Annotated in this window: 44 protein-coding genes (1 of these 44 running past the window's edge); 26 read left to right on the plus strand and 18 right to left on the minus strand. The window is 64.9% G+C overall.

Annotated elements, in window-relative coordinates:
• Positions 1–109 precede the first annotated feature (109 nt).
• The 7 genes from mhpT (at position 110) to NP534_RS03175 (ending at position 9,232) form a co-directional block, all read left to right on the plus strand.
• Positions 110–1,342 (plus strand): 3-(3-hydroxy-phenyl)propionate transporter MhpT, encoded by a 1,233-nt coding sequence (gene mhpT, locus NP534_RS03145; RefSeq protein WP_274097744.1) that lies wholly within the window; start codon positions 110–112, stop codon positions 1,340–1,342.
• Positions 1,339–1,878 carry a DUF3237 domain-containing protein gene (locus NP534_RS03150; RefSeq protein ID WP_033698580.1) on the plus strand — a complete coding sequence of 180 codons (540 nt, stop codon included), beginning with the start codon at positions 1,339–1,341 and terminating at the stop codon, positions 1,876–1,878. The genes mhpT and NP534_RS03150 overlap by 4 nt, the downstream gene beginning before the upstream one ends.
• Positions 1,879–1,966: 88 nt before the next feature.
• The gene (locus NP534_RS03155) at positions 1,967–2,797 is read left to right on the plus strand and encodes a p-hydroxycinnamoyl CoA hydratase/lyase (protein WP_033698578.1); all 831 of its coding nucleotides are present in this window, start codon (positions 1,967–1,969) and stop codon (positions 2,795–2,797) included.
• A gap of 47 nt (positions 2,798–2,844) precedes the next feature.
• On the plus strand, positions 2,845–4,293 hold the full coding sequence (locus NP534_RS03160; protein ID WP_033698576.1) for an aldehyde dehydrogenase: 1,449 nt from the start codon (positions 2,845–2,847) through the stop codon (positions 4,291–4,293).
• A 79-nt stretch (positions 4,294–4,372) separates the two neighbouring features.
• Positions 4,373–6,232: a feruloyl-CoA synthase gene (locus NP534_RS03165; RefSeq protein ID WP_274097745.1), complete on the plus strand. Its 1,860-nt coding sequence runs from the start codon at positions 4,373–4,375 to the stop codon at positions 6,230–6,232.
• Positions 6,229–7,476 (plus strand): thiolase family protein, encoded by a 1,248-nt coding sequence (locus tag NP534_RS03170; protein WP_274097746.1) that lies wholly within the window; start codon positions 6,229–6,231, stop codon positions 7,474–7,476. Before NP534_RS03165 ends, NP534_RS03170 begins: the two co-directional genes overlap by 4 nt.
• A gap of 13 nt (positions 7,477–7,489) precedes the next feature.
• Positions 7,490–9,232, plus strand: coding sequence for an acyl-CoA dehydrogenase (locus tag NP534_RS03175; protein ID WP_274097747.1), 1,743 nt, complete (start codon positions 7,490–7,492; stop codon positions 9,230–9,232).
• 78 nt (positions 9,233–9,310) lie between these two features.
• On the opposite strand, the gene NP534_RS03180 is transcribed toward NP534_RS03175, so the two are convergent.
• The 11 genes from NP534_RS03180 to NP534_RS03230 form a co-directional block, all read right to left on the minus strand.
• A complete protein-coding gene (locus NP534_RS03180) occupies positions 9,311–9,775 on the minus strand; it encodes a MarR family winged helix-turn-helix transcriptional regulator (protein ID WP_274097748.1) in 465 nt (154 codons plus the stop codon).
• Between the two features lie 128 nt (positions 9,776–9,903).
• A complete protein-coding gene (locus NP534_RS03185) occupies positions 9,904–11,757 on the minus strand; it encodes an ABC transporter ATP-binding protein (protein WP_186660926.1) in 1,854 nt (617 codons plus the stop codon).
• A gap of 105 nt (positions 11,758–11,862) precedes the next feature.
• The gene (locus NP534_RS03190; RefSeq protein WP_274097749.1) at positions 11,863–13,128 is read right to left on the minus strand and encodes an MFS transporter; all 1,266 of its coding nucleotides are present in this window, start codon (positions 13,126–13,128) and stop codon (positions 11,863–11,865) included.
• 33 nt (positions 13,129–13,161) lie between these two features.
• Positions 13,162–14,223, minus strand: a complete 1,062-nt coding sequence (locus tag NP534_RS03195) for a sugar phosphate isomerase/epimerase family protein (protein WP_258713779.1) — start codon at positions 14,221–14,223, stop codon at positions 13,162–13,164.
• 113 nt (positions 14,224–14,336) lie between these two features.
• Positions 14,337–15,842: a MocR-like pyridoxine biosynthesis transcription factor PdxR gene (gene pdxR, locus NP534_RS03200; protein WP_274097750.1), complete on the minus strand. Its 1,506-nt coding sequence runs from the start codon at positions 15,840–15,842 to the stop codon at positions 14,337–14,339.
• A 118-nt stretch (positions 15,843–15,960) separates the two neighbouring features.
• On the minus strand, positions 15,961–17,544 hold the full coding sequence (locus tag NP534_RS03205; RefSeq protein WP_274097751.1) for a sigma 54-interacting transcriptional regulator: 1,584 nt from the start codon (positions 17,542–17,544) through the stop codon (positions 15,961–15,963).
• A gap of 12 nt (positions 17,545–17,556) precedes the next feature.
• Positions 17,557–18,330, minus strand: a complete 774-nt coding sequence (locus tag NP534_RS03210) for an SDR family NAD(P)-dependent oxidoreductase (RefSeq protein ID WP_274097752.1) — start codon at positions 18,328–18,330, stop codon at positions 17,557–17,559.
• A 53-nt stretch (positions 18,331–18,383) separates the two neighbouring features.
• A complete protein-coding gene (locus NP534_RS03215; RefSeq protein WP_274097753.1) occupies positions 18,384–19,568 on the minus strand; it encodes an acetyl-CoA C-acyltransferase in 1,185 nt (394 codons plus the stop codon).
• Positions 19,569–19,601: 33 nt separating this feature from the next.
• Positions 19,602–21,701: a 3-hydroxyacyl-CoA dehydrogenase NAD-binding domain-containing protein gene (locus NP534_RS03220; RefSeq protein ID WP_274097754.1), complete on the minus strand. Its 2,100-nt coding sequence runs from the start codon at positions 21,699–21,701 to the stop codon at positions 19,602–19,604.
• Positions 21,702–21,785: 84 nt separating this feature from the next.
• The gene (locus tag NP534_RS03225) at positions 21,786–23,573 is read right to left on the minus strand and encodes an acyl-CoA dehydrogenase C-terminal domain-containing protein (protein WP_274097755.1); all 1,788 of its coding nucleotides are present in this window, start codon (positions 23,571–23,573) and stop codon (positions 21,786–21,788) included.
• Positions 23,574–23,682: 109 nt separating this feature from the next.
• A complete protein-coding gene (locus NP534_RS03230; RefSeq protein ID WP_274097756.1) occupies positions 23,683–26,340 on the minus strand; it encodes a LuxR C-terminal-related transcriptional regulator in 2,658 nt (885 codons plus the stop codon).
• Between the two features lie 573 nt (positions 26,341–26,913).
• Here NP534_RS03230 and NP534_RS03235 point away from each other — a divergent pair.
• From NP534_RS03235 to NP534_RS03280, 10 genes are all read left to right on the plus strand, one after another.
• Positions 26,914–27,963: a phosphotransferase family protein gene (locus NP534_RS03235; RefSeq protein ID WP_274097757.1), complete on the plus strand. Its 1,050-nt coding sequence runs from the start codon at positions 26,914–26,916 to the stop codon at positions 27,961–27,963.
• Positions 27,960–28,325, plus strand: coding sequence for a DUF6285 domain-containing protein (locus tag NP534_RS03240; RefSeq protein WP_274097758.1), 366 nt, complete (start codon positions 27,960–27,962; stop codon positions 28,323–28,325). The genes NP534_RS03235 and NP534_RS03240 overlap by 4 nt, the downstream gene beginning before the upstream one ends.
• Complete coding sequence (locus tag NP534_RS03245; RefSeq protein ID WP_274097759.1) at positions 28,318–29,028, plus strand: histidine phosphatase family protein; 711 nt, start codon at positions 28,318–28,320, stop codon at positions 29,026–29,028. The genes NP534_RS03240 and NP534_RS03245 overlap by 8 nt, the downstream gene beginning before the upstream one ends.
• 21 nt (positions 29,029–29,049) lie before the next feature.
• The gene (locus NP534_RS03250) at positions 29,050–30,252 is read left to right on the plus strand and encodes an acyl-CoA dehydrogenase family protein (protein ID WP_274097760.1); all 1,203 of its coding nucleotides are present in this window, start codon (positions 29,050–29,052) and stop codon (positions 30,250–30,252) included.
• 181 nt (positions 30,253–30,433) lie between these two features.
• Positions 30,434–31,414 carry a quinone oxidoreductase family protein gene (locus NP534_RS03255; RefSeq protein ID WP_274097761.1) on the plus strand — a complete coding sequence of 327 codons (981 nt, stop codon included), beginning with the start codon at positions 30,434–30,436 and terminating at the stop codon, positions 31,412–31,414.
• Positions 31,415–31,426: 12 nt separating this feature from the next.
• On the plus strand, positions 31,427–32,275 hold the full coding sequence (locus tag NP534_RS03260; RefSeq protein WP_033698551.1) for a TauD/TfdA dioxygenase family protein: 849 nt from the start codon (positions 31,427–31,429) through the stop codon (positions 32,273–32,275).
• Positions 32,276–32,304: 29 nt separating this feature from the next.
• Complete coding sequence (locus tag NP534_RS03265; protein WP_258713766.1) at positions 32,305–33,357, plus strand: 3-keto-5-aminohexanoate cleavage protein; 1,053 nt, start codon at positions 32,305–32,307, stop codon at positions 33,355–33,357.
• A gap of 157 nt (positions 33,358–33,514) precedes the next feature.
• Positions 33,515–34,849, plus strand: coding sequence for an MFS transporter (locus NP534_RS03270; protein ID WP_258713765.1), 1,335 nt, complete (start codon positions 33,515–33,517; stop codon positions 34,847–34,849).
• Complete coding sequence (locus NP534_RS03275) at positions 34,846–35,514, plus strand: DsbA family oxidoreductase (RefSeq protein WP_274097762.1); 669 nt, start codon at positions 34,846–34,848, stop codon at positions 35,512–35,514. Before NP534_RS03270 ends, NP534_RS03275 begins: the two co-directional genes overlap by 4 nt.
• Positions 35,511–35,837 (plus strand): Rieske (2Fe-2S) protein, encoded by a 327-nt coding sequence (locus NP534_RS03280; protein WP_033698544.1) that lies wholly within the window; start codon positions 35,511–35,513, stop codon positions 35,835–35,837. The genes NP534_RS03275 and NP534_RS03280 overlap by 4 nt, the downstream gene beginning before the upstream one ends.
• A 435-nt stretch (positions 35,838–36,272) precedes the next feature.
• Here the strand turns inward: NP534_RS03280 and NP534_RS03285 are convergent, their stop codons facing one another.
• Positions 36,273–37,328 carry an AraC family transcriptional regulator gene (locus NP534_RS03285; protein WP_033698543.1) on the minus strand — a complete coding sequence of 352 codons (1,056 nt, stop codon included), beginning with the start codon at positions 37,326–37,328 and terminating at the stop codon, positions 36,273–36,275.
• A 260-nt stretch (positions 37,329–37,588) separates the two neighbouring features.
• On the opposite strand from NP534_RS03285, the gene NP534_RS03290 reads away from it, so the two are divergent.
• From NP534_RS03290 to NP534_RS03320, 7 genes are all read left to right on the plus strand, one after another.
• Entirely contained in the window at positions 37,589–38,155 is a 567-nt protein-coding gene (locus NP534_RS03290; RefSeq protein ID WP_258713763.1) for an RBBP9/YdeN family alpha/beta hydrolase, read from the plus strand.
• A gap of 47 nt (positions 38,156–38,202) precedes the next feature.
• Entirely contained in the window at positions 38,203–40,068 is a 1,866-nt protein-coding gene (locus NP534_RS03295) for a DUF1302 domain-containing protein (RefSeq protein ID WP_274097763.1), read from the plus strand.
• Between the two features lie 32 nt (positions 40,069–40,100).
• The gene (locus NP534_RS03300; RefSeq protein WP_274097764.1) at positions 40,101–41,459 is read left to right on the plus strand and encodes a DUF1329 domain-containing protein; all 1,359 of its coding nucleotides are present in this window, start codon (positions 40,101–40,103) and stop codon (positions 41,457–41,459) included.
• Between the two features lie 65 nt (positions 41,460–41,524).
• Entirely contained in the window at positions 41,525–42,604 is a 1,080-nt protein-coding gene (locus tag NP534_RS03305; protein ID WP_274097765.1) for a WD40/YVTN/BNR-like repeat-containing protein, read from the plus strand.
• Between the two features lie 29 nt (positions 42,605–42,633).
• Positions 42,634–45,159: an efflux RND transporter permease subunit gene (locus NP534_RS03310; protein WP_274097766.1), complete on the plus strand. Its 2,526-nt coding sequence runs from the start codon at positions 42,634–42,636 to the stop codon at positions 45,157–45,159.
• A gap of 45 nt (positions 45,160–45,204) precedes the next feature.
• Positions 45,205–46,851, plus strand: a complete 1,647-nt coding sequence (locus NP534_RS03315) for a fatty acid--CoA ligase (protein ID WP_047583375.1) — start codon at positions 45,205–45,207, stop codon at positions 46,849–46,851.
• 139 nt (positions 46,852–46,990) lie between these two features.
• Positions 46,991–47,950 carry a LysR family transcriptional regulator gene (locus NP534_RS03320; RefSeq protein WP_274097767.1) on the plus strand — a complete coding sequence of 320 codons (960 nt, stop codon included), beginning with the start codon at positions 46,991–46,993 and terminating at the stop codon, positions 47,948–47,950.
• Here NP534_RS03320 and NP534_RS03325 read toward each other — a convergent pair.
• From NP534_RS03325 to NP534_RS03350, 6 genes are all read right to left on the minus strand, one after another.
• Positions 47,878–49,440 (minus strand): APC family permease, encoded by a 1,563-nt coding sequence (locus tag NP534_RS03325; RefSeq protein WP_274097768.1) that lies wholly within the window; start codon positions 49,438–49,440, stop codon positions 47,878–47,880. The two genes, NP534_RS03320 and NP534_RS03325, sit on opposite strands and share 73 nt — an antisense overlap.
• 104 nt (positions 49,441–49,544) lie before the next feature.
• Entirely contained in the window at positions 49,545–50,594 is a 1,050-nt protein-coding gene (locus NP534_RS03330; RefSeq protein WP_274097769.1) for an ornithine cyclodeaminase, read from the minus strand.
• Between the two features lie 4 nt (positions 50,595–50,598).
• On the minus strand, positions 50,599–52,026 hold the full coding sequence (locus tag NP534_RS03335; RefSeq protein WP_274097770.1) for an amidase: 1,428 nt from the start codon (positions 52,024–52,026) through the stop codon (positions 50,599–50,601).
• A gap of 80 nt (positions 52,027–52,106) precedes the next feature.
• Complete coding sequence (locus NP534_RS03340; RefSeq protein WP_274097771.1) at positions 52,107–53,450, minus strand: amidohydrolase; 1,344 nt, start codon at positions 53,448–53,450, stop codon at positions 52,107–52,109.
• A gap of 36 nt (positions 53,451–53,486) precedes the next feature.
• Positions 53,487–54,833: an OprD family outer membrane porin gene (locus NP534_RS03345; RefSeq protein ID WP_274097778.1), complete on the minus strand. Its 1,347-nt coding sequence runs from the start codon at positions 54,831–54,833 to the stop codon at positions 53,487–53,489.
• A 207-nt stretch (positions 54,834–55,040) separates the two neighbouring features.
• Positions 55,041–55,505, minus strand: coding sequence for an Lrp/AsnC family transcriptional regulator (locus tag NP534_RS03350; protein ID WP_274097772.1), 465 nt, complete (start codon positions 55,503–55,505; stop codon positions 55,041–55,043).
• 248 nt (positions 55,506–55,753) lie between these two features.
• Between NP534_RS03350 and NP534_RS03355 the strand changes: the two genes are divergently transcribed.
• Together NP534_RS03355 and NP534_RS03360 are read left to right on the plus strand one after the other, a co-directional pair.
• On the plus strand, positions 55,754–56,977 hold the full coding sequence (locus tag NP534_RS03355; RefSeq protein ID WP_274097773.1) for a diaminopropionate ammonia-lyase: 1,224 nt from the start codon (positions 55,754–55,756) through the stop codon (positions 56,975–56,977).
• Between the two features lie 75 nt (positions 56,978–57,052).
• A protein-coding gene (locus tag NP534_RS03360) for an APC family permease (protein WP_274097774.1) crosses the window boundary here: on the plus strand, positions 57,053–57,671 show its 5' end (the start). The gene runs 1,013 nt beyond the window's last position; the window shows 619 of its 1,632 coding nt (coding positions 1–619); its start codon is at positions 57,053–57,055; the stop codon falls past the right edge of the window.

Here is a 57,671-nt window from a genome sequence, read left to right on the forward strand (position 1 = left end):
ACATAGGCGCTGCCATTCGCGATGCCGGGGGCGACGACGCCTCGTTCGTGTCCATGCGCGCCACCTTCAGGCTCTGATTACCTTACGCATAACAACAAGAGGGCTGCACATGAGTGGTTCAATCGCACATTCGCACCGACCGGTACTGACTATCGGTTTGTGCTTTCTCGTCGCCCTGCTCGAAGGGCTCGATCTGCAAGCCACCGGTATTGCGGCGCCGCACATGGCCAAGGAGTTCGCCTTGACCCCGGCGATGCTGGGGTGGGTGTTCAGTGCCGGCTTGCTCGGCCTGTTGCCTGGCGCCTTCGTTGGCGGCTGGCTGGCCGACCGCCTGGGCCGCAAACGCATCCTGATCATGGCCGTGTTGCTGTTCGGGCTGTTCTCCCTGGGCACCGCACATGCCTGGGACTATGCCTCGCTGCTGGTTGCCCGGCTGATGACCGGGCTGGGGCTGGGGGCGGCATTGCCGATCCTCATCGCCATGGCCAGTGAAGCGGCCCACGAACGCTTGCGCAGCACGGCCGTCAGCCTGACTTACTGCGGCGTCCCCCTGGGCGGCGCCATCGCGTCGGTGATTGGCATGGCAGGCTTGGGTGAGGGCTGGCGCCTGGTGTTCTATGTCGGCGGTTTCGCACCGATCGCGATTGCCTTCGTGCTGATGGCCTGGCTGCCTGAATCCCAGGCGTTTCGTGCCCAGGCCGCGACCACGGGCACGCAGAACGGGCTGGCAGCGCAACTGTTCGGCCCAGGCCGGGCGAGCCGCACGCTGCTGCTGTGGCTGGCGTGCTTCTTTACCTTGACCGTGCTGTACATGCTGCTCAACTGGCTGCCTTCGCTGTTGATTGGCCAGGGCTATACGCGGCCGCAGGCCGGCGCGGTGCAGATCCTGTTCAACCTGGGCGGCGCGGCGGGGTCATTCCTCACCGGGCGCATGATGGACCGTGGCCACGCAGGGCGTGCGGTGTGCATCGCCTATGCCGGCATGCTCGCCTCGTTGGCGGGCCTGGGCCTCTCCGCCAGCTTCGGCTTGCTCTTGCTGGCGGGCTTTACCGCAGGTTATTGCGCCATCGGCGGCCAGTTGGTGCTGTATGCGCTGGCCCCCACGCTGTACCCGACACACGTGCGCGCCACGGGGGTGGGCGCGTCGGTGGCCGTGGGCCGGTTGGGGTCGATGGCCGGGCCGTTGGCGGCCGGGCAGATCCTCGCTGCCGGCGCAGGCGTAGGCGGTTTGTTGCTGGCGGCCTCACCGGGGCTGGTGGTGGCTGCCGTGGCGGCGATGGCACTGCTGGGGCGCGGTGCAGTGCAGGCCGAAGCTGCAGCCTCGGGAGGTGTTGCGCCATGAGCCTGGGTAAAGCACTTGCCGTCATGCTGTTGAGCGGTTGCGCCGCACTGGCCCAGGCGGCCAGCTATGAACCGCCGCCGCTCAAGCTTGAGCCACTGGCGCGCTTCAGTGTCGACCTGGTGGCACCCATCTGGGAGCTGGGCAGCACCAGCGGGCAGGGCAAACGGCGCATCATCCCCATCACGGGTGGGCATTTCGAGGGCGCTCGGCTCAAGGGCACCATCCTCAACAACGGCGCGGACTGGCAAGTGGTCACCCCTGAGGGGGTGGCCATCATCGACACCCGTTACCTGCTGCAGACCGATGACGGTGCGTTGATCTACCTGCGCACCGAGGGCTACCGCTTCGGCCCGCCCGAGGTGATGAAGAAAGTCGCCGCCGGCGAGGACGTCGACCCCAGCCTGTACCAGTTCCGCATCACGCTGCGCTTTGAAACCTCGGCCCCGCAATACGCCTGGCTGAACCGCACGGTGGGCGTGGGCAGCGCCATGCGCCTGGGCAATGCCGTGGTCTACGACGCATTCGAAGTTAAATAGATAATTTTATTAATGGTAATTGACTTAACTATTTGGCCGGGCTAATGTTCGGCCAACCACAACGAACAATCAGTACAAGAGGTGTGTGATGGGCCAATACGACAACCGCTGGCAGACCGTGAAAGTCACCGTCGAGCAAGGCATCGCCTGGGTCAGCTTCAACCGTCCTGAAAAGCGCAACGCCATGAGCCCAACGCTCAACCGTGAAATGCGCGATGTACTGGAAACCGTCGAACAGGATGCCGACGCACGCGTGCTGGTGTTGACCGGTGAGGGCAGCGCCTGGACTGCCGGCATGGACCTCAAGGAGTACTTCCGCGAGGTGGACGCAGGCCCCGAGATCCTTCAGGAGCGCATCCGCCGCGATGCCTCGGAATGGCAGTGGAAGCTGCTGCGCTTCTACAGCAAACCCACCATCGCCATGGTCAACGGCTGGTGCTTCGGCGGTGGCTTCAGCCCGCTGGTCGCTTGCGACCTGGCCATCTGCGCCGACGAGGCCACCTTCGGCCTGTCTGAAATCAACTGGGGTATTCCACCGGGCAACCTGGTCAGCAAGGCCATGGCCGACACCGTGGGCCACCGTGAATCGCTGTACTACATCATGACCGGCAAGACCTTCGACGGGCAGAAAGCCGCGCAGATGGGGCTGGTGAACAAGAGCGTGCCGTTGGCGCAGTTGCGCGATGAAGTGGTGCTGCTCGCCCAGGACCTTCTCGACAAGAACCCGGTTGTGCTGCGTGCTGCCAAAAACGGCTTCAAGCGCTGCCGCGAGTTGACCTGGGAGCAGAACGAGGACTACCTGTACGCCAAGCTGGACCAGGCCCAGTTGCGTGACCCGGAGCACGGCCGCGCGCAAGGCCTGAAGCAGTTCCTCGACGACAAAAGCATCAAGCCAGGCCTGCAAGCCTACAAGCGCTGAGCGGCCGCGGTTTTCATTCCCGAACAACCAGAAAAGAGGAATGCCCGATGTTCGAGGTGCCCTTGTTAATTGGCGGTAAGGCCCGTGCGGCCAGCGACGGCGGCACGTTCGAACGTCGCCATCCGGTCAGCGGCGAGGTGGTGTCGGTGGTGGCCGCCGCCACCCTGGCCGACGCCGACGCGGCGGTCGAAGCGGCGCAGGCGGCGTTCCCCGCCTGGGCCGCGCTGGGGCCGGGCGAGCGCCGTGCGCGCTTGCTCAAGGCAGCCGATGCGCTGGATGCCCGGCGCGACGAGTTCCTGGCCATGGCCGGGGAAACCGGGGCCAAGGCCAACTGGTACGGTTTCAATGTGATGCTGGCGGCCAATATTCTGCGTGAAGCGGCGTCGATGACCACGCAGATCCAGGGCAGTGTCATCCCCTCCGACGTGCCCGGCAGCTTTGCCATGGCCCTGCGCCAACCCTGTGGGGTGGTGCTGGGCATCGCACCCTGGAATGCCCCGGTGATTCTGGCCACACGCGCCATTGCCATGCCCTTGGCGTGCGGTAATACCGTGGTGCTCAAGGCCTCCGAAGCCAGCCCGGCGGTGCATGGCCTGATCGGTCAGGTATTGCAGGCGGCCGGTTTGGGCGACGGTGTGGTCAACGTCATCTGCAATGCCCCGCACGATGCACCGGCAGTGGTTGAGCGTCTTATCGCCCATCCGGCGGTGCGGCGGGTGAATTTCACCGGGTCTACCCATGTCGGGCGCATCGTTGGGCAACTGGCGGCGCGTCACCTCAAGCCCGCAGTGCTCGAACTGGGTGGCAAGGCACCGTTCCTGGTCCTGGCCGATGCCGACCTGGAGGCTGCGGTCGATGCGGCGGCCTTTGGTGCCTACTTCAACCAGGGCCAGATTTGCATGTCGACCGAGCGGCTGATCGTCGACCAGGCGGTGGCCGATGAGTTCGTGGCCAAGCTGGGTGAGAAGGTGCGCCGCTTGCGTGCGGCAGACCCCTCGCAACCCGACGCGCCGCTGGGCTCTTTGATCGATGCCGGGGCCGGTGAGCGCATACAGGCGCTGGTCGATGACGCCGTCGGCAAGGGTGCGACCCTGGTGGCAGGCGGCGAACGTACGGGCAGCGTCATGCAGCCGGTACTGCTTGACCACGTCAATGCGGGCATGAAGCTGTACCGCGAAGAGTCGTTCGGGCCGGTGGCAGTGGTGCTGCGCGCCAGCGGCGACGAAGCGCTGCTGGCCCTGGCCAACGACTCCGAGTTCGGCCTCAGCGCGGCGATCTTCAGCCGTGATACCCAACGTGCCCTGGCCCTTGCCCAGCGCCTGGAGTCGGGCATCTGCCATATCAACGGCCCGACGGTGCATGACGAAGCGCAGATGCCGTTTGGCGGGGTCAAGGCCAGCGGTTACGGCAGCTTCGGCAGCACGGCGGCCATCGATGCCTTCACCCAGTTGCGCTGGGTTACCGTGCAGCATGGCGCGCGGCACTACCCGATTTGACCCACAACCTCACAACAACAATAGCGAATGCGCCTGGCGGCCCCTCGGCCCTTGGCGCACTCACGCAGAGGTAGCCTTCATGGACTGCGAAACCCTCTCCGTTGCCCAGCGTGCGCCGTTGCGCGCCGTCAAGATCGGGCAGCCCCAGGTACAGGTGCGCCAACAGGGCGACGTGCTGTACCTGGACCCCGTGGAAACGCTCGACGCCTACCCGGCACGGCTGATGGAGCGCTTGCTGCATTGGGCGCAGCAGCGCAGCGAGCAGACGTTTGTCGCGCGCCGCGCTGCCGACGGGCAGTGGCAGCACATCACTTACGCCGCCATGTTGCAGCGTGTTCGACGTATCGCCACGTGGTTGCTGGGCCAAGGCCTGAGCGCCGAACGCCCGCTGCTGATCCTCTCGGGCAACGACCTTGAGCACGTGCAACTGGCCACGGCCGCGCTGTATGCCGGCATTCCCTATTGCCCGGTATCGCCAGCGTACTCACTGTTGTCCCAGGATTTTGGCAAGCTGCGCCATATCGTCCAGACACTGCAACCGGGCCTGGTATTCGCGGCTGATGCCGCCTACGGCAGGGCCATCGATGCGGTGTTCGAGCCCTCGATTACCCTGGTGCTGGGCCAGGGCGAGCTGGCGGGGTGGGCGAGCACGCCATTCGCCGAGGTACTGGCCACCGTCGCCCAACCCTGTGCCGACCAGGCTTTTGCCGCCTTGCGCCCGGACAGCCTGGCCAAGTTCCTGTTCACCTCCGGCTCCACCAAGCTGCCCAAGGCGGTGGTCACCACCCAGGGGATGCTGTGTGCCAACCAGCAGATGCTGTTGCAGACCTTCCCGGAGTTCGCCGAAGTGCCGCCGGTGCTGGTCGACTGGCTGCCGTGGAACCACACCTTTGGCGGCAGCCACAACGTCGGTATCGTGTTGTACAACGGCGGCACGCTGTACATCGACGATGGCAAGCCGACGCCGCAGGGCTTTGCCCAGACGCTGCACAACCTCAAGGACATTTCCCCCACGGCGTACCTGACCGTGCCCAAAGGCTGGGAGGAACTGGTCAAGGCACTGGAGCAGGACAGCGCCCTGTGCGAGCGGTTCTTCCAGCGCATGAAGCTGTTCTTTTTCGCCGGTGCCGGGTTGTCCCAGGCCATCTGGGACCGCCTTGACGCCGTGGCCGTGGCCCACTGCGGCGAACGCATCCGCATGATGGCGGGCCTGGGCATGACCGAGACTTCGCCGTCGTGCACCTTCACCACCGGGCCGCTGTCGGTGGCCGGCTACATCGGCCTGCCGGCCCCGGGGTGCGAGGTCAAGCTGGTGCCGGTGGACGGCAAGCTTGAGGCGAGGTTTCGCGGGCCCCATGTGATGCCGGGGTACTGGCGCTCATCGCAGCAGACCCAGGAGGCGTTCGACGAAGAGGGGTTCTACCGCAGCGGTGATGCGGTGCGCCTGTGCGACCCCGGCAACCCGCAGCTGGGTTTGATGTTCGACGGGCGCATTGCCGAGGACTTCAAGTTGTCCTCCGGGGTGTTCGTCAGCGTTGGGCCGATGCGCACCCAGGTGATCTTGCAGGGTGCGCCCTATGTGCTGGATGTGGTGGTGTTGGGCCCGGACCGCGAATGCCTGGGTTTGCTGATCTTCCCGCGCTTGCCGGAATGCCGGCAGCTGTCCGGGCTTGGCACCCAGGCCAGTGACGCCCAGGTGCTGGCATCGCCCGCCGTGCGTGACTGGCTGGCCAGCCTGCTGGCCACGCTCAACCGGGGCGCGACAGGCAACGCCAGCTACATCCGCTTCGCCGGCCTGGCCGCCGAAGCACCGTCCATCGACCGTGGTGAGATCACCGACAAGGGCTCGCTCAACCAGCGCGTGGTCCTGCAATTGCGGCACGACCTGATCGACAGCTTGTATGCAGGGCCTGGGCCGTTGCGTGTAGACGCACCATGACGGCCCGGGGGCAGTTCCGCACGTTTGCGGCGACCGCGTTGCTAGAGGGCATCCGTACGCCGTGGGTCGATATCAATGGCGCATTCGGCCTGGTCTCGCCGACCGACCTGGGCATCAAGGCCGGCCGCGCGGTGTTGCAGCGTGCCAGGCTCGATGCCGGCGAAGTCGACAGCGTACTGGCCGGCTCCATGGCCCAGGCAGACTTCGATGCCTACATGCTGCCCAGGCATATCGGGCTTTATTGCGGTGTCGACCAGGCAGTGCCGGCGCTGATGGTGCAACGGATCTGCGCCACCGGTTTCGAGCTGCTGCGCCAGGCCGGTGAGCAGATTCAGGCGGGGGAGGCCGGCACCGTGCTGTGCGTGGCCGCCGAGTCGATGTCGCGTAACCCGATTGTCGCCTACACCCACCGTGGCGGGTTCAAGCTGGGCGGCGAGGTCGGCTTCAAGGACTTTCTGTGGGAGGCATTGTTCGACCCTGCGGTGGGCATCAGCATGATCCAGACCGCCGAGAATATCGCCCGGCAATACCGCATCCCCCGCGAGGCCGTAGACGCCTGGGCTGCCATGAGCTTTGCGCGGGCCATGGAGGCGCGGGCGCGCGGGTGGTTCAGCGACGAATGCGTCAGCGTCTGCAGCGAAGTGTTCGAAGCGCCCGGCTTGCTAGCGCGCGGTATTCGCCTGCCGCGTGGCGTTGAAGCTGTCACTGAAGACAGCCACCCACGCGCGACCGCTTTCGAACGTTTGCAGCAACTGCCCGCGCTTTACCCGCAGGGGGTACAGACTGCGGGCAACAGCTGTGCGGTGGTGGATGGGGCGGCGGCGGTGCTGATGTGTTCGGCCGACGCGCTGGCCGGGCGTACGCCTTTGGCCTGGTTGCGGGCCAGCAGCGTGGTGGGCGTGGCGCCCGAGGTGATGGGGCTGGGCCCGGTACCGGCCATCCGCTTGCTGCTGGCGCGGGCCGGGCTGGCGCTGGACGACATTGCCTGCTTTGAAATCAATGAAGCCCAGGGGGCGCAGATCGTAGCGGTGCAGCAAGCGCTGGGCATTGCCCCCGAGCGGTTGAATGCCTGCGGCGGCGCTATTGCCTTGGGCCATCCGCTGGCCGCTACCGGCCTGCGCCTGGTCATCAGTGTGGCCCGGCAACTGCGCGCCAGTGGCCAGCGTTTTGGTGTGGTCTCGGCCTGCGTCGGTGGCGGCCAGGGCATGGCCTTGCTGCTGGAAAACCCGCTGGCCATGGTTTGACAAGGAGTTTCACGTGCACACCTATCGCGCTCCGCTGCAAGACATCCGTTTTGTGATCGATCAATGGCTGCAGGCACCGGCGGCGTGGGCCGAATGCGAGCGCTTCGCTGGCGTCGACAGTGCCTTGGCGCAACAGTTGCTGGAGGAGGGCGCGCGCTTTGCAGAACAGCAACTAGTGCCGCTGAACAAGCCCGGTGATCGCGAAGGCTGCCGGTTCCAGGACGGCCATGTGAGCACGCCAACCGGGTTTCGCCAGGCCTACCAGCGCTATGTGGACGGCGGCTGGCCAGGCTTGGCCTGCGCGCAAGCGCACGGCGGGCAAGGGCTGCCGCTGCTGCTCGGCGCTGCGCTGCACGAAGTGATCTACGCCTGCAACCATGGCTGGGCCATGTACAGCGGCATTGCCCATGGCGCCTACGAATGCCTGCGTCAGTTTGGCTCTGCCGAGCTTCGCCAGGCCTGGCTTGGCAAGATCGTCAGCGGTGAGTGCCTGCCCACCATGTGTCTGACCGAACCCCAGGCCGGTAGCGATGTGGGGCTGCTGCGCACACAGGCGCGGGTAGATGAGGCCGGGGCTTATCGGCTGACCGGCAACAAAGTATTCATTTCCGGCGGCGAGCACGACCTGACCGACAATATCCTGCACCTGGTGCTGGCGCGGTTGCCCGATGCGCCCGCAGGCAGCCGTGGGATTTCGCTGTTTCTGGTACCCAAGCTGACTGAGCAAGGCCGGCTCAATGGCGTTCATTGCACCGGCATCGAACACAAGATGGGTATTCACGCCAGCGCCACCTGCAGCCTGAGCTTCGATCAGGCCGAAGGCTGGCTTGTCGGCGAGCCGCAGGGTGGCTTGGCTGCGTTGTTCGTGATGATGAACAGTGCCCGTACCTACGTGGGCCTGCAGGGCTTGGCCCATGCCGAAAGCGCTGGCCAGCACGCCTTGGCGTATGCGCAGGCGCGCGTGCAGATGCGCGCGGTGCTACGCCCCGAAGGTGCATTGGCCGCTGCGGCGGACCCTGTGGCTTTTCACCCGGCGGTGCGCCAGGTGCTCTGGCAGTCTCGGGCGATGACCGAAGGCATGCGGGCCATCGGTTATTGGAGCGCGCACCTGATTGACCTTGCCGAACAGGCGCAAGGCATGGCCCGGCAAGCGCTGGAGGCGCGCATCGCCTTGCTCACCCCGGTGGTTAAGGCCTTTTTCACCGAGCAAGGGTTTCAACTGGCCAGTGACGCGCTGCAGGTGTTCGGCGGTTACGGTTATGTCACCGAGTCGGGCATCGAGCAAACCGTGCGCGACAGCCGCGTGGCGATGATCTACGAGGGCACCAACGAGATCCAGGCCAACGACCTGTTGCTGCGCAAGGTCTTGGGCGATGGTGGCGAGGCCCTGCAAGCACTGTTGGCCCACGTGCTGGAAGAAGCAGGCCTGGCCAGCGATGCTGAAGGCATGCGCTGGGCGCAGCAGCTGCGCGTTGCCAGTGACGGCTTGCAGGCGTGGGTGGGTGGGCTTGTCGAGCACGATGACCAGGAGTACGCCTACCGCGCTGCGGGTGATTTTCTCCAGGCATTGGCAATGTTGTTGCTGGGCCATGCCTGGGCCCGGTCGGCGCGCCTGGCACTGGTGCACGCGGATCAACCGTTCTACCGGCGCAAACGCCAGACGGCGGCGTATTTCTTTGACCATCTGTGGTTGCGTTTTGCCTATCGGCTGCAGCGGCTGCACGCGGCGCAGCTGCCATTGCCGTTCGTGGGCTGACACCACCCTTCAAGCCCGCTCCCACAGGTTCTCTGCGCGACAGCGCAGTTCAAAGGGCTGGGCAACCCTTCCGGCAGCCTAATAAGCCTTGCGCAGCAGGGCGAGCAACTGCTGGCGCTCGTCATCATTCAGGTTGGCAGTGGCGGCGCGGTCGCTTTCTTCGGCGACGCCGTACAGCGTTTTCAGCAGCTTCTCACCCGCCTTGCTCAGGTAAAGGCCATACGAGCGCTTATCTGCCTTGCTGCGCACCCGCAGGGCCAGCCCGGCTTCTTCCAGTTTGTTGAGCAGGGGCACGACCTGGGGCGGCTCGATGTTCAGCGCCTTGGCCAGCTCGGCCTGCGTGGGGCCGGGGTTCTGCGCGATGATCGCCAACGCGGAAAACTGTGCAGGCCGCAGTTCGTACGGTGTCAGGCAATCGACAAGGTGCTGGAACACCTTCATCTGCACGCGACGCAAGGCGTAGCCAACCAGGTCATTGAGGTCTGCCGGCGCACTGGCCTCGCTGCCGTCGGCGCCCGATTGGACTGCAGGGGAAGTCTTCATGCGGTCTCGTGTGTCAGGGGTGGTAGGGACAAAAATGATTAACAAGTATAACCGATGCCGAACCTCTGCAAACAGCGCTGCCTTTGTGGTGAGGGGCAGCCTTCGCAACCGGCTGCCACCGCTCAGGCTTACTCCATGGCCTCCGCCACCCCCTGGTCCTCACCCAGGAACCCGCCGCTCTGGTGCTGCCAGAGCCTGGCGTAGGTGCCGTTGCGGGCCAGCAGTTCGGCGTGGGTGCCTTGCTCGATGATGCGCCCTTCATCCATGACGATAAGCCGGTCCATGGCCGCGATCGTGGACAGCCGATGGGCGATGGCGATGACGGTCTTGCCTTGCATCATCTCGTTGAGGCTTTCCTGGATGGCGACTTCGACTTCCGAATCCAGCGCGCTGGTGGCTTCGTCGAGCAACAGGATCGGCGCGTTCTTGAGCATCACCCGAGCAATGGCAATGCGCTGGCGTTGGCCACCGGAGAGCTTGATACCGCGTTCACCCACCAGCGTGTCGTAGCCGCTATGGCCTTGCCGGTCGCTCAATTGTTCGATGAAGCCGTCGGCCTGGGCATTGGCCGCAGCCGTGCGGATTTGCGCGTCGGTTGCGTCGGGGCGGCCGTAGGCGATGTTGTCGCGGATCGAGCGGTGCAGCAGGGAAGTGTCTTGCGTGACCATGCCGATGGCGCTGCGCAGGCTGTCCTGGGTGACCTGGGCGATGTTCTGCCCGTCGATGCGAATCTCGCCGCTGTCCACGTCATAGAACCGCAGCAGCAGGTTGATCAGCGTCGACTTGCCGGCGCCGGAGCGCCCCACCAGGCCGACTTTTTCGCCCGCGCGGATGTTCAGGCTCAGGCCGTCGAGCACCTGCCGTTCACCGTTGTAGTTGAAGCTGACCTTGTCGAAGGCCACTGCGCCGCCGCGGGTTTCCAGCACGCTCGCGTTCGGCGCATCCTGCACCTTGGGGCCGCGGGTCAAGGTGGCCATGCCGTCCTGCACGGTGCCGATGTTCTCGAACAGCGCGGTCATCTGCCACATGATCCAGTGCGACATGCCATTGACACGCAAGGCCATGGCGGTAATCGCCGCCACGGCGCCGGTGCCTACCTCACCCTGGTGCCAGAGCCACAGGGCATAACCGCCTGCGCCCAGGATCAAACCGACCACCAGGGCCTGATTGACGATCTCGAACTGGCTCACCAGGCGCATCTGGCGAAAGCCGGTTTGCTTGAAGTCCTCCATCGCCGCACGCGCGAAGTGCGCTTCGCGCTTGGAGTGCGAAAACAGCTTCACGGTGGTGATATTGGTGTAGGCGTCGGAAATTCGCCCGGTCATCGATGAGCGCGCATGGGCCTGTTCCTGGCCGACTTTGCCCAGGCGTGGCACAAAGTACACCATCGCCAGCCCGAACAGCGCGACCCAGGCAATGAACGGCAGCATCAGCTTCAAGGCGAAGCCGCCCGCCAGGGCAATGATGGCGATGAAGTACACACCGATACCGGGCGCGATCTCGATGAGGGTGAACAGCACTTCGCGCACCGCCAGCGCCGTCTGCATCACCTTGGTGGTGACCCGGCCAGAGAACTCGTCGGAAAAGAACGACAGGCTTTGCCGCAGCATCAGGCGATGGAAGTCCCAGCGCAGGCGCAGCGGCAAATTGATCGCCAACACCTGGTGCTGCACCATCGTGCGCAGTGCCACCAGCCCGATACTGGTCATAAGCACGATGCCGATACCCCACAGCACGCGGCGTTCCTGCCCGGCTGCAGCGCCGCCGGCCTGCCAGGTCGAGAGCAGGTCGACGACCTGGCCAAGGAAGGAAAACAACCAGGCTTCGTAGATCGACACCGCCGCGCTGAGCAAGGCCAGCGCAAGCACATAGCCACGGGCACCGCGCGTACACGCCCAGAGGAAGCGCAGCAGGCCGACCGGTGGGGGTGGCGCCTCGTCGGGCGGGAAGGGGTCTAGCCGTCGTTCAAAAACACCAAGCATGGTGGGCTCCCAAAAGGTTCAGTTGTACCGCGCGCTGGCGTCAGATGCCAGACCGACATGGAAACCGAACCCTCAGGCTTGCCACTGGCCCATGCGCTGCGCGGGTCAGGCCTGGGCCGCACGCATCCCATCAGAGGCCACGGATTGCTTGCGCACTGCCCGATAGAGCAGGCTGGACACCATGAACCCTGCAAGGGCCAGCAGGCTCATCAAGGTGAAGACGACGGTATACCCCTGCTGGCCAGGGAAGTGGTCGAGGATCGCGCCGTAGATGACGTAGGCAAACATGCCGGGTGCGTAGCCGATCAGGCAACCGATGCCGAAGGCGGACCCGGTGATGTGCTGGGGTATGCCGACTTCACCCATGGGCGCCCAGAACACGCCGCGCATGGAGAACACGATCAGCGCAAAGGAGAGGGTGGCGGCCATGCCGGCATAGATGAAGCCCGGGCTTTTGGGGATCAGCAGGATCACCGCCATCACTGGCAACAGCGCCAGAAATGCCCATTTCAAGTAGCGGCTGGTGCTTTTGAACTGTTTGTCGGCAATGAAACCGCCGGCAGGCCCGCCCAGGATCTTCAGGAAGTACTGGTTGATGATGCCGTAGGCACCCACCAACGCCACGGGCAAGCCGTACATTTCCTTGAGGTAGGGGATGAAGTAGGTCAGGCCGCAGTAGACGATGTAGACCATGAACACGTTCAGGCTGACCAGCCAGATCCCCGGTACCTTGATCGCTTCCATCAGGTTCGCCAGGCCGTGTTTCGGTTTGGCCACCGACGGCGTGTTGCCGCCTTTGAGCAGGAACCAGGTCAGGGTGCCGGCCAGCAAGTCGATCACCGAGTAGAACAGGATCGCCGACTTCAGGCCGTTTTCGCCCGAGCCCATGGCAACGAACACCCCCAGTGCGGCAAAGGCGACCAGCGTATCCACCACGCCACGCCCGCCTTCGAGCAGGCCGAACAGGCGCCCTTGCTCCTGGTCGTTACCCAGGTTGCGGATAGCCTTGAGCAGCGAGGGCCAGAACAGGCAATCGGCGCACACGGCCAGCAGGCTGAACACGATCAACAAACTGCTGAACGGGGGGAAGGTCGCCAGGTACACGCCCAGGCAACCGGTGCCGATCAGCCCGAGGGGGATCAGCTTGCGCGTCTCGAAGCGGTCGGCGAGCAGGCCGCCAACCACGAACAGGGCTGTGGCGATGACCGCATTGGCACTGAGCAGCAGGCCGATTTCAGTGTGGCTCAGGCCCATGAATTCCTGCATGGGGACGTAGAAGGCGTCCTTCAGGTTCGCCAGCTTGTAGACGGTGCCGCCGCCCAGGATGAGGATCAGGAATCGGAGCCATTTGGCTTTGTTCTGGGATGTCATTGTTGTTCTCCGCAGGTAATCGGGTCGCCAGGGTCAAGCGTTGGCCAAGGTCAGCTCGGCCAGGGTGCGAAATTCGCCCAGCAGGCCGCGCACATAGGCCACCTGGTTGTTGGCCCAACGGTGCTCGTCGGCCAGCATGCGCGCCAGGGTGAAACCGGCAGGCAGCGGTGTTTCGCTCATTTCCCGATAAGCGATGAAGGGGTCGGCCGCTTCCTGCTGCTGGCGGAAGGCCGGGGCCACGTAGTGGTTTTCCTGTTCGAGGATGAAGGCGATCACCTGCGGGGCTGTGTCGCCCAGCATCAGCAATTCGTACAGCATGCGTGCACTGGGCAGGTCGTCCTCGGCGCTGCCCTGCAGCACGCCGTAATGGCCGAAGCCGTTCTGTTCGGCGACGATGCGCACCCCCTTGAGGTGGCTTTGGCGGATGTGCGGCGCCAGGTTGCGCAGGGCTTGCAGCGGCTGTTCGCAGGCATTGATCATGTTGCCGAAGTCGAACAGGGCATGCAGGCGTGGGTGGTCGAGGCGCTTGAGCAGTTGGGCGATCTCGTCGCTCTTGAGCTCTTCGTGCTGCTCGAAGTCAAAGTACAGGTCGTGGGCGTCGGCCTGTTGCGCCAGGTAGTGCAGGTCGCTCTCGATGATGTCCATGACCCGCGACAGCGTGCCCTCATAACGCGAGTAGACGCGGATGTTGCGTACCCCCAGGGCCTTGGCGATGGCGATCACCTGGTCGACATCCTGTTTCAGCGTGCTGCTGATTTCCACGTGCACGTCCAGCCCCAGTGCCTGGGCCTTGTCGGCAAACGCCTGGAGCTGGCCGGGGGACATCTGGCTCAGGCTGTTCTGCTCGCCGTCGAGCACGTGCAGGCTCAGGCCTTGCAGTTCGTGGCGATAGGCGAAGTCCAGCAGGTCGGCGGGGGTGACGTGGCCGTGGGTGAGGTTGGTCAACAGCGGATAGGCGTGAGCAAACAGGCGCACCTGTGCAAGGCGTTCGAGCAACCGTTGGGCCAAGGCGGGCGTCAGCACGGGGGCTGCCGCGTGTTCGACCACGTTGTGGCTGAGCAAGGCGTTGAAACGTTCCTGGATCTTATTGTTCATTAGCGTCGTTCCTGGTTCAGGCGCCGGGTTTTGCCGGCCCAGTCTTTATCGCGCCAGTCAGGAACGTTCGATAGATCCATTATCCATCAATCGATAGGACCACTTGCCCGGCCTCAAGCGTTGCCGGGCAGATACCCCAGTGCGCGCAGGGCCCGGGCCAGCGCCTCGACCCGCGTCGCGGCCTGGTTTTCAGGCGTGCCGGCAAAGCCGATCAGCAGCGCCGGCGGTTGCGCATGGGCGATGCTGTAGTCGCTCAAGGGGTAGGTGTGGATGCCATGCTCGGCCAGTTGCCGGGCGATGTCTGCGTCGCTGAGGTGGGTGGGCAACCAGGCGATCAGGTGCATGCCGGCATCGGCCGGGGTGAGGGTGAAGAAGCCGCCAACCTGCAGTTCGAGTTGTTCGATCAACGCCTGCTGGCGCGCCTTGTACAGGCCGCGTATGCGGCGGATGTGGCCAATGAAGTGACCTTGGGCCATGAAGTCTGCGGTGGTTGCTTGCAGCAGCGTCGGCGGGCTGCGGTCCATGACTGCACGCAGGGTGCAGAAGGGCTCGACCAGCGCCGGCGGCAGAATCACGTAGCCCAGCCTGAGTGATGGAAACAGCACCTTGCTGAAGGTGCCGACATAGATCACCCGGGCCATCTGGTCCAGGGCGTACAGCGCGGGCAGCAGGCGGCCGCTGTAGCGCAACTCGCTGTCGCAATCGTCCTCGATGATCCAGCTCTGTTGCTGCGCGGCCCAGTCGATCAGTGCCTGGCGCCGCGCATAGCTCAAGGTGACGCCCAGCGGGTGCTGGCGCGAGGGTGTGCAAAACACTAGCCGCGCCTCAGGGCACTCGCTCAGCCCTTGTTCGACATCGATCCCGTCAGGGTCGACACGCAACGCCGTCACCCGTGCCCCTTGCGCCTGCAACGCAATGCGCGCGGCGATGTGCCCCGGGTCTTCCATCCACACGCTGTCCTGAGGGTTGAGCAACAGCATGCCCAGCAGGTTGAACGCTTGCTGCGCGCCGGACACGATCACCACCTGACCGGCCTCGCAGTCAATGCCACGGGCATCGAACACGTACTCGGCGATCGCGCTGCGCAGGGCGTGCAAGCCTTGCAACTCGCCGTACCCCAGCATCGCCTTGGTAGGTTTGAGCAGGTGCTGGTTCATCAGGCGTCGCCAGACCGCCTGGGGGAACGCTTCATAGGTGCTGTGGCTGGGCAGGAAAGACGTCGGTGTGGCGGGGTCCCAATCGGCGTACGAAATGCCGCGAAAATGGTCGCTGCGCAGCGACAGCATCGACTGGCTCAAGTCGGACAGGCGCGGTGGCGGCTGCTGTTGCTCGGCCTGGCCGCCCCGGCTCTCCCACTCGCTGCCGACATAGGTGCCGGCGCCGGTACGCGAGGCCAGAAAACCTTCGGCAATCAACTGATCGAACGCGTTGAGAATGGTGATTCGCGACAGCCCCAACTCGTGGCTCAACGTGCGGGTCGAGGGCAGCCGCACGCCTCCCTGGATCCTGCCGTTGAGTATCTGCTTGCGAATCTGCAGGTACAGTTGGCGGTACAGGGGAAGGGTGCTGGCGCGGTCCAGCTCGATGGCCGACAGCAGCAAACCTGCGGCAGTTTTCATGGCATGTTCGTCTGCGGGGGAAGTGAGTGGGCCTGAAACCCTCAGGCCTGCAGAAGCCAAGGGTATCGGGCGTTACCCGATAAGTCATCCGTAAGCTGAGCATGGCTGCGCCCGCCGCTCAGGGCTGCGCCCGCAGCCGCCGCCACAGGGTGCTGCGGCTGACGCCCAGGCTACGTGCGGCTTGTTCCATGTTGCCGTCGTAGCTGGCCAGCGTACGCCGGGCATGCGCCGCCTCGGCGGCCTTGCCCAGGCTGCGCAGGTTGTCGTTGAGGGCCAGTGGCTGGGTGGGGGCCTGCGGATGTTGGAAAAACTCCGGGAACAGGTTGGCCAGGGCGATGCCATCGGCGCCCTCCAGGGCGGGGGCACACAGGGCGGCGCGCTCGGCAATGTTGTCCAGCTCACGGATGTTGCCCGGCCAGCTGTGGCGCAGCAGCAAGGGCAGCAGCGGCTGCAACTGCGGTGCGCCAAGCCGTGTCGTGCCGTGCCGGGCGAGCAGCGCTTCGAACAGCGGCAGGATGTCTTGAGCGCGCTCACGCAGGGGCGGCACCACCAGGCGCAGGATGTTCAGCCGGTAGAACAGGTCGGCGCGAAACTGCCCGCTGGCGATGCGCGCAGACAAGTCGCAATGGGTGGCGGCAATCACGCGGATATCCACCGGTGTCGGCTCGCAGGCGCCCAGGCGCAGCACCTCACGCTCCTGCAGCACGCGCAGCAGGCGGGTTTGCAGGGCCACGGGCATGTCGCCGACTTCGTCGAGGAACAGCGTGCCACCGTGGGCCAGCTCGATCAGGCCAGGCTTGCCGCCCTTGCGCGACCCGGTGAACGCGCCATCTTCATGGCCAAACAGCTCGCTTTCGAGCAACGACTCAGGCAAGGCCGCGCAGTTGATGGCCACGAACGGCCCCGGCTGGCGTGCGCTGGCGTGGTGCAGGCTCTGTGCCAGCCATTCCTTGCCGGTGCCGCTTTCACCGGTGATCAGCACCGTGGCGTTGCTGGTGGCGTAGCGCTGCGCCAGTTGCACGGTCGCGCGAAACGCCGGGGCATCGCCGAGCAACTGATCGAAACGATAGCGGGTGGTGAACGGCTGTGGGGTGGGCGGCTTGCGCGCGCGCCGGGACCGCGCGCGCAGGCGGTCGAAGGCCTGGCGCAGGCTGTCGCTATCCAGGGCGAGCACGCCTTCGGCGCCGGCCGCATCAGCCAGCTGGCAGACCGTAGGCGAACCGATGATGACTTCGACGCCGTCCTGCACCAGGCGCTCGACCTTCGCCCGGGCTTGTTCCAGGCTGGTATAGGTATGTTGCTGAACCCGCCGGTCGAACAGTGGCGGCAGGGTCGCTGGGCCGGGGTGCTGGCCAAAGTTGAGCACGCCGACCCGCTTGGCACGGCTGCGGGCCAGGGTGAGGGCGCGGGCCAGGTCGCATTGGCCTGGGTGCAGGGCCAGCACCTTGGTCGTCAGGTGCTGGCGCAAGTACTCGGCGACGGCACCGGAACACAAAATGATGTCTGCCCGCTGGTGGCGGTCCAGGTCGCGCGCCAGCGGCAGCAGTTCGGCCAGGGTGGTTTCGATCACCTCGATATGGGCCTGCTGGCGGTAGTCGGCGCTGACCTGTTCGATCAGGCGCGCCATGCGGCTGGGGGCCGGTGGTTGGCGCAAGTGGGTGACCAGCGCGACCACGCGTGGCAGGTAGGCGGCAACGGGCATGCAGGCTCCTTGCTATAACGGGTTGACCAGGTGCCCGCCATCCACGGCCAGGACACTGCCGGTCATGAAGCCACCGGCGTCACTGGCCAGTAACAGCACAGGCCCGTCCAGCTCGCTCAATTGGCCCAGACGCCGCATCGGCACGTGATCCTTGATGTAGCCCTGGCCGGCCTCACTGTCGAAGTAGGCCTCGTTCATTTCGGTCTTGAAGTAACCCGGGGCGATGGCATTGACCCGGATCCGGTGGCGGGCCAGCTCCAGCGCCATGGCCTTGGTCAACTGCACCACACCGGCCTTGGCCGTGCAGTAGTGGCTCAGGCCGGTGCCAACACGCAGGCCCAGGATCGAGGCGATGTTGATGATGCTCCCGGCGCGGCCGGCCTTCACCAGGCGCTGGCTGGCGCATTGCGCCACATGAAACACGCCGTCGAGGTTGGTCGAGAGCATGTGTTGCCAGTCCTCCCCGCTCAGTTCGAGGAAGCGCCCAGGGTCGCCGATGCCGGCGTTGTTGATGACCACATCGACCACGCCAAAACGGGCCTCGGCCTGGTCGAACGCCTGTTCGACACTGTCGCGCCGGGTGACATCGAGCACTACGGCCAGCGCTTCGCCGCCTTGGGCTTGAAGTTGCTCGACCCGCGCCTGCAAGCGCTCGGCCCGGCGCGCCGCCAGCACCACGCGGGCGCCTGCGGCCTGGGCCAGGCGCGCGAAATGGGCACCCAGGCCGCTGGAGGCACCGGTCACCAGCACGGTCTTGCCGGCCAGGGAAAAGGGGGTAGCTAGCATGGTCTCTCCTTGTTCGATGATTCAGCTGGGACTTGTGGAGGGCTGGGGTTTCTTCACAGCACTTCGAACAGGCCGGCCGCACCCATGCCGCCGCCTACGCACAGGGTCACCACCACATAGCGCACCCCGCGCCGTTTGCCTTCGAGCAGGGCATGCCCGACCATCCTCGCGCCGCTCATGCCATAGGGGTGACCGATGGCGATGGCCCCGCCGTTGACGTTCAGGCGCGCCGGGTCGATGCCCAGTTTGTCGCGGCAGTACAGCACCTGGCAGGCAAAGGCTTCGTTCAGCTCCCACAGGCCGATGTCGGCGACCTTCAGCCCGTGTTGCTTGAGCAGGCGCGGCACCGCATACACCGGGCCGATGCCCATCTCTTCCGGCGCCAAGCCGGCCACGGCGATACCCCGATAGAGGCCCAGCGGCCTGAGGTTGCGCTGTTCGGCCAGGCGCGCATCCATCAGCACGCAGGCGCTGGCACCGTCGGACAGCTGGCTGGCATTGCCAGCGGTGATGCAGCCGCCCTCGACCACCGGCTGCAAGCCTGCCAGGTCGTCAAGGCGAGTCTGCGGGCGGTTGCCTTCATCTTGCGTCAGGGTCACCTGGCGGTAGCTGACTTCGCCGGTGTGCCTGTCCTTGATCAACTGCTGGGCGGTCACTGGCACGATCTCGGCCTCGAACAGCCCGGCTTGCTGGGCGGCGGCAGTGCGCAGCTGCGATTGCAGGGCGTAGGCATCCTGCGCAGCACGGCTGATGCCGTAGCGTTGGGCAACATGCTCGGCGGTGTGCAGCATCGGCATGTAGGCGTGCGGTACCTGTTGGATGACCGCGTTGTCTTGCTCGGCCAAGGCCCATTCGAGGTTGCGCACCTGCACCGCGCTGATGTTCTCCTGGCCGGCGCCGACGGTAACGTGCATGCCATCGACAATGATCTGCTTGGCGGCGGTGGCAATCGCCATCAGCCCGGAGGCGCATTGCCGGTCCAGGGTCTGGCCACTCACCGAAACCGGCAGGCCGGCCGCCAGCGCGCTCATGCGGCCCAGGTTCCAGCCGGCGGTGCCAGAGGGCATCGCGGTGCCCATCACCAGGTCTTCCACTTCGTCGGCGGCGATGCCGGCGCGGGCAACGGCAGCCTTGATGGCATGGGCGGCTAGGCTGGGTGAGCGCAAGTTGTTGAGGACACCGCGAAAGGCCTTGCCAATCGGGGTGCGGGCGGTCGAGAGAATGACGGCTTCTTTCATCAGGGTTTCCTTGTTGGCGAGGGTTTTTGCAGCTCAGTGGCCTTGCACGCGCAGCTTGCCGCTGCCGGCCAGGCGCCGTAGCAAGGGCGCTGGCTGCAGCCACAGTTGGCCATAGGCGCCGAGGCGCTCGCGCAGTTGCTCAATGCCTGCCAGCACGTTGTCCAGGCCCAGGTCGCGGGCATAGTGCAGCGGGCCGCCACGCCAGGCAGGGAAGCCGTAGCCGTTGGTCCAGACCAGGTCGATGTCGCCACTGCGCAAGGCGATGCCTTCGTCGAGCAGTTGCAGGCCTTCGTTGATCAGCATGAACAGGCAGCGGTCGTGGATTTCTGCGTCACTGATGCTGCGCCGGGTGATGCCCAGCTTGCCAGCCAGTCGCGCTGCGATCTGCACCACCTCGGGGTCTTCGATGCGCTCGCGGCCTTCGTAGCGGTAGAACCCGCGCCCGCTCTTCTGGCCGTGGCGGCCCAGGCTGTAGAGTTCGTCGGCCAGGCGGAAGTAGCTCGGGTCGTGGGCCAGTTCGTTGCGCCGCGCCTGCCGCACCAGGTAGCCCACGTCGATGCCGGCCAGGTCGTACATGGCGAATACCCCCATGGCCAGGCCCAGGTCGGTGAGCACCTTGTCCACCTGGGCCGGCGAGGCGCCTTCGAGCACCAGGCGATGGGCTTCGCGGGCGTAGGGTTCGAGCATGCGGTTGCCGATGAAGCCGAAGCACACGCCAGACACCACCGGCAGCTTGCCGATGCGCTTGGCGATTTTCAGCGTGGTGGCCAGTACGTCGGGCGCCGTGGCCCGGCCACGTACCACTTCGAGCAGGCGCATCACATGGGCCGGGCTGAAGAAGTGCAGGCCGACCACGTCTTGCGGGCGGCGGGTGCTGGCGGCGATGCGGTCGACATCCAGGGTCGAGGTGTTGCTGGCCAGGATCGCGCCGGGCTTGCACACCCGGTCGAGGGTGCGAAACACCGACTGCTTGATCGACAGGTCCTCGAATACTGCCTCGATCACCAGGTCAGCGTCAGCCAAGTCGGCATAGTCGAGGGTGCCTTGCAGCAGGCTCATGCGCTGTTCGAGTTGCGTGGGGGTGAGCTTGCCGCGGGTGATGCTGCTTTCGTAGTGTTTGCGGATCTGCGCCAGGCCACGGTCCAGCGCCTCGGGCTTGAGCTCCAGCAGGCGCACCGGCAGGCCCGCGTTGATGAAGTTCATGGCGATGCCGGCGCCCATGGTGCCGGCGCCGATCACGGCGACCTGAGCGATGCTGCGCAGCGCGGTGGCAGCGTCGATACCCGGCACCCGCAAAGCCTCGCGTTCGGCGAAGAACTGGTGACGCAGTGCCGTGGCCTGGGGGTCTTGCAGGGCTTCGCGGAACAGTGCTTGCTCGCGTGCCAGGCCCTCGGCCAAGGGCAGCTCGCAGGCGGCGCGCAGCGCTGCCAGCACCCGCAGCGGTGCCCGTTGGCCGGGTTTGCGTGCAGCCAGTTGCGCCGCGTGCGTGTCGAAGAAGTCATCGGCCAGGCCCTGTGACAGCGGCGCAGGCGTGAGCGCAGGGGCGGGGCGCGCGAGCTGCCTGCGGGCAAAGGCGCAGGCCTGTTCGAGCAGGTCTTGGCCGGGCTCTACCAGGTGGTCCACCAGGCCCAACGTCAGGCCCTGGCGGGCATCGATCGGCTCGCCGCCGAGCATCAGTGCCAGGGCGGGTGCCACGCCGATCAGCCGTGGCAGGCGCTGGGTACCCCCGGCACCGGGCAGCAGGCCCAGGCGCACCTCCGGCAAGCCCAGGCGGGCAGTGGCGCTGGCGACCCGGTGGCTGCAGGCCAGGGCCAGTTCCAGGCCGCCACCCAGGGCCACTCCGTCGAGCGCGGCGATCAGCGGTTTGCTGAAGCGGGCCAGATCATCGAGCAGTTGCGGCAGGGCGGGTTCCTGCCAGGTGCGTGGGCTGCCGAATTCGCTGATGTCGGCGCCGGCACTGAACGGCAGGTGGTGCCCATGCAGGATGATGGCCTTCACTTCAGGGTCGGCGGCGGCCCGTGTGCAAGCCTGCATCAGCGCCTGGCGCAGGCCGTGGCCGAGGGCATTGACCGGGGCGTTGCACAGGCCGATCAGGGCCAGTTGGTTGTCGCGACGGTAGTCGATCAGCTGCATGGGAACCTTCTTGTGAGTGTCCTGGAAAAACAGGTGGCGGCCCGGAGCCTTGGCCACCACCGAAAAAACCGCTGCCGTGCAAGGTCAGCGGGCGAAGGCGCTGTCGCTGATGCGCATCAGGTTGTCACTGCCGGTGCGGATCAGCGTTTCGTGCAGGCTTGCCCTGGGCAGCAGGCGCTGCAGGTAGAAGCGCGCGGTCTCGCGTTTGCCCTGGTAGAACGCGATGTCCTCGCTGCCGGCCGCCAGTGCCTGTTCGGCGACGCAGGCGGCACGCAACCACAAGTAGCCAATCAAGGTGTAGCCGCAGAGCATCAGGTAGTCGTACGCGCTGGCACCAACCAGGTTGGCATCCGTGGCGCTGGCGTCGCTCAGCCACTCGCTGACCTCGCGCCAGGCGATCACACGGTCGTGCAAAGCCTGGGCGAGGTCGGCCGACGCCGAAGTGGTGTGGATGAAGGTTTCGATTTCAGCCAGCAGTTCTGACAAGGCCTCGCCGCCATCGGCCAGTACCTTGCGGGTCAGCAGGTCGATGCCCTGGATGGTGTTGGTGCCTTCGTAGATCGCGGTGATGCGCACATCGCGGGCGATCTGCTCCATGCCCCATTCGCGGATGAAACCGTGGCCGCCAAATACCTGGATGCCCAGCTGCGCCGCCTCGTTGCCGGTCTCGGTCAGGAAGCCCTTGGCAATCGGCGTGAGCAGGGCCAACCGGCGTGCTGCCGCCTGGCGCACACCCGGGGTGGCGCCGTGGTGCAGCAGGTCGACGCCTTTGGCACAGGTGTAGGCGAGCATGCGACCGCCTTCGGCGTAGGCCTTCTGGGTCAGCAACATGCGCCGTACATCGGCGTGGCCGATGATCGGGTCGGCCGGCTGGTCGGCCCGCAGGCGCGGCGTGGTGCGCATCTGCAGGCGGTCGCGGGCATACGCCAGGGCCCCCTGGAACGAAGCTTCGGCGTGGGCTTGGGCTTGTTGTGATACGGCCAGCCGCGACTCGTTGATGTAGGTGAACATGGCGTTCAGGCCACGGTTGGCCTCGCCCAGCAGGTAACCGGTGGCGCCATCGAAATTGAGCACGCAGGTGGCGTTGCCGTGGATGCCCATCTTGTGCTCGATGGCGCCGCAGCTGACGCCGTTGGGTTGGCCCAGGTTACCGGCTTCATCCACCTGGCGCTTGGGCACGGCGAACAGCGAAATGCCTTTGACCCCCGCTGGCGCGCCTTCGATGCGTGCCAGCACCAGGTGCACGATGTTTTCCGTCAGGTCGTGCTCACCCGCCGAGATGAAGATCTTGCTGCCGTTGATGCGGTAGCTGCCGTCGGCCTCGGGCCGGGCGCTGGTGCGCAGCAGGCCGAGGTCCGAGCCGCAGTGGGCCTCGGTCAGGCACATGGTGCCGCTCCAGCGGCCGGCAATCATCGGCGGTAACAAACGCTGGCGCAGCGCCGCGTCGGCATGCTCGCTGAGGGTGCTGATGGCGCCACCGGTGAGGTTGCCGTACATACCCCAGGCGTGGTTGGCGCTGCAGACCATTTCGTGGTTGACGAAGCCCAGCGAGGGCGGCAGGCCCTGGCCGCCGTAGATGGGGTCCTTGTCCAGGCCCAACCAGCCATTGGCGGCGAAACGCTGGAAGGCATCGGCGAAGCCCGGCGGGGTGCTGACCTTGCCATCCTGCCATTGGCAACCGTGCTGGTCGCCGACGGCGTTGAGCGGCGCCAGTACCTGTTCGGCGAACTTGGCGCCTTCCTCGACGATGGCGGCGAAGGTGGCCGCGTCGGGGGCTTCGCAGCCGGCCAGCTGTTGATAGTGGCTGCTCAGGTCGAGCAGTTCCTGGGCAACGAAGGTGATATCGCGCAACGGGGCTTTGTAGCTGGGCATGCCGGACTCCTGGCTGGGTGGACTCGGCATGTTGTAGCAGGCAGGCCTGGGCGCCGCGTCCACCCCCCCGGTGGAATGGGGGGTGGAATCGGTGTTGCGCGGGGTGGAGTCAGTTCAGCAGTTGCAGTTCGCGTGCCGAACACAAGGCGCTGTCGCGGTCGACCACGTCGAGTTTGCGGAACAGGTTGTTGATGTGGGTCTTGACCGTGCTCAGGCTGATGAACATCGCTTCGGCGATCTGCCCGTTGCTCTGCCCACGTGCCATGCGTTGCAGCACCTCCAGCTCACGGCGTGACAATGGCACGATCAACGCGCTGTCGGCGTGCTCTCGGCCGGCCAGCAACGGGCGGAACAGGCTGTTGAGGCGTTCGCGTGGCGGTGCCGGGGCGGCCAGGGCCAGGCGTTCGCGAACCTGCGGCAGCAGCAGTTGGCGCAAGGCTTCGAGGAAGGCGTCGCCCTCGTACTGCAACAGTTGCCCGAAACCGTGCTGACACGCCAGTTGCAATGCTTGTTCCAGGCTGTGCAGGGCGTCGTCGTGGGCGCTGCGGTCCTGGTGCAGGGCCGCGTCGAGCAACAGGGTGTCGAGCAACAGCCGGCGGTTCAGCTGGGCCTGGGCCTGAGCCTGCAGTGTTGCCAGGATCTGCCGCGCCTTGTCCCGCTGCCCCAGGTGGCGCTGCACCCAGGCATAGGCCAGCCACTCCTCCGGCAGCAGTTGCTGGTCATACTGGCGGTTGCACCAGTGCCACTGGTCGAGCCAGCCGGGCAGGTAGTCCGTGTCGTTGTCGCGCAGCGCCAGGCGCGCCAGCCAGGCACCGGCCTGGCGATACAGGGTGAACAAGCGGTACTGCAGGGCCAGGCGCCGCACTTCGGCCCAGCGCGCCTTGGCCTGGCTGGTCTCGCCCAGCGCCCAGTGCAGGCAGGCCTGGTGGTGGAACACCCAGGGCAGCGCGGCGCTGTGCGGGAAACCCAGGGCCAGCACTTCGGCCTGGGCCAAGGCGTGGCGCGCCTGAGTCAGCTGGTTGGCCTGCAGCAGCGCCAGCCCTTTACCCAAGTGCCGGAACAGTTCGTAGAAACGCCCCGAACTGCCGGCGGCGGGCAGTTCGGCCATGTTCTGCAGGCGCGCCCAGGCCGCTTCGCTGGCACCTTGGGCCAGCTCGATCTGGCCCAGCAGCAGTTGCAGCAAGTTGGTGTAGCCGCTCAGGCCGAAGCCCTGCAACTCGACCAGGGCACGGCTGGCTTCGGCGTGGGCCGGTTGCAGTTGACCCAGGGCCGCCAGGCAGTTGGCCCGGTCGAAATACAGCACCGAACGCGCCGCGTTGTGTTGCCCGAACTGCTGCAGTGCCCGCGCCGCAAGGGCCAGGCCGTGCGCCAGGTTGCCGCCCAGGTAGGCCAGGCGGCTGCGCAGGAACATCACCGTCTGCTGTACCCGCTCGGGGTGCCGCGGCACTGCCTGGCGACGCTGCAGGGCGTACAGCTGGCGAAGGCATTGGCACGCCTGGGCGATATCATTGGTGACCATCACCGTGGAGGCTTCGGTCACCGCCAGGGTGAAGCTGTCGTTGCCGGCATGGCCGGCCACTTCGTCGAGCACATCGACCAGGGTGTTGACCTTGCCCTCGCGCAACAGCTCGAAGCCATGTCGGTCGACGATGCCGAGCACGGCATCCAGGTCTCTGGCCCGGCCGAACTGGTAGATCGCCTCGGTGTAGCGCCGCTGCACCAGCAGCCAGTTTGCCGCCTGGCGATGGAGCAGGCGCAGGCGCTGCGGGTCGCGTTGTTCGAGGCGCTGGTAGAGGCTGTTGCGCAGGGCAGGGTGGTAGCGGTATTCGGCGTGGCTGGCGTGCGGCACTTCGATGATCAGGTCCAGGCGCTGCAACTGGCGCAGCGCGGCCGCGACATCGGTGTCGGCGGCCAGTTCGCGGGCGAGGCCTGCATCGAACACCTGGGCCACGGCGGTGTGTTCGAGAAAACCGCGCAGCGCCGTGGGCAAGTGGCGCAGGCGTTCTTCTTCAAGAAACTGCCGGGCATGGGCATAGGCCTGGCGGGTGATCGGGCGCAGGTCGGCGGGTGGCTGGCCGGTACTGTGCAGTGCCTCGCGGTAGGCCTCGAACCAGAACAGCACGCCACTGGGCCAGCCCTCGCTGCCAGCGCGCAGTTGGTACAGCGCATCGCTGCCCAGCCTGACATCGCGGGCCAGTGCCAATTGCCGGGTTTCTTCGCTGTCCAGGGCCAGTTCACGGGCGCCCAGCAGCACCAGCCGACCGTTACGGCGCAGGTGGGCCAGCGGCAGTGGCGGCGGGCCTTCGCTGGCGGCAATCAGGCGCAGTGCCGCGGGCGGGTCGTGCAGCAGGGTGTCGAGGTAGTGCCAGGCCTGGGCGGCGTTGAGCAGGTGCAAGTCGTCGATCAGTAAGGTCACGGGTGCCTGGCGGGCTTCGAGGTCGGCCAGGATCTGGCTCCACAGCAGTTCGCCGTGGGGCGTGTCACGCGCTTGCGCGGGCAACTGCAGTGCTGCGTGCAGGTGCAGCAGCAGGGCCAGGGGCTGGTTCTCGGCACGGGTCAGGCGCAGCCAGGCGAAGGGGCCTGCCAGGCGGCGGGCGAACTGGCCAAGCAATGTGCTTTTGCCATAGCCCAAGGGCGCTTGCAGGAGGATGACAGCGCCGTCGTCCAGCGCACTGGTCAGCTGGTCGAGCAACCGTATGCGCAGTAGGCCCTTTGGGGGATCTGCGGGCGGGCGCAGCTGGTTCGGTTTGAGCGCGGGAAGGTGCATGGCAAGCAGTGCTCCGTCGGGTCAGCCAGACATCCTAGCCGAGGGGGCGCTTGGTGCGGGGGGAATTTTGGTTATTGGTCGGGGGGGCGGGTGGGTGAGGGGGCCGCAAGGCGCTTGGCTCAGGTGTTGAGGTGGGGCGTAAATCGAGCGCCGCCCGCGCGGCGCATCGCGAGCGAAGCTCGCTCCTACATCTGTTTCGGGCCAATTTCGCCTGTGAGATAGGCACGCGCCCCCTCGTTTGTACGACGCGATATTGGGGCGGACGCCAAGGGGGCGCGCGCCAATGCTTCAGGAATAACTGGCCCGAAACAGATGTAGGAGCGAGCTTCGCTCGCGATGCGCCGCGCGGGCGGCGCTCGATTTCATAGACGCTGAAAATTTCATGGCGAACATCCCCAATGCAACCCTGAACAACGGTCTCAAAAATGCAACGTCCCTGTTCAAACCTGCCAAGACCACCCCCCTCGAGGTAACGCCAACCCATTGATAAACAAGACTTAACTAAATATCAAAAAACCTGGCAGTCATCTTGCTATTGCCCTGTTCACCTACGAACAGCCAACCGGACCGCCTATGCCATCCCGTCACCACGCGCCGCAACCCAGCGCTCGCCTCGACATCGCCAGCGCCCATGCCCCACTGTCTACCTACCTGACTCAGCAATTCGACACCCCGCCAGTGCACATCACCCGCAGTGAACGATTGTCAGGCGGTGCCATCCAGGAAAACTGGCTACTCGAAGCCGATGTCGCCGGCAAGCCCCAGCGTTGGGTCCTGCGCACTGACGCGGTGTCCGCTGTGGCCGCCAGCCTGAGCCGCGCGCAAGAGTTCGCGGTGCTCAGCGCCGTTCACCAGGCCGGCGTCAAGGTGCCCAAGCCACTCTGGCTGTGCCAGGACGTGCAGGTGATCGGCCGCAGCTTCTTCATCATGCATGCCCTCGACGGCAATGCCAGCGGCCACCGCCTCACCCACGACCACGCCGCGCCTGAGGGCAACTCGGCGCTATGCCGGCAGTTGGGCGCCAACCTCGCGCGCCTGCATCAGTTGCGTCCGCCGCAACCGGCGCTGGCGTTTCTGCCCGCTGCAGCGCCTGACGCGGTGCAGGCCAGCGTCGATCAGTACCGTAGCTTTCTGGATGCCTTGCCAGGTAGCCACCCGACACTGGAGTGGGGCTTGCGCTGGTGCGAGCTGAACAAGCCTGCGCCCTTGCCCGCGTGCCTGATCCACCGCGACTACCGCACCGGCAACTACCTGGTCGAGGCCGGCGCGTTGACCGGCGTGCTGGATTGGGAGTTCGCCGGCTGGGGTGACCCGCGTGAAGACCTGGGCTGGTTCACCGCACGTTGCTGGCGGTTCGGCCGGCCGGACCTGGAGGCCGGCGGCGTCGGCCGCCTGGATGACCTGCTCGCCGGGTACAGCAGCGTGTCGGCGCTGGAACTGGACCGCCAGGCGCTGCGCTTTTGGCAAGTCATGGCCCACCTGCGCTGGGCAGTGATCGCCCTGCAGCAGGCTCAACGCCACGTGTCGGGCCAGCAACGTTCGCTGGAGCTGGCGTTGACCGGGCGGATGGTCAGTGAACTGGAACAGGAAATCATCTTGCTCACCCGTGGAGGCCACGCATGAACCAGCCCGATGCCCATGACCTGCTTGTGACGGCGCGCGAAGCCCTGCTCACGCACTTGCTGCCGGCGTTGCCGAAAGGGTTGCACTACGAAGGGCGGATGGTCGCCAGCGCCATGCTGATCGCCAGCCGCGAACTGGCGCAGGCAGCGGACTGTACCGAGGTCGAGCGCCAGGCCCTGGAGGCCTTGCTGGCACAGGGCGGCCAGGCAGTGACCGAGCTTGAGCAGGCCCGCGAGTGGCTAGCGCGGAACATTCGCCAAGGGGCCTACGATCAGCACGCTACGCGCTTGCTGGAGGCACTGCGGGCAATCAACCGGGCGCAGTTGAGCATCAGCAACCCCAAGGTGCTGGCCCATGACTGAATTGCCCGTACAGCGTCGCCGCTGCTATCTGGTTCGGCATGGCCATGTCGATTACTTCGACGCCGACGGCCGCCCACTCGACCCGCGCACTGTACCGTTGTCGGCGCAAGGCGTGGCCCAGGCCCAGGCGTTGGGCCGTGTGCTGGCGCACACTCGGTTCGACCGTGCGGTGTGTTCGGACTACCCGCGCACCCGCCAGACCCTCGACCAGCTGCTGGGCCACCGCGCCCTGGAGGTGGAACAGCGCGCCGCCTTGCGCGAGGTGCAGGCCGGCCGCCTGCGGGAAATCCCCCTGGATTGCCTGTCCCGCGAAGTGGCCCAGGCCTACCAAATGGCCGACCACCGCGGCGCTGCCTTTCTGCGCGGTGAACCCTGGGCGGCGTTCCAGCAACGGGTGCTGGACAGCTTTCAGCAATTGCTGGCCGAGCCCGGCTGGACATCGCTGCTGCTGGTCAGCCACGACGCCGTCAACCGCATCCTGCTGGCCTGGGCCAGCGGTGCCGGGCTGGGCGGGCTTGCCGCTTTCGAACAAGACCCTGCCTGCCTGAACATCGTCGATATCGACATGGCGGGCGCGCAGGTAACCCACGCGTGCATACGCACCCTCAACTACACCCCCTACGACCCCGGCAAGGCATCGATCGACAAGACCGTCATGGAGCAGTTGCATGCCGCCATCGACCCGCGTCGCCTGCACGCCTGAGCCTCTACAAGGAACCCCACCATGCATTTTGCCCTGCCAGCCGAACAGCTCGCCCTGCAAGCCAAAGTCCGGCACTTCATTGCCGAATCGGTACTGCCGATGGAGCATGACCCCCGCCAGACAGCCCATGGTCCATCGCCTGAGCTGCGCCAGACGCTGCTCGACAGGGCCCGCGAACACGGCCTGCTGACCCCGCATGCCTCGCGTGAAATGGGAGGCCTGGGTCTGAGCCATATCGAGAAGGCGATCATTTTCGAAGAGGCGGGCTATTCGCCACTGGGGCCCGTCGCCCTGAACATCCACGCGCCCGACGAAGGCAATATCCACCTGTTGGAACACGTGGCCACGGCGGCGCAGAAAGACCGCTGGCTGTGGCCACTGGTGCAGGGCCACATCCGCTCGTGCTTCGCCATGACCGAGCCGAGCCCAGGTGCCGGCTCCGATCCCTCGATGCTGACGACCCAGGCAGTGCGTGACGGTGACGACTACGTCATCAATGGCCAGAAGTGGTTCATCACCGGTGCCGAAGGCGCGCAGCTGGCGATCATCATGGCGCGCATGGAGGACGGTAGCGCGTCCATGTTCCTGACCGACACCGACCGCCCGGGCTTTATCCTGGAACGCATGATGGGCTCGCTGGACAGCTGCTTTGCCGGCGGCCATGCGGTGTTGCGCTTCGACAACCTGCGGGTGCCGGCCAGCGATGTGCTGGGCGAGGTGGGCAAAGGTTTCCGTTACGCCCAGGTGCGCCTGGCGCCGGCCCGCCTGACCCACTGCATGCGCTGGTTGGGCCAGGCCCGCCGCGCCCATGACGAGGCCTGCCACTATGCCAACCGGCGAATGTCGTTCGGCAAGCCGCTGGGCGAGCATCAGGGCGTGGGCTTCATGCTCGCCGACAACGAAATCGACCTGCATACCACGCGCCTGGCTATCTGGCATTGCGCCTGGGTACTGGACCAGGGCGAGCGTGGCAATTTCGAGTCGAGCATGGCCAAGGTGCTCAGCTCCGAGGCCATCTGGCGGGTGATCGACCGCTGCGTGCAGGTGCTGGGCGGGCAGGGCGTCACGGGCGAATCGATTGTCGAGCGGATCTTCCGTGATGCCCGTAGCTTCCGCATCTATGACGGCCCCAACGAAGTGCACCGAATGAGCCTGGCGAAGAAGATCCTCGCCCGTGCCGCCACGGGGGGCGGGCAATGTGTGCCCGCGAAAACAGCTACATGACCGGCCAGGCCATCGCCGTCGATGGTGCCCTTTCAGCGTTCTGAGCGCTTGTGCCATGCGCGCTGTCATCAACTGAAAAACCGTTGTCGTCCGATGATAAGCGCCGCTTGGCGCAACGGCCTAAATTGCCCTTCAACACGCGGTTTATCGGTTAACAAGAACGACAAGAAAGGAGATTGGCATGGCCAAAGCGGTACGTTTCTACGAAACCGGAGGGCCTGAGGTCCTGCGCTACGAAGACGTCGAAGTCGGCGAGCCGGGCCCTGGGCAGGTGCGCCTGCGCCACGTGGCGGTCGGCCTTAACTACGCCGACACTTATTTTCGCAACGGCACCTACCCGATCCCGCTGGCCAATGGCATGGGCGTGGAAGCGTCGGGTGTGGTGCAGTCGGTGGGCGAGGGCGTCAGCCATGTGGCTGTTGGCGACCGGGTGACCTACACCGGCTTTATCAACACCCTCGGCGCCTACAGCACCGAACGCCTGATCTCCGCAGCAGCACTGATCAAACTGCCGGAAACCCTGTCCTTCGAGACCGCCGCCGCCATGACCATGCGCGGCCTGACGGCGTCGTACCTGATGCGCCGCCTGTACGACTTCAAGCCGGGTGACAGCATCCTGCTGCACGCTGCGGCGGGCGGCGTCGGCCTGATCGTTTCGCAGTGGGCCAAACTGCTGGGCCTGACCGTGATCGGCACGGTGTCCACCGACGCCAAGGCCCAGGTGGCACGCGCCCATGGTTGCGACCACACCATCAACTACAGCCACGAGGATGTGGCCAGCCGCGTGCGTGAGCTGACCGACGGTGTGGGCGTCAACGTGGTCTTCGACAGCGTCGGCCGCAACACCTTCATGGGCTCGCTGGACTCGCTCAAGCGCCGCGGCCTGATGGTCTGCGTGGGCACTGCGTCCGGCCCCATCGAACCGTTCGACCCGCAGATCCTGGCGATCAAGGGGTCGCTGTTCATGACCCGGCCGGCCCTGGCCGACTATATCGCCGAGCCGGCGGAAAAAGCCCGCCTGGCCAGCGAGCTGTTCGACCATGTCAGCAGTGGCCGCATCCGCATCGAGATCAACCAGCACTACGCCCTGCAGGATGCGGTGCAGGCCCACCGTGACCTGGAGTCACGCAAGACCACGGGTTCGTCGATCTTCGTCATCTGAGGGGGCACTGCCATGCAAGTCGAACAACTGACCTGCGCCATCGGTGCCGAACTGGTGGGCGTCAGGCTGGCCGATGCCATTCATGATGACGGCCTGTTCGCCGAGATCCGCGCCCAACTGCTCAGGCACCGGGTGCTGTTCTTGCGTGACCAGGCCATCAGCCGCGCCGAGCATGTGGCCTTTGCCCGCCGCTTCGGCGAGCTGGAAGACCACCCGGTCGCCGGCAGCGACCCGGAGCACCCCGGCCTGGTGCAGATCTACAAGCGCCCCGATCAGCCGGCCGACCGCTATGAGAATGCCTGGCACACCGACGCCACCTGGCGCGAAGCGCCGCCGATGGGCTGCGTGCTGCGCTGCGTCGAATGCCCACCGGTAGGCGGCGACACCATGTGGGCGAACATGGTGCTGGCCTACGACAACCTGCCGGCCGAGATCAAGGCCAGGGTCGAAGGGCTGCGCGCCCGGCACAGCATCGAGGCCAGCTTTGGGGCGGCCATGCCGCTGGACAAGCGCCTTGCGCTCAAGGCGCGTTACCCCGACGCCGAGCACCCGGTGGTGCGCACCCACCCGGAAACCGGCGAGAAGGTGCTGTTCGTCAATGCCTTCGCCACCCATTTCAGCAATTACCACACCCCCGAACGTGTGCGTTTCGGCCAGGACGCCAACCCCGGTGCCGCCGACCTGCTGCGCTACCTGGTGAGCCAGGTGTACATCCCCGAGTATCAGGTGCGCTGGCGCTGGACACCCAACAGCATCGCCATCTGGGACAACCGTAGCACCCAGCATTACGCCGTCATGGACTACCCGGCCTGCCATCGCAAGATGGAGCGTGCCGGGATCATGGGCGACAGCACCTTCTGAACAGACAAGAACAAGACTGAGGATCAGACATGCAATTCTTCGACGACTCGCTGCACCCGGAAAACATGGAAAAGGTAGTCATCACCGTGGCGCCCTATGGCCCCGAGTGGATGCCGGATGATTTCCCGCAGGACATCCCGGTCACCATGGATGAGCAGGTGCAAAAGGCAGTCGACTGCTATGAAGCGGGCGCCACGGTGCTCCACCTGCACGTTCGCGAACTCGATGGCACCGGCTCCAAGCGCCTGTCCAAGTTCAACGAACTGATCGCTGGGGTCCGCGAAGCGGTACCGGACATGATCATCCAGGTGGGTGGCTCGATTTCCTTTGCGCCCGAAGGCGAAGGTGAAGCGGCCAAGTGGCTGAGCGACGACACCCGGCACATGCTGGCCGAGCTGACCCCCAAGCCGGACCAGGTGACGGTGGCGATCAACACCACCCAGATGAACATCATGGAGCTGCTGTACCCGGAGTACCTGGAAGGCACATCGCTGGCCAGCCCCGGGATCCAGGCCGCCTACAGTGAAATGACCGTGCCTGCGGGGCCGGCCTGGGTCGAAGAGCACTTGCGCCGCCTGCAGGCGAGCAACATCCAGCCGCACTTCCAGCTGACCGGCATGCATGCCCTGGAGACCCTCGAGCGCCTGGTGCGCAAGGGCGTTTACAAAGGCCCGCTGAACCTGACCTGGATCGGCATTGGTGGCGGCTTTGACGGCCCCAACCCGTTCAACTTCTTCAATTTCGTGCACCGGGCGCCGGACGGTTGCACCCTGACTGCGGAGTCGTTGCTCAAGAATGTGCTGCCGTTCAATACCATGGCCCTGGCCATGGGCCTGCACCCGCGCTGTGGCATCGAAGACACCATCATCGACCAGCACGGCAAGCCGTTCACCTCGGTGCAGCAGATTCAGCAGACCGTGCGCGTGGCGCACGAACTGGGGCGTGAGGTGGCCAGCGGCAAGGAAGCGCGCGCCATCTACCGCATCGGCGAGCAGTACGCGACCGTCGAGCAAACCTTGCTGGCCAACGGCATGGCGCCGAACCGCCGGCCAGGGCAGAAGGGCGTGCCACAGCGCGCGTGATGAATGAGCAGGGGCTTGTGGGAGCCGCTTGAGCAAGGCAGTTGCTCCCACATGTTTTTGCAGGGCCCATAGCGCGCTGTTGTTCTTCCAGTAGAACCTGATCGGCTGTTATCCATAACAACAAAAACAACCCAAGCCAGATACCCGAGGAGGCAGCATGGCCACCTACCACGCCAGTGCGTCAGAACCCGGCACTGATACATCACTGGGCATCCCCCGGCGCTACGCCTGGATCGTCTTTGCCCTGACCTTCGGTTTGTTGATCTCCGACTACATGTCGCGGCAAGTGCTGAATGCCGTGTTCCCCCTGCTGAAGCAGGAGTGGCAGCTCAGCGACAGCCAGCTCGGCCTGCTCAGTGGCATCGTTGCCTTGATGGTCGGCCTGCTGACCTTTCCGCTGTCCTTGCTCGCCGACCGCATCGGCCGGATCAAGAGCCTGACCTTCATGGCGGTGATGTGGAGCCTGGCCACGCTGGGCTGCGCTGTCGCCGAGAACTACCAGCAGATGTTCATCGCGCGCTTTCTGGTCGGCGTCGGCGAGGCCGCTTACGGCAGCGTCGGCATCGCCGTGGTGGTGGCGGTGTTCCCGCGCGAGATGCGCGCCACCCTGGCCGGCTCGTTCATGGCCGGTGGCATGTTCGGCTCGGTGCTGGGCATGGCGTTGGGCGGCGTGATGGCCCAGCACCTGGGCTGGCGCTGGGCGTTTGCCGGCATGGCGTTCTTTGGCCTGGCCCTGGCGGTGCTCTACCCGTTGATCGTGCGTGAGGCGCGCATTGCCCCGAGGGGCCTGGCCGATGCCGCCGACAAGGCTGCGCTGAAGGCATTGCGGCCGTTGCGCACGCTGTATTCCAGCCGTTCGGTCATCAGCGCCTACGTGGGCAGCGGCTTGCAGCTGTTCGTCGGCGGCACGGTGATCGTCTGGTTCCCCAGTTACCTGAACCGTTACTACGCCATGAGCACCGACCAGGCCGGCGCGGTGGCGGCGCTCATCGTGCTGTGCAGTGGGGTGGGCATCGTGCTGTGCGGCATGCTGTGCGACCGCATGGGGCGCAACCGCCCTGATCGCAAGATCAGCCTGGCCATCGCCTATTGCCTGGGCAGTTGCGTGCTGCTGTCGGTGGCCTTCGCCTTGCCGGCGGGCATGCCGCAGCTGGTGCTCATCTGCCTGGGCATGATGATAGCCGCCGGCACCAATGGCCCGTCCAGCGCCATGGTCGCCAACCTGACCCACTACACGGTGCATGGCACTGCCTTCGCCACCCTGACCTTGAGCAACAACTTGCTCGGCCTGGCCACCGGCCCGTTGATCACCGGCAAGGTGTCCGACCTGATCGGTTTGCAGGCCGCCTTTGAACTGGTGCCGTTGATCAGCATCGCCGCCGCGGCGGTGTTCTTCTACGCCAAGCGCCACTACCACCGTGACATGGCGCGCCTGGCCCTGGGCGAAAGCATGCCAGCGCCTGTCGAGCCTGTACTGGAGGCCCGAACGTGAACCCTTCATTGTCGATTGATGTGTACGTCGATTTCATCTGCCCGTGGTGCCTGATCGGCAAGCGGCAATTGCAGCGTGCGCTGGCGCAGTTGCGCGAAGCGCGGCCCGAGGTCGTGATCAACCTGGCTTGGCAGGGCGTGCAGTTGTTGCCCGACATGCCTGTGGCCGGCCAGCCGTTCGCCGCGTTCTACCAGCGCCGCCTGGGCAGTGACGAGGCGGTGCGCCAACGCCAGGCCCAGGTACAGGAGGCCGCCAGTGCGGTAGGTGAACAGCTCGATTTCAACCGCATTGCGCGCATGCCCAACACTGCAGACGCCCATCGCTTGCTGTTGCATGCCGCCGAGCTGGGCAGCGAGCAGCAGCTCGAAGCGCTGCTGGAGCGGCTGTTTGCAGCGTATTTCCGGCTGGGCGAAGACCTGGGCGACCGCGCCACGCTGTTGCGTATTGCCGAGCAGTGCGGTTTTGCGCCTGCCGCGATGGCCGGCAGCCTGCGCGGCGATGGCCGGCCGTTTGCCAGTGCCAGCGCGAACATCGCCAGCCGGGGTGTGCCGTGTTTCGTGTTCGACGATCATCTGCCCGTGTTCGGTGCGCAGCCGCCAGAGGCGTTGCTCGACGCCATGCAGCTGGCGCTGTCGCGTTCGGCAGCAGCGGGGGCCGGCGCATGACGCAGCGTATCGAGGTGCCGGCCCAGCGCGTGCCCACTGTCGGCGGGCGCGCGTTGTTCGAGCATGCAGGCAAAAGCCTGGCGCTGTTCAATATCGCCGGGCGTTTGCTGGCCATTGACGACAACTGCCCGCACCAAGGGTCGTCGCTGTGTGCCGGCCAGCTGGACGGTGGCGTTATCCAGTGCCGGGCCCATGGCCTGCGCTTCGACCTGGCCAGCGGCTACCTGCTCAATTCCACGGCGCTCAAGGTGGCCAGCTACCCCGTGGAGGTGGAGGGTGACCGGGTGTTCATCGTGATGGCCTGCCAGGAGACCCTGTCATGAACAGCCTGGCGCTTGCCCAGGCGACGGAGGCCAGGATGGCCTCGGCTTTTTTAGGTTTCTTCACGGAATGTTGGGGAAGTGCGGCTGGTATGTGCTTGTCGGGAGATAGGATGATGGCGGCTAGGTGCCTGTCTTGGGTTTGGAGGTGGGGCGGAGATCGAGCGCCGCCCGCGCGGCGCATCGCGAGCGCAGCTCGCTCCTACATTTGTTTCGGGCCAGTGAGGCCTGTGGCATTTGCGCGCGACCGCCTTGTCGGCACGACGCGATATTCAGGCGGGCGCCAAAGGGATCGCGCGCCCATGGCACAGGAATAATTGGCCCGAAACAAATGTAGGAGCGAGCTGCGCTCGCGATGCGCCGCGCGGGCGGCGCTCGATCTGATAGGCGCTGAAAATGCCAAGCCAGGCACCTGGTGGCCCCAAATACACCAGGCGCTCAGCGCGTGGTGACAGGCCCTTGCGCGGCGCTGCGGGCGCGTTTGTGCGGCGTGTGCAGGTCATGCTGCACACGCCAGGTGGCCGGTGGTTGGCCGAACTGGTTGATGAACCAGCGGGTGAATGAACTGTGCATGGAATAGCCAAGCATGTCGGCGATACGCCCCAGTGAATAGCCGGGGCTTTCCAGGTAGCGCAGCACCAGGTCGCGGCGCACGCTGTTGACCAGCTCGCTGAAGGTGGCGCCATCTTCTTCCAGGCGGCGCTGCAAGGTGCGCACGTTCATGCCCTGGGTCTGGGCGATGTGCTCGATGGTGGCGCGGCCCATCGGCATCAGCAGAAAGATCGATTTGCGCACCTCGTGCACCAGCGAAGGGTTGCCGTCATCCTGCAGGGCACACACGTAGCGTTGGGCCAGGCGCGCCATGGCTTCGTTGGCCTGTGGGTTGGTCGTGTCCAGGTCGGCGGCGGAACAGACGATGCCGTTGAAGTCGCTGTTGAACTCCAGCTTGCAGCCGAAGATGCGGCGGTGGATGGCCAGGTCGGCGGGGGCAGCGTGAGTGAAATTGGCGCTGACCGGGTGCCAGTGCGCGCCCAGCAACGCCGAGCAGAAGCGGTGCATGACACCGATGGCCAGCTCGATGGCCTGGCGGCTGTGCATGGGCTGCTCGGTGATGACTTCCTGGCGAATGATCACCGTCTTGCCGGTTTCTTCGACGTGAATCGCCAGGGCATTGTTGAGCACATGGCGATATTGCACGATCACCTGCAGCGCATCGCGCAGCGAATGCTGGTGGCTGATCAGCAGGCTGACTTCACCAAAATCCGACAACTGGCGCAGTTCGGCCATGCGCAGGCCGAAGGCTTCGCAGCCGCTCAGGCGCGCCGACTCTTCGAGCACGTTGATCGCAGCAGCGACTGGAATGCGCTGGTCGGGGGCTTCGAGCAATGAAGCGCTGAGGCCAGCCTGGGCCAGCAGCCCATGGCCATTGAGGCCCAGATGGCGGGAGACTTCCAGGTAATTGGTCAGCGAAGCAGCACGGGCGAGCACGGTCATATTTGTTGTTTTCCACGTGTTCTTGATGGGCGTCCCGCTGCGCTGGCGGGTAGTCACTTATAGCGTTTGTGTCATCGGATGCAAAGCCATTTTCAGACCGCTGGTCCCACTCACCAAGGGCGTGCGGGCCGCCATGCCAACTGTGTCATCAACTGAAAAATGGCTGACGCGCAATGTAAAGCGTGTGCCGGAACGACGCTTTACTCTGGCCCTCAAGCAGTCGGCAATCGACCGAGTGATCCAGAGCAAAGGGCCCTGACATGGAAAAACTGCAAACCGCCGCTACCGTGCTGATCGTTCCCGGTCTGCGCGACCATGTGGCAGAACATTGGCAAACCCTGTTGCAGGCTCGCCTGGCCAAGGTGCGTGCCGTGCCGCCGCTGACAACCGACGGGCTCAGTTGCACGGCGCGGGTCGAGGCGATCGAGCGTGAACTGGCCGCAATCGATGGCCCGGTGATCCTGGTCGCGCACAGTGCCGGTGTGCTGATGGTGGTGCACTGGGCCGCACGTTATCAGCGCCCGATCAAGGGCGCCTTGCTCGCCGCCCCCCCTGACCTGCAAAGCGACTGGCCGCAAGGCTACCCCAGCCCTGACAGCCTGCGCGCCCACGGCTGGGCGCCGCTGCCGGGCGGCCCGCTGCCTTTCCCAAGCCTGCTGGCGGCCAGCAGCAATGACCACCTGGCCAGCCCCGCCGCAGTGGCCGGCATGGCCGCGCAGTGGGGCAGCGAGCTGCTCGAGCTCGGTGCCGTCGGCCACCTCAACCCTGCCTCGGGCTACGGCCCATGGCCCCACGCCGAGGCCCTGATCCGGCAACTCGATTACTAGGGCGCACCTATCACCCAAGCAGAGACTCACCCAAGCAGAGACATCGCATGAACAACAATAAGAACGTTCTCTTCTGCCTTCCCCGCCGTAACCTCATGGTCACGCTGCTGCTGATCGCCGGTGCACCCGCTGCCCAGGCATTCCAGCTGGACATCGCCGACCCCGACTGGAGCGTGCGCTTCGACAACACCGCCAAGCTGAGCTACGGCCAGCGGGTCGAAAGCGAAAACGCCAAGGTCGCCCGCACCTCCAACCTCAATGACGGCGACAAGAATTTCAGTGTGGGCAGCGCGGTTACCCAGCGCCTGGACCTGCTCACCGAGCTGGATATCGTCTATCAGGGCAGCATGGGCATGCGCGTCAGCGCCGCCAGCTGGTACGACCATGCCTATGACGACGTCGGCTCGAACAGCAACCCGTTCCCCGGCCAGCAGGGCAATGCCGGCAACCTGGTGCTGGCGCGCCCGGCCGCAGGCTTGCCGGCGGGCACCGTGCTGGCCGGCGGCCCGGCGCGTCATCATGGCCTGAGCCGTTACAGCGACCGTTACTACAATGGGCCGTCCGGCGAGTTTCTCGATGCCTTCGTCTTCTACAACACCGAGATCGGCGACGAGTCGATGTTGAGTGGCAAGCTTGGCTGGCACTCGGTGTACTGGGGCGAGACATTGTTCAACGCCGCCAACGGCATCAACTATGGCCAGTCGGCACTGGACCTGGCCAAGCTGTACAACGTGCCGGGCACCGAAACCAAAGAGCTGTTCCTGCCGCGCAAGCAGCTGTCGTTGAGCTTCACGGTCAACCCCGAGCTGACGCTGGCGGCGCAGTACTTCCTCGAGTTCGACAACTCGCGCCTGCCCGAAGGCGGTACCTACATGGGCGCCTACGACATGCTCGGCGAGGGTGGCGATATCTTCTGGCTGCCGGTGCCCAATGCCGTTGGCGGGGCCGGTGCGTTCTACGGTGCGCCCCGCGGGCATGACATCCGGCCACGCAACGCGGGCGACTTCGGCCTGATGGCCAAGTGGAGCCCGGAATGGCTCGACGGCACCCTGGGCTTCTACTACCGCAACACCTCCGACCCGACCCCGGCCGTGCTGATCAATGCGCCCAACCTGCACACCGGCAGCCTGGACGGTACCACCTATATGGCGGCCTACGCCGACGACATCGATATCTACGGCATCAGCCTGGCGAAGAACGTCGGGCCGGTGAGTGTCGGGCTGGACGTCAACTACCGCGAGAACATGCCGCTGATCAGCAACTTCACCACCATCAACGGGCCGCTGTACCAGGCCTTGGCGGGCACGGCGGGCGGCACCAACCTGATCGGCGAGGTGCCGGGCAACGGCGAGACCGGCCTGGCCCGCGGCAAGACCTTGCATGTGGTGCTCAACGGCCTGGTCACGTTCGGTGCCACGCCACTGTGGGACGCCTCGTCGCTGGCGGTGGAGGGCGCCATGACCCACCTGGTCAGCGTCGACAAGGGTGAGCAGACCTTCAAGGGTGATTCCAGCTACGAGGGTGTCGACAAGGTCACCACCAACGCCTACACCCTGGCGGTCAACTTCACGCCGACCTGGTTCCAGGCGCTGCCTGGGGTCGATATCTCCATGCCGCTGTCCTACAACGTCGGCCTCAAGGGCAACTCTGCCGTGCAACTGGGCGGCAACGAGGATTCGGGCAGCTACTCGGTGGGCATCGCCGCCGATGTCTACCAGAAGTACAAGTTCGACCTGAAGTATGTCGACTCCTTCGGCAAGTTCGATACCTGCGAAACCGGTACCGACAACAACACCCCAGGCACCAACGGGCGCTACCAGTGCATCCCCGGCCAGATTACCTCGCAGGCAGGCCTGGCGCCGTTGTTGAAGGACCGCGGCATGGTCACCGCGTCGTTCAAGACCACCTTCTGAAACGCCACTACAACAACAAGCGGAGAAACGCGATGAAGCATCTCAACAGCCTGCTGTGCGCCTCGCTGGCGGTCATCTTCGCCGGGCATGCCCACGCGGGCGCACCGGCCCAGGACGTCGCCCGGCTGGGCAAGGACCTGACCGTGGTGGGGGCCGACCAGGCGGGCAACGCCGACGGCTCCATCCCGCCCTACGAGGGCGGCCTGAACACCCCGCCTGCCGGTTTCAAGCAAGGCGATACCCTGCGGCCTGACCCCTACACGGCGGAAAAGCCACTGCTGGTGATCGATGGCAAGAACGTCGAGCAGTACCAGGGCTCGCTGACCGCCACCACGGTGGAGCTGGCCAAGCGCTTCCCCACCTTCCGCATCGAGGTCTACCCAAGCCACCGTACGGCGGCATTGCCCAAGGCGCTGCTGGACAACACCCTGAAAAATGCCGCCAACGCTAAGTCGCTGCAGGATGGCCTGGCCATCGAGAATGTGTTGCCTGGCGTGCCGTTCCCCATCCCGCAGTCGGGCGCCGAAGCCATGTGGAACCACCTGCTGCGCTACCAGGGCGTAGCGCAGAAGGCCAAGTACGATTCGTGGAACGTCGACGCAGCCGGTGTGGCAGCCCTGGCCACCACGGGCCTGGCCTACAACGCCTACCCGATCTACGAGGACCTGAACAAGGTCATCGGAGCCAAGGACATCTATTTCCAGACCAAGCTGTACTTCGAAGGCCCGGCACGCCGTGCCGGTGAGTCGATGATGCTCAAGGATGCCGCCAACCCACTGGTACAGGAACGCCGTGCCTGGCAGTACCTGCCGGGCCAGCGCCGGGTGAAGTTGGCACCGAACCTGGCTTACGACACGCCAAACCCCGGTACGGCCGGCTCCGGTACCTTCGATGATGTGTATGTGTTCAACGGTGCGCTGGACCGCTATGACTGGCACCTGGTGGGCAAGCGCGAAATGTACGTGCCGTACAACACCTACCGGTTGACCTACATTCACGACCCGAAAAGCCTGACCACGCCCAACCACCTGGCGCCAGACCAGGTGCGCTGGGAGAAGCACCGGGTCTGGGTGGTCGAGGGCACCCTCAAGGGCAATGCCCGGCACATCTATGCCAAACGCCGCTTCTACCTGGACGAGGACAGCTGGTTCGCCCTGGCGTCCGACCAGTACGACGCCCGAGGCCAGTTGTATCGCGGCTCCTACAGCTTCTTCACGCAGAGCTACGACGTGCAGATCCCCAACAACAACCCGCATGTGGTCTACGACCTGGTCGGCGGCAGCTACAACATCAACGGCCTGATCGGCCCGCACGGTGGTATCGAGTACATCAGCCCTCTGTCCAAGGCGCAGTGGTCGCCCGAAGCCCTCGCCGGCGCCGGTATTCGCTGACCCCCGACGATCAACCTGCCGGCTGCGCCAGAAGGGCAGCCGGCAGAGTCTGCAGAGGATGTGGCATGGCTTGTTCAAGAAAATGGGCGCCGTGGGCGCTGGCGTTGGCCATGGCTGTGGCTGGCGTTCAAGGCCCGGCGCGGGCGGCTGGGTATGTCGATGTGCTGGACTTGCCGGCCAAGCCGAGCGCGCTGGCGGTGCTCAGCCCCCTGCGCGATGTGACGCGGGCGGGGGATCGGCTGGTGGCGGTGGGGCCGCGTGGGCACATCGTGTATTCCGACAACCAGGGCCAGGACTGGCACCAGGCCAGTGTGCCGGTCAGTGCCGACCTCAACGCCCTGGTCTTTGCGAACGCGCGCGAAGGCTGGGCGGTGGGCAACGATGGCGTGGTCCTGCACAGCCGCGACGGGGGGGCGAGCTGGGCCCGGCAGCTTGACGGCCGGCAGATCGGCACGCTGGTCGAGGCGCATTACCAGGCCTTGGCCAAGGCGCATCCGGACGACCCCCAATGGCCGGCATTTGCCGCCGAAGGCCGGCGGCTGGTGGAGGAGGGCGCCGACAAACCCTTGCTTGGCGTGTGGTTCGTCGACGCCCGGCACGGGTACGTAGTGGGCGTGTTCAACCTGATCCTGCGCACCGACGACGGCGGCAACAGCTGGGTGCCGATGCAGGACCGCACCGACAACCCGCAAGGCCTGCACCTCAATGCCATCCATGCAATCGGTGATGAGCTGTACGTGGCCGGTGAACAGGGCTTGCTGCTCAAGTGGCAGGCTGGGCAACAGCGTTTCGTCAGCTTGCCCAGCCCCTACCAGGGGACCTGGTTCGGGGTGCTCGGCAAACCCGGCGAAGTGCTTGCGTATGGCCTGCGTGGCCATGTGGCGCGCAGCAGTGACGGCGGGCAGAGCTGGGCCCGGGTGAACACGGGGGTTACGCAAAGCATCACGGCTGCCAGCATCGACAGCAACGGCGACTACTGGTTGTTCAGCCAGGCCGGCCAGGTACTGCGCAGCCGCGACGGCGGCCTGAGTTTTGCCGTGCAGCCGCAGGTGCCGCCGGCGCCGGTGACCGCTGCGGTGCAGGCCCGCAGCAACGGCACCGTACTGGTGGGTGAACGCGGTGTACGCGTGCTGCCGGCCCGATAACAACCCTGAGCATTCGAAGAGAACTCGTGATGGCCAACATCAAGCAAGACACCCTGCCGGTGATCCGCGACCTGAAGGATTTCGATCCCCGCTCCGGCAACCTGCTGGAGCGCATGGTCTTCAACTACCGCCCGCTGTTCATGCTGTTCATGGTGCTGGTCACGGGGGTATTGGGCTACCTGGCGCTGACCCGCCTGGAGTTGCGGCCCAGTTTCGAGAAAATGATCCCGCAGAGCCAACCCTACATCCAGAACTACCTGGACAACCGCAAATCGCTGCGCGGCCTGGGCAACTCGGTGCGGGTGGTGGTGGAGAACACCCAGGGCGACATTTTCGACCCTGAGTACCTGAATGTGCTCAAGCAGATCAACGACGAGCTGTTTCTCGCCCAGGGCGTGGACCGCGCCTGGATGAAGTCGTTGTGGAGCCCCGGTGTGCGCTGGACCGAAGTCACCGAGGAGGGCTTTCAGGGCGGCACGGTGATGCCCGACGACTACCAGGGCAAGCCGGCCGACATCGAGCAGCTGCGGCAGAACATCAACCGTGCCGGCATCGTCGGCAGCCTGGTGGCGACCGACTTCAAGTCGAGCATGCTGGTGGTGCCGCTGCTCGACCACGACCTGGCCACTGGCCGCGGCATCGACTACCGGCAGTTCTCGCAGATGCTCGAACAGCAACTGCGCGACAAGTACGAGTACGCCGGCGACAGCAAGGCGCGCAGGGCAGGCGAGGAGGGCCACGGCAAGTACAAGGTGCGGGTCATCGGTTTTGCCAAGCTGATGGGCGACCTGAGCGACGGGCTGGTCCAGGTGATGATGTTCTTCGCCTTGGCGGTGGGCACTTCGCTGCTGATCATCTACCTGTATACCCGCTGTGTGCGCAGTACCTTGCTGGTGGTGTGCTGTTCGCTGGCGGCGGTGGTGTGGCAACTGGGTATCGTCGGCTGGCTGGGGTATGCCATCGACCCTTATTCGATCCTGGTGCCGTTTCTGATCTTCGCCATCGGCGTCTCTCATGCGGCGCAGAAGATGAACGGCATCATGCAGGACATCGGCCGCGGCACGCACAGGCAAGTAGCCGCGCGCTATACCTTTCGGCGCCTGTTCGTGGCCGGGGTCACCGCGCTGCTGGCCGACGCCGTGGGCTTTGCCGTGCTGATGCTGATCGACATCCCGGTGATCAAGGACCTGGCGATCACCGCGAGCATTGGGGTTGCGGTACTGATCTTCACCTCGTTGCTGTTGATACCGGTGGCGCTGTCGTATGTCGGCGTGGGCCGCAAGGCCGCCGAGCGTGCCCTGCGCATTGACCGCCGCGCCGCCGAGCACCGCGGCTTCGGCAAGCTGTGGGATGCGCTCGACCGCTTCACCACGCGCAAGTGGGCGACCGGCGCGGTGCTGGTGGCCGTGCTGATGGGCGCAGTTGGTTTCTGGGCAAGCCTGCAACTGAAGATCGGTGACCTCGACAGCGGCGCGCCGGAGCTGCGCGCCGACTCGCGCTACAACCGCGACAACGCCTACATCACCCGCCACTACGCACTGTCCAGCGACCTGTTTGCGGTGATGATCAAGACCCCACCGGAAGGCTGCCTGAGCTACCAGACGCTGATGCTCGCCGACCGCCTGGCCTGGGAGCTGCAGCAGTACCCGGGCGTGCAGACCACCGTTTCGTTGGTCAACGCCGTGCGCCAGATCACCGCAGGCTCGTTCGAGGGCAACCCGAAGATGAGCAGCCTGCAGCGCAACCAGGACATGCTCAACTATGCCGCCCAACAAGCGTCGGTCAACGCCCCGGAGCTGTTCAACAACGATTGTTCGCTGATGCCGGTGATCGCCTACCTCAAGGACCACAAGGCCCAGACCCTCGACGATGTGGTGGCTATCGCCGACCGCTTTGCCCGCGAAAACAGCACCCCAGAGCGCCAGTTCATGCTTGCGGCCGGTAGCGCCGGCATCGAGGCGGCAACCAATATCGTGGTCCGAGACGCCAACCGCACCATGCTGCTGTTCGTCTACCTAGCGGTCACGCTGTTTTGCCTGATCACCTTCCGCAGCTGGCGGGCGACCTTGGTGGCGCTGTTGCCGCTGGTGCTGACCTCGGTGCTGTGCGAGGCCTTGATGGTGGCGATGGGCATTGGCGTGAAAGTGGCCACGTTGCCGGTCATCGCCCTGGGTGTCGGGATTGGCGTGGACTACGCCTTGTACCTGCTCAGCGTGCAGTTGCACTACCAGCGCCAGGGCCGCTCGTTGGGCGAGGCCTACCAGAACGCCGTGGCCTTCACAGGCCGGGTGGTCGGCCTGGTCGGCATCACGCTGGCGGCGGGCGTGGTCGGTTGGGCCTGGTCGCCGATCAAGTTCCAGGCCGACATGGGCATCCTGCTGACCTTCATGTTCCTGTGGAACATGCTGGGTGCCCTGGTGCTGATCCCGGCGTTGTCGTACTTCCTGCTGCCGGACAAGCGCTTTGTTGCCGCCGAGCCCGAGACGTGTGCTGCGCCGACGCCACCTGACGAGCGCGTGTGCCAACCCCAGGCGCCCACGCGGATGAGCGCGTGAGTGCCTTTTAGTCGAACCGAACACGAACAACTGGAAGCTACCTACATGGCCAAGACAAAAATAATGCCGCCGGCAGCCGGTGCCTATGCCTACCCCCTGCTGATCAAACGCCTGCTGATGTCAGGGGTCCGCCACCAGCCGGAACAGCAGATCGTCTACGCCGACAAGCTGCGCTACACCTACCGCGACCTCGACCAGCGGGTCCGGCGCCTGGCCAATGCGCTGCGTGCGGCCGGGGTGCAGGCCGGGGATACCGTGGCGCTACTGGATTGGGACAGCCACCGCTCGCTCGAGTGTTTTTTTGCCGTGCCGATGCTGGGTGCGGTGTTGCACACGGTGAACGTGCGCCTGTCCCCCGAGCAGGTTGCCTACACGATGAACCACGCCGAAGACGACCTGGTGCTGGTGCATGACGACTTCGTGCCGCTGCTGGAGCAGATTCACGGTCAGCTGGGGACCGTGCGCGGCTACGTGCAGCTTACGGACGCGCAGGCGCCGGCCACTTCGTTGCCCGTGCTGGGCGAGTACGAAGCGCTGCTGGCCGCCGCCAGCCCTGAAGCCGAGTTCGACGACTTCGACGAGCACTCGGTGGCGACGCTGTTCTACACCACCGGCACCACGGGCAACCCCAAAGGGGTGTACTTCTCCCACCGCCAGCTGGTGCTGCACACCCTCAACGAACTGGGCACCTTCGCCGCCTACGATGGCCAGCCACTGTTACGGTCCAGCGACGTGTACATGCCCATCACGCCGATGTTCCATGTGCACGCATGGGGCGTGCCTTACGTGGCCACGATGCTGGGGGTCAAGCAGGTGTACCCCGGGCGCTACGAGCCGAACACCCTGGTGCGGTTGTACCGCGACGAAGGGGTGACGTTCTCCCACTGCGTGCCGACCCTGTTGCAGATGATGCTGGACTGCGAGCAAGGCCAGCACACCGATTTCAGCCGCTGGAAGATCCTGCTCGGTGGCAGCGCGTTGACCCACGGCCTGGCCCGCCAGGCCAGCGAGCGTGGCATGTTGATCTACAGTGGCTACGGGATGTCCGAGACCTGCCCGCTGCTGACCCTGACCCACTTGCGCGAAGCCGACCTGGCCTTGCCCATGGCCGAGCAGGTCACGCAGCGGATCAGAACCGGCGCCCCCGTGGCGATGGTCGACCTGCGCATCATCGATGCCCAGGGTTACGCCATGCCCCACGACGGTGAGTCGCTGGGTGAAATCGTGGTGCGCTCACCCTGGTTGACCCAGGGCTACCTGCACGAGCCGCTCAAAGGCGCCGAACTGTGGCAGGACGGCTGGCTGCACACCGGTGACATGGGCTCGATCGACCGCCACGGGGTGTTGGAGATCAAGGACCGGATCAAGGACGTGATCAAGACCGGCGGGGAGTGGATCAGCTCGTTGACCCTGGAAAACCTGATCAGCCAGCATGCGGCGGTCAGCGCCGTGGCGGTGGTCGGCATCCCTGACGAGCAGTGGGGCGAGCGGCCTATCGCCCTGGTGGTGCGTGCATCAGGCGGCAGCCTTGACCAGCCGATGCTCGAGGCGCACCTGAAGCAGTTCGTCGACTGCGGGCAGATCAACAAGTGGGCGATTCCGCGGCAGGTGCATTTCGTTGCCGACATCCCCAAGACCAGCATTGGCAAGATCAACAAGAAGCTGATTCGCGAGATGCACATGGGGGCATGAGCGCCGTCGGCGTATCCGCAAGCCTCTGTAGCAATGTTGCAAAGCCCGTTATGATGCGTGCCATGCGAACCCGTGATTTCCTTAGCTGTGATGACCTGTTCACGGGCACGTCCTGCATTGGCCTAAGAGTACCTGCACAGTGAATATCAGGCGGATCGAGTGCTTTCTTGCAGTGGTCGATCTAGGCACCGTGACCGCGGCCTCCCATAAACTGCACCTGGCTCAGCCCGCGTTGAGCCGTCAGATCCAGACCCTGGAGCAGGAGCTGGGCCTGCAGCTGTTCGGGCACCATCGCAACCGCTTGGCCCTGACTGCTGCGGGCCATACCCTCGTGCCGCTGGCGCGGCAGTTGCTGGAGAAGGCGCGCAGTATCAGCATTGCCGCGCAAAGCTTGGCCAGCGGCCAACTGCGCGACCTGCGCATCGCCGCCACGCCTGCCACCATCAGTGAGTTGATCGCGCCCTTCATCACCACGCTGGGCAAGGACGACCCGATGATCCTGACCGTGGATGCGCCTCATGCCGAACTGCTTGAGCGCTTTCATCAAGGCATGGACATGGTGGTTACACCCAGCGCCCTCGACAGCGACTTGCGTAGCCTTTATCTGGGGCGGGTGCCATTGCGGGCCTATGTCTGCGCAGAGCACCCATGGGCGCTCGAAGGGCGCAGCGAGATAGCCTTGGCCGAGCTGCTGCAACACGACTTGCTGCTGCTCGGCAGCCAGAACATCAGCCGCATCCAGCTGGACCTGGCGGTGGCTCGTGCAGGGCTGGCTTACCGTGGGGTAAGCGAATGTGGCCACGCCACTGTGTTGCAAGCGCTGTGCGCAGCCGGGCGCGGCATTGGTATCGTGACCGACCTGCCGCGCTTCGGTGCGCACAGCCTGCGGGTCATCGACCCACTACCCAGTGCTGCGCAACCTTACCTGGGCATTGACCTGCACGCCGGTTGGAGCGCTGAGCATTACTGCCCGCAAGCCCTGGAGGCCATCGCCATGCGGCTGGCAGGCTTTCTGCAAAGCATTGATCAAGCGCCAGGCACGGTGGCCAGCCTCACCTGCTGTGGCGCGCCCGCGATGCCAGACACAACACCCCAGTAGAAGCATGCCAGCGACAACACCAGAACCAAGGCTTGGTCCCACGGTGCCGGCAAGAGCCCGCTGCCACCGAAGTTGCCCAGACAGCTGATCAGCATCAAGCCCAGGAAGTAGGCGACGATCCAGGCGCTTGAGCGCAACTGCTGGGCAAAGCCAACCCCCGCGACCTGCCTGCCTCGGGCCACCAGGCAATAGACCAGCATCAATAGCAGGAACGCGCCGAGCATCCACGATAGGGTCCTCCAGCCCACCCAATAGAAGATGAACGTTGCACTCACGAATGCCAGTGGCGCGATCAGGCCGATGCCGCGGATCCGATAAGGCCTCGGCAGATCAGGCGCGTTGAGGCGCAGGGTCATCACGCAGATGGGTAACAGCGTGAACAGCATCACCCCGGCTGCCGAGTTCACTTGCACCAAAGCCTCCCAGGAGGGGAACGGCAACGTCCAGAACAGCGCCATGAACAGCGACAGCCACAGGGCCAGCCGGGGTACGCCGGTGTTGGGGTCCAGTGCGGTAAAACGTTTGAAGAATGTGCCATTGCGCGCCCAGGCATACACCTGCCGTGCGGTTGCTGCCAGGTACACGTTGCCAGTGCCGGCGGGCGAGATCAGGGCATCGGCCATGATCACTTTGACCAGCCATGCCAGGCCCAGCATGCTGGCCAGGTCGGCGAACGGCGTACTCATCTGCAGGGCGCCCCAGCCTTGGTTCAGCATTGCACTGGGTACCGCGCCGATGAAGGTCACTTGCAGCAGCACATACACCAGTGTGGTGATCAGCAACGAGAAGAAGATCGCCAGGGTGATGGTGCGCGAGGGGTTCCTGACCTCGGCACTGAACATCACGATGTTCTGGAACCCGCCAAAGGCAAAGATCAGCCCCGCAGTGGACACGGCGGCGGTGATACCGCTGACGCCGTTTGGCGCGAACGCATGGGCGGTGAAATTGCTGGGTTCGAAATGCAAGGCCAAGGTCACGATCACCACCGCCGGCACACCCAGCTTGATGACGGTCACCAGCGAATTGGCCTTGCCGAACGACTTGACCCCGAAGTAGTTGATCAGGAAGAACACGCCGATCAAACCGGCTTGGAACCACCAGCCGAGCAGGGTGGGTTCTGCACCGCCCAGCTCGGGCAGCCAGGCGCTGGCATAGGTGCGCACCGCCACGGCCTCGAGCCCGGCCACGCACGAGTACATGATGAACGCCGCGAAGCTGACGATAAACCCGATCAGAGGCCCGTGGGTCATGGCCGGGTAACGGACCAACCCGCCGGTCTTGGGCAGCGCACTGCCCAGTTCGGCCAGGGTCATGGCGATGAAGAAACTGGCGAATGCAGCGATCAGCCAGGAAATCCAGGCGGCCGGGCCGGCGATCTTCACCGCCAGCAGCGATGAAAACAGCCAGCTGGAGCCAATCATTGACCCGACGCCGATCAGGGTCAGGTCGAGCAGCCCCAGGTTGCGCTTGAAGGTAGCCGTATTGCTCATGGATGCCCCATTGTGTGGAAAATGTTGTTCTTGTTGGCGACGCAGGCAAAGCGCAGATTGTCGGCGACCGGGCACGTCGGCCACGGTCGCACGTGTGCCGGAAGTCAGGCAACCTTGCGCAGACTGCGCGTTGCCCGGCCATCTTTGGTCAGGCTGTACAGGTCCTTGGGGTCGGGCAGTTCAGGGACCAGTTCGATGCTGCTGCCAAGGCCTTCCTGGCTGCTCAGCTCGTAGAGCAGGCGCAGGGCCGAGTAGTCCTCGAGGGCGAAGCCCACCGAGTCGAACACGGTGATCTCGTCCCTGCTGGTGCGACCGTGTCGGTCATTGGCGATCAGGGTCCACAGTTCGGTAACCGGAAAATCACCGGGCAGTTGCTGGATATCGCCTTCGATACGTGTCTGTTGCTCGTACTCGACGAACACCGTGCCTTGGCGCAGCACGTGCGGGTCAAGTTCGGTCTTGCCGGGGCAGTCGCCGCCCACGGCATTGATGTGCATGCCTGGCGCCACCATGTCCGAGGTGAGGATGGTGGCCAGGCATTTGTCGGCGGTTACCGTGGTGATGATATCCGCGCCGTGCACGGCCGCCTTGGCCGATACACAGGCCACCACCTCAAGGCCTGGATAGTCCTTGAGGTTACGCAGCAGCTTTTGCGTGGCGCGAGGGTCAACATCGAAACACTGCACCCGTTGAATGCCTAGCAGGGTGTGAAACGCGATGGCCTGGAACTCGCTCTGGCAGCCATTGCCGATCAAGGCCATGACCTTCGAGTCGTCACGGGCCAGGTACCTGGCGGCCAGCGCTGAAGTGGCAGCGGTGCGGATTGCAGTGGTCAGGGTCAGTTCCGAGAGCAACAGCGGGTAGCCGGTGGCGACATCGGCCAGCACGCCGAAGGCCATGACCGTGGACAAGTTGTGCTCGATGTTGCCAGGGTGGCCGTTGACGTACTTGAAGGCATAACGCCCGGCATCGGCGATGGGCATCAGTTCGATGACGCCGACATCGCTATGGTTGGCCAGCCGTGCAGACTTGTCGAAGGCCTGCCAACGACGGAAATCATCTTCGATGTAGTCGGTCAGGCGGCGCAGCAGGGTATCGACCCCATGGCCCGACAAGTACTCGCTGAGGTCTGAAACGCTGATAAATCGGGTCATGATGTCAAAGGCTCTTGTTGCTGAAGGATTGCTGCTTGTTCCACAGTGCGGGCGTGAACACCCCACAGTGGCGTTCGATGTCTGCTGCCAGTTGCAGGCAGCGCTCGTCTTCCAGGGGCGCGCCGATCAGTTGCACGCCTTGCGGTACGTCCGCCTGCACGTCGGTCGGCACGGCAACCGCCGGAAAACCCAGCAGGTTGACCAAGTACAGCGCGCGTTGGGCCTCAAGCAGCGCTTCGAGCTGCGCCGGGGCGCCAAGGTCGTAGTTGTCCGCGAATGGCGCCTGGGCCGAGACCGGCATCAGCACGGCGTCGTAGGCCTGCAGCCACAGGTTCCATTCGCGACGGATCAGGTTGCGCAGGCGCAAGTCGCGCAGCAGCTGACCGGCATCGGAGGCGCCGAAGTGGGCATTCATGCCGTTGACCACCTCGTTGATCTGCGCTGAGCCATGGCGTGCGACACCCTCTACGAACAATGCAGTGGATTCGGCGGCGACCAGTCGCCCCCAGAGCATCGCGCCTTCCAGGGCCAGCGGCGGGCGAACCTGTTCTACCTGGTGCCCGGACTCGGTCAGCGCCAGGCATGCGGTGGCCATGGCACGTTCCACCGCCGGGCTGACACCGCTGTCGAACGGGTCGATGCAGCAGGCCACGCGCATGGGGCGATCGATGCGCCCGGCGTTGTGCCCGGCGCGCCAGTCCGGGTCGAGGGCGGCGGGCTGGCTCATCGAAGCAAACGCCAGTTGCAAGTCCTGCACATTGCGTGCGATCGGCCCCTGCACCGAAAACAGTTGGGAAATCGGCGGGCGGCCCTGTTCACAGGCGGGGGAGCCGTTCGCGATGCGGCCCATGGACGGGCGCAAGGTGGTCACGCCACAACAGTACGCCGGGTAGCGCAGCGAGCCGCCCATATCGTTGCCATGGGCGATGCAGCCAATACCTGACGCCACGGCCGCCGCTGCGCCCCCTGACGAGCCACCCGGCGTCAGCGCCGCGTTCCAGGGGTTGTAGGTGGCACCGTGCAGCGGGTTGTCGGTGAACCAGCGGGTGCTGAACTCCGGCGTGTTGGTCTGGCCAATGATGATCGCCCCGTCCTTGCGCAGGTTGGCCACTACCGGTGCGTCGTGTTCGCAGCGTTGCGCGGCCAGGGCGCGAACCCCATCGGAGTTGGCGTAACCTGCCTGGTCGACATTGATCTTTACCGTGACCGGTACGCCGAACAGTGGCGGCAGCGTGTCACCGGCGCGGCGCTGCTGGTCCATCCGCCGAGCCTGCGCGAGGCTTTGTTCGTAGTTGCGTGTGACCACGGCGTTGATGCTGGGGTTGATCGCCTCGCAGCGTTCGATGTGCTGCGTCACGACTTCTGTGCAACTGACTTCACCTGCCGCGATCCGTGCACGCGTTTCGGTGGCACTCCACTTCCAGATTTGCATTGTTCATCTCTCTGATCAAAGCTGCGCGGCGCGGCACCCGGGGTGATAGCGCGCGCGTAGCGGGTGGGCTTCAAACAAACTCAACGCACGGCCTGGTGCGCTTGGGCATAGGCCGGGTAGGCCAGGACAAACTCGACATGGGCGCGCACACCGGTGCTCAGCGTGGCTTCATCCACGGTGAACGACGGGCTGTGGTTGACCGGTGCGCTGCTCATGTCCTGGCCGGCAGGGGTGGCACCCAGCAGGACGAACAGGCTGGGCACCTGGGTGGCATAGTGGGCAAAGTCCTCGCTGGCGGAGAACGTGTAATCCAGCTGCGCTGCCTTGCCATCGGAGGCGCGCTGCAGCGCCGCAATCATTGCCCGGGTCAGCGCTGGGTCGTTCATCAGCACGGGGGCGTATTCCGACAGCTCCACCTTGGGGGCCACCCCGTGGGCAAGGGCGATGTGCTCCACCAGGTTGGGCAAGTCGCCGAGCACGGTCTTGCGGATGTCGTTGTTGCTGGTGCGGATAGTGCCCAGCATCGTCAGGTCCTGCGGGATGACATTCGGCGCAGTGCCACCGTGAATGCTGCCGATGGTCACGGCTGCCATGCCTTGGGTCAGGTCTGCCCGGCGGCTTACCAGGGTTTGCAAGCTGGTGACCACCTGGGCTGCGGCGACTATCGGGTCCTTGCTCTTCCACGGCATCGAGCCGTGGGCCTGCACGCCTTGCAGCGATATACGCACCCCATCGGCGCTGTTCATGGTCGCGCCGGGGCGGTAGCGCAGCTCACCTGTCGGGATGCCAGCCACCACATGCAGGCCGAACAGCGCCTCGATCGGCGGGTCGCTCAGCACGCCTTCGGCGATCATTTTGCGTGCCCCCACCTCGGCACCCTGGGTGAAATTGTCGATGTCCGCGCCACCTTCTTCAGCCGGCTGGAAGATGAACACCACGGTCCCGGCCACCTGCTCGCGATGCTCGGCCAGTAACCGTGCCGCCCCCAGCAGCATGGCCGTGTGGGCATCGTGGCCACAGGCATGCATGACTGGGGATGATTTACCCTGGTACTGGGCAACCGTGTTGCTGGCGAACGGCAGGCCGGTCTGTTCCTGCACGGGCAAGGCATCCATGTCGGCACGCAGGCCCATGACCGGCCCAGGCTTACCGCCCTTGAGCACACCGACCACTCCGGTACGGGCAACACCGGTGCGCACCTCGATGCCCAGTTCACGTAGCTGCTCGGCAACCAACTGGGCCGTTTGGAACTCCTGGTTGCCCAGCTCCGGGTGCTGGTGAATCTGTCGCCGGATCCGCACGACCTCGTCCTCGACCTTCAAGGCAGCGTGCTTTACCCAGGTGTCATCAGGCACGCTGGCCCAGGCCTGCACGCTTGGCGTGCCTAGCAGCGAGCCGATCAGTACGGCAAACAAGGGTTTCATGGTCGTTCTCCTTAAAAGGGGGCGTTGCTGCAGCGCTCAGAAGAGCTTCACTGGCAGGTTGACGATGAGGCGGAACTCTTCGAGATTGCCTTCGATCTGATTGCGGCTGGCGCGATGCCAGGCGTTGCCGGTGAGGACGCTGAGGTTTTTCATGCGCCCGGACTGCACCACGTAGTTGAGAAAGGCGCCTACTTCATAGTGGCTTTCGCCGTCCTGGCTCGACGCCCAGCCGTAGGCTGCGTTGGTGCCGCCGTCGTAAGCGGTGCCGTCGATGTTCCAGCCCTTGATGTACCAGAGGATGGTTTTCAGGCCGGGCACGCCGTAGGCGGTGAAGTCATTGGTGTACTTGACTTGAAAGGAACGCTCGTTGGGCCCGTTGTAGTAAGAGAGCATGGTGTTGGGCAGTGAAATGGCGTTGGATTCGCCGACGTAGTCGAAGTACTCGTCCCCGACCACCTGCTGCAGCCCGAACTTCACCGAGTGGTTGAGATAACGCTGGGTCAGGCTCAGGCCATAGACCTGTTGGTCGATTGCCCCGGCCAGTTCACGCCCGCTGGAACGGGTGTGATACAGGTCGGCCTGCACTTCGCTAGCCCAGGCAGCGTTCCACGGGTGGCGGGTGTTGAAGCCCAGATAGGCGCGGTCCCATATGGCGTCGAAGCGGGAGAGATAGAGGCTGGCCGTGGCTGCCGTGTTCAGGTTGTAATCGCCGCCGGCATAGGCAACCCAATCGCTTTCAACCCTGCGCGTGGTCATGGTCGAGGTCAGGTCTTCGCTGCCTGCGCCGGTGCGCGGCGTGGCCCGGTCGAAGTAGCCCGCCTTGAGCGTCAGTGCGCCGAGGTCGTGGCTTTCCAGCGACACGCCGTCGAACGACGCAGGTAAGGTCCGGGTGTCCGCGTAGTCCATGACAGGGGTACGAACTTGTTGCTTGCCGACCTTGATCACGGTTTGGCCGGCCTTGAGTTTGGCCGTTGCGATACCGACCTTGCCCCAGTCGTCGACCACATCGCCGTCGCGTTCCACTAGCAGCCTGCTGCTGCCGCCGGCTGCCGCCAACCCACTGCGTTCCAGCGCTACTGCGCCATACAGCGAGACGTCGATACCCAGGCCAACCGGGCCCTGGGTATAGCCTGAGACGAAATCGAGTCTGGCGCCTTGCAACCAAGCCGTACGGTCGTTGACCGGCTTCGCGCTTCCTTTATCTGGAGCCAGGAAATAGGTGTTTTTATGGCCTGTCTCATGGGAGTACCAATGGCGCAGGTTCAAAGTCAGCGAACTGTCTTCGAGCAAGCCTGGCTGGGCCTTGCCCATAACCGGTGAGAGGCAAAAAAAAGTCGCAAGGGTGCCGGCAAGCCAGCGAGCGTTAGCCTGTTTGTTATGCATCGGTGAGTGCCTGTTAGTTATTTTTGTGGCAGGGCGCAACAGGGAGGGGCGGGCCAGGAACATGTGTGTGCATGCCAGGCTCCGCCGGGTGAGGGGAAGACTAAAACGGCATCACTATGCCGTCTAATACCGATATTCTTTCATTACTATGCTGTTACAACATACAGGTGGTACGTGCGTGGGAGAGTCGCCGCACCTGTGTGCGCCTCAACTCACGGTAGGTACGAATACTCCCGTCTTCACATTGCTCATCGAGACCAGCGTCTTGAACCGCTTCACGTTGTTGCTCTGGAAAAAGAGCTCACGCGTGAGCTGCGTGTACTGCTCCATATTTCTCACCAGCAGGATCAGCACAAAGTCGCACTCGCCGGCGACATAAAAGCACTGCTGCACCTGAGGGCAGGCCAGAAAGGTCTTTTTCATGTCGTCGAGCAAATCCAGCCGCTCGTTTTCGACTTCCACTTCGGCGATGACCGTGAGTGTGTAGCCAAGCTTCTGCGCATCTACCTGTGCAACGGTGCCGCGAATCACGCCGTCCTCGGTCATCTTTTTCAGCCGCCTGTTTACCGCAGCGGAGGAGAGGTTGACCTTGCTGCCAAGGTCCAGTTGTGACGTCCCAGCGTCGCGCTGCACCGCGTCGAGCAAGGCCATGTCAAAGTGATCAAGGGGCATGAGGAACGATCCGTAATGGGAAGGGCGTAAAGTTATGTAAAGCGTAATAGAAGTTCATATCTTCACGGAAAATCAAGATTCTAGTGCGCGGGAGCTCAATAGAATTTCTCCATAGGGTGATCAGGGTGCAAGGCCAGGGCCTCGCGCACTGCTTGTGCACCCTCGTTGATTCCTACTCTCGATCCCACACCGCTGAGGCCTGAATACAGCGGTAGGGGCTTCTTGTTGCCTGTTGAAAGGAGAGCTGCATGTTTATCGCCAACCCCAAGGCCAGCCGCCAGCCTTACCCGGACTCGCTCAAAGCGGTCATGAGCATCGCCAAGGCCCATGAAAGCCGCCAGTGGTTGTCCCGCTGGTCACAGCTCAATGCGGGGGCAACACCCTTGTATTCGCTGCCTGACCTGGCAGGTGCGCTTGGTGTGGCGCAGATTATGGTGAAAGACGAATCCGTGCGCTCGGTGTTGGGCAGTTTCAAGGCCTTGGGCGCACCCATCGCGCTGGTGCGGCTGGTCTTGCGGACCTTCCCTGAACAGCAGTTTGACCCGCATGGGCTGCTGGACGGCAAATACGCTGGGGTGCTGGCGGACTTCACCGTGGTCAGTGCCACCGATGGCAATCACGGCAAAGGGCTGGCGGCTGCCGCTCAAAGCATGGGTTGCCGCTGCGTGATCGTGCTGCATGCGCAGGTCAGTATCGAGCGCGAGCAGGCCATCGCCGCCTACGGCGCGCAGATCGTGCGTATCACCGGCAACTATGACCAATCCGTCGAGCACGCTGCTGCCCTGGCCGCCAGCAACCACTGGGTGGTGGTTTCTGATACCTCCTACGACGGTTACGAGGTGATCCCCCGTGATGTCATGCAGGGCTACGGCACTATCGCGGCGGAAATCGTCGAGGCGACGGCAACGGGTGCGGCAAAACCTGCTTTCACCCATGTGTTTCTGCAAGGCGGGGTAGGTGGCCTGGCGGCAGGCATCGTCAGCTACCTGTGGGAACAGTACGGGGCAGGCCGGCCTACCTTCATCATGGTTGAGCCCGTGCAGGCTGATTGCTTGTACCAAAGTGCGCTTGCCGGCAGACCGGCACGGGCGACCGGCTCGGTGGACTCGGTGATGGCCGGGCTGGCGTGTGGCGAAACCTCGCCGTTGGCCTGGCGGTTCCTGGCCTCCAGTGTCGATTACTTCATGACCATCGAAGATGACCAGGCCATCGCAGCCATGCGCCGCCTGGCCGCTGGCAGTGCGCGGGACATTCCACTGGTAGCGGGTGAATCCAGTGTCGCCGGGCTGGCTGCTCTCGAGTGCCTGGTCGAAGCCGCAGACCGCGCCACAGACCTGGGCATCAACGCCAATTCTCGGGTGTTGTTGATCAGCACCGAAGGCGCCACCGCCCCCGGCGTCTACGCCGAGCTGCTGGGCGAGAGCGCAGAGTCGGTGCTGGCCCGCCAGAGCGCCTGGGCGCCCGCCGCCTGAGCCCTAGGCAGGTTTACCCAAGGGCTTGGGCCAAGCGCTTGGGTGCTCCACACAAGAACAACAATCGGAGACTCCATGAACACGATAAAACGAGACATCAGCCCGTGGTCGCTGATGCTGACCGGCCTCGGCTCCATCATCGGCTCAGGCTGGCTGTTTGGCGCCTGGCACGCTTCGGCCATTGCCGGGCCGGCTGCAATCCTGGCATGGGTCATTGGTGCAGTTGTGGTCCTTGCGATCGCCCTCACTTATGCCGAAATGGGCGCCATGTTCCCGGAGTCAGGCGGCATGGTGCGCTACGCACGGTACTCGCATGGATCGCTGGTTGGCTTCATGGCCGCATGGGCAAACTGGATCTCGATCGTTTCAGTCATCCCCATCGAAGCGATTGCCTCGGTCCAGTACATGGCCTCCTGGCCATTCCCCTGGGCGAGGGCGTTGGTACATCAGGGTGAACTGACCACCACAGGGCTGGTCGGCAGCGGGGCATTGGTACTGGTGTATTTCGCCCTCAATTACTGGGGGGTGAAACTGTTCGTCAAGACCAACACGGCCATTACCGTGTTCAAGCTGGTGGTGCCTGTATTGACTGCGGTGGCGTTGAGCATGGCCAGCTTCAACAGCGAGAACTTTGGTGACGGTTCAGTCTCCAGTTTCGCCCCCTATGGGTGGTCAGCCGTGTTCACGGCCGTTG

This window comes from Pseudomonas sp. 39004 (assembly GCF_028682155.1).
In the GTDB taxonomy this organism is placed as follows: Bacteria; Pseudomonadota; Gammaproteobacteria; order Pseudomonadales; family Pseudomonadaceae; genus Aquipseudomonas; species Aquipseudomonas capeferrum.

What these genes read in the sequence shown, in the direction of transcription:
- NP534_RS03295 (WP_274097763.1), top strand. Translation starts at nt 38,203, where the DNA reads ATGAACAACAATAAGAACGTTCTCTTCTGCCTTCCCCGCCGTAACCTC.
- NP534_RS03310 (WP_274097766.1), top strand. Translation starts at nt 42,634, where the DNA reads ATGGCCAACATCAAGCAAGACACCCTGCCGGTGATCCGCGACCTGAAG.
- NP534_RS03305 (WP_274097765.1), top strand. Translation starts at nt 41,525, where the DNA reads ATGGCTTGTTCAAGAAAATGGGCGCCGTGGGCGCTGGCGTTGGCCATG.
- NP534_RS03300 (WP_274097764.1), top strand. Translation starts at nt 40,101, where the DNA reads ATGAAGCATCTCAACAGCCTGCTGTGCGCCTCGCTGGCGGTCATCTTC.
- NP534_RS03155 (WP_033698578.1), top strand. Translation starts at nt 1,967, where the DNA reads ATGGGCCAATACGACAACCGCTGGCAGACCGTGAAAGTCACCGTCGAG.
- NP534_RS03245 (WP_274097759.1), top strand. Translation starts at nt 28,318, where the DNA reads ATGACTGAATTGCCCGTACAGCGTCGCCGCTGCTATCTGGTTCGGCAT.
- NP534_RS03165 (WP_274097745.1), top strand. Translation starts at nt 4,373, where the DNA reads ATGGACTGCGAAACCCTCTCCGTTGCCCAGCGTGCGCCGTTGCGCGCC.
- NP534_RS03335 (WP_274097770.1), bottom strand. Translation starts at nt 52,026, where the DNA reads ATGCAAATCTGGAAGTGGAGTGCCACCGAAACGCGTGCACGGATCGCG.
- NP534_RS03285 (WP_033698543.1), bottom strand. Translation starts at nt 37,328, where the DNA reads ATGACCGTGCTCGCCCGTGCTGCTTCGCTGACCAATTACCTGGAAGTC.
- NP534_RS03330 (WP_274097769.1), bottom strand. Translation starts at nt 50,594, where the DNA reads ATGACCCGATTTATCAGCGTTTCAGACCTCAGCGAGTACTTGTCGGGC.
- NP534_RS03325 (WP_274097768.1), bottom strand. Translation starts at nt 49,440, where the DNA reads ATGAGCAATACGGCTACCTTCAAGCGCAACCTGGGGCTGCTCGACCTG.
- NP534_RS03290 (WP_258713763.1), top strand. Translation starts at nt 37,589, where the DNA reads ATGGAAAAACTGCAAACCGCCGCTACCGTGCTGATCGTTCCCGGTCTG.
- NP534_RS03230 (WP_274097756.1), bottom strand. Translation starts at nt 26,340, where the DNA reads ATGCACCTTCCCGCGCTCAAACCGAACCAGCTGCGCCCGCCCGCAGAT.
- NP534_RS03185 (WP_186660926.1), bottom strand. Translation starts at nt 11,757, where the DNA reads ATGCTTGGTGTTTTTGAACGACGGCTAGACCCCTTCCCGCCCGACGAG.
- NP534_RS03240 (WP_274097758.1), top strand. Translation starts at nt 27,960, where the DNA reads ATGAACCAGCCCGATGCCCATGACCTGCTTGTGACGGCGCGCGAAGCC.
- NP534_RS03190 (WP_274097749.1), bottom strand. Translation starts at nt 13,128, where the DNA reads ATGACATCCCAGAACAAAGCCAAATGGCTCCGATTCCTGATCCTCATC.
- NP534_RS03170 (WP_274097746.1), top strand. Translation starts at nt 6,229, where the DNA reads ATGACGGCCCGGGGGCAGTTCCGCACGTTTGCGGCGACCGCGTTGCTA.
- NP534_RS03225 (WP_274097755.1), bottom strand. Translation starts at nt 23,573, where the DNA reads ATGCCCAGCTACAAAGCCCCGTTGCGCGATATCACCTTCGTTGCCCAG.
- NP534_RS03255 (WP_274097761.1), top strand. Translation starts at nt 30,434, where the DNA reads ATGGCCAAAGCGGTACGTTTCTACGAAACCGGAGGGCCTGAGGTCCTG.
- pdxR (WP_274097750.1), bottom strand. Translation starts at nt 15,842, where the DNA reads ATGAAAACTGCCGCAGGTTTGCTGCTGTCGGCCATCGAGCTGGACCGC.
- NP534_RS03180 (WP_274097748.1), bottom strand. Translation starts at nt 9,775, where the DNA reads ATGAAGACTTCCCCTGCAGTCCAATCGGGCGCCGACGGCAGCGAGGCC.
- NP534_RS03350 (WP_274097772.1), bottom strand. Translation starts at nt 55,505, where the DNA reads ATGCCCCTTGATCACTTTGACATGGCCTTGCTCGACGCGGTGCAGCGC.
- NP534_RS03315 (WP_047583375.1), top strand. Translation starts at nt 45,205, where the DNA reads ATGGCCAAGACAAAAATAATGCCGCCGGCAGCCGGTGCCTATGCCTAC.
- NP534_RS03205 (WP_274097751.1), bottom strand. Translation starts at nt 17,544, where the DNA reads ATGCCCGTTGCCGCCTACCTGCCACGCGTGGTCGCGCTGGTCACCCAC.
- NP534_RS03280 (WP_033698544.1), top strand. Translation starts at nt 35,511, where the DNA reads ATGACGCAGCGTATCGAGGTGCCGGCCCAGCGCGTGCCCACTGTCGGC.
- mhpT (WP_274097744.1), top strand. Translation starts at nt 110, where the DNA reads ATGAGTGGTTCAATCGCACATTCGCACCGACCGGTACTGACTATCGGT.
- NP534_RS03220 (WP_274097754.1), bottom strand. Translation starts at nt 21,701, where the DNA reads ATGCAGCTGATCGACTACCGTCGCGACAACCAACTGGCCCTGATCGGC.
- NP534_RS03215 (WP_274097753.1), bottom strand. Translation starts at nt 19,568, where the DNA reads ATGAAAGAAGCCGTCATTCTCTCGACCGCCCGCACCCCGATTGGCAAG.
- NP534_RS03195 (WP_258713779.1), bottom strand. Translation starts at nt 14,223, where the DNA reads ATGAACAATAAGATCCAGGAACGTTTCAACGCCTTGCTCAGCCACAAC.
- NP534_RS03150 (WP_033698580.1), top strand. Translation starts at nt 1,339, where the DNA reads ATGAGCCTGGGTAAAGCACTTGCCGTCATGCTGTTGAGCGGTTGCGCC.
- NP534_RS03160 (WP_033698576.1), top strand. Translation starts at nt 2,845, where the DNA reads ATGTTCGAGGTGCCCTTGTTAATTGGCGGTAAGGCCCGTGCGGCCAGC.
- NP534_RS03235 (WP_274097757.1), top strand. Translation starts at nt 26,914, where the DNA reads ATGCCATCCCGTCACCACGCGCCGCAACCCAGCGCTCGCCTCGACATC.
- NP534_RS03270 (WP_258713765.1), top strand. Translation starts at nt 33,515, where the DNA reads ATGGCCACCTACCACGCCAGTGCGTCAGAACCCGGCACTGATACATCA.
- NP534_RS03265 (WP_258713766.1), top strand. Translation starts at nt 32,305, where the DNA reads ATGCAATTCTTCGACGACTCGCTGCACCCGGAAAACATGGAAAAGGTA.
- NP534_RS03210 (WP_274097752.1), bottom strand. Translation starts at nt 18,330, where the DNA reads ATGCTAGCTACCCCCTTTTCCCTGGCCGGCAAGACCGTGCTGGTGACC.
- NP534_RS03345 (WP_274097778.1), bottom strand. Translation starts at nt 54,833, where the DNA reads ATGCATAACAAACAGGCTAACGCTCGCTGGCTTGCCGGCACCCTTGCG.
- NP534_RS03340 (WP_274097771.1), bottom strand. Translation starts at nt 53,450, where the DNA reads ATGAAACCCTTGTTTGCCGTACTGATCGGCTCGCTGCTAGGCACGCCA.
- NP534_RS03250 (WP_274097760.1), top strand. Translation starts at nt 29,050, where the DNA reads ATGCATTTTGCCCTGCCAGCCGAACAGCTCGCCCTGCAAGCCAAAGTC.
- NP534_RS03355 (WP_274097773.1), top strand. Translation starts at nt 55,754, where the DNA reads ATGTTTATCGCCAACCCCAAGGCCAGCCGCCAGCCTTACCCGGACTCG.
- NP534_RS03260 (WP_033698551.1), top strand. Translation starts at nt 31,427, where the DNA reads ATGCAAGTCGAACAACTGACCTGCGCCATCGGTGCCGAACTGGTGGGC.